The following is a 56,178-nucleotide window of genomic DNA, read 5'->3' on the forward strand; positions in this document are numbered from 1 at the left end:
CACCGGAGTTGTCTGCCGCGATATCGGTGGAACGGACGAGCATCTGCGTCATTTGATGCCTCTGGCCGATGAGGTGGATGGTGCACCGAGTTTAGGGTTCCGGCTCGTGCAGATGCAAGCACATCTGCACGCTCGCATTCGGGTGTCGGGCGGTGTCCTCCGGGATAGCTGAGCCCGATTCCGGCGTCACGTGACTTTTCGGACAGGTGGTCCCGAGCTAATCGGACGAACGGGACCGACGGGCCGGGATTGTCTGAAATCCTTCGCAACTTCGCTTGGTCTTACGGTGAAACAAGATCAAACATGTTGTGTTGCAAAGGATGTGCCAGCGCTGAGCCATCGATACCGGGCAATCTGCGTGCTATCGTCGTGCTTGCGGTTGCAACTGTAAGTACACCTGATCGAACATTTGCAAGTACTGGGACCACCGTCTGCGGGCGGTGCTGGCAAGGAGTCTGAAATGACGGACATCTCGGCAACCCCGATCGATCGCTCTAATCTGTTGTGGCGCAAGAGCACTTTCAGCAATCCCAGCGGTAACTGCGTGGAGCTCGCCCCCCTTGCCGACGGGCAGGTCGCGGTGCGCAACTCGCGTGACCCCGAGGGTTCGCTGATCGTGTACACGCGGCCGGAGATCGATGCGTTTCTTCAAGGCGCGAAGAGCGGAGAGTTCGACGACCTCGCGCGCTGAGCGGTAGCATTGGCAATCGGCGCGGTGGTTCGCGACAGACGGTTGTGAGTCCACTGCCGGCAAACCCGAGCATCGGAGTGGACCCCATGATCGCAGAACCCGTTTCCCAGGATCGGGCGGATTCCGCTGTCGCCGAACGTGGCCCAACCGCACTGCGTATCGCGGTCGGTAGCCAACTACGGAAGCTGAGGGAACTCAGCGGTATTACGCGGGAGGCCGCGGGTGAACACATCCGCGGGTCCCATGCCAAGATCAGTCGCCTGGAACTCGGGCGAACCGGATTCAAGGAGCGCGATATCCGGGATCTGTTGGCGCTGTACGGCGTTGACGATCCCGGCGAGCGCGAGCAGTTCCTCGATCTGGTTCGCAAGGCGAATCAACCGGGCTGGTGGCATCGCTACAGCGATCTACTCCCGCCCTGGTTCGAAACCTATCTAGGTCTCGAGCACGCGGCGAAATCCATTCGCACCTATGAGGGGCAGCTGGTTCCGGGTCTGCTGCAGACCCCCGACTATGCCCGCTCGGTCGTTGCCCTCGGGCACGACGCGGATGGGGAGCGCCGCGTCTCGCTGCGCAGGCGCCGGCAGGAGCTACTCACCCGCGACGGTGCGCCGAGCTTCTGGGCCGTACTCGACGAGGCGGTCCTGCACCGTCCCGTGGGCGGTCCCGGTGTGCTGCGCGGCCAGATCGAGCACCTGATCGAGATGTCGAGGCTGCCGAACGTCACCATCCAGTTGCTTCCGTATGCGGCGGGCGGGCATGCGGCAGCGGGTAGTTCGTTCACCATGCTGCGCTTCGCGGAACCGGAACTTCCGGACATCGTGTATCTGGAGCAGCTGACCAGTGCGCTGTACCTCGATCGTCGCCAGGATCTGGAGCTCTACCGCCAGGTCATGGATCAGCTGAGTGTCCAGGCGGAGCCGCCGGAGCGTTCCCGCAAAGAGCTGGCGCGGATAGCTGCCGAGCTCGACTAGGGCGGATAGACACCCCATACATGGATAAGGGGCCCCTCTCGGGGCCCCTATCAGCGTGCCATCGACCGGACGAGTCGGCCTGCGGCACGGCCGGATTCGGTTACTGCCTGATGAAACTGGAGGCGATTCGCCAGAAGGCCTCCGGCTGCATGGTATGCAGATCCCAGTCGTTCACCATGGCATGCGCCGTGGTGACGATCCGCTCGATGTCGAAATCATACCGAGTGGCCGCTCCAGTGGATTCGACCTGGCGGATGACGAAAGCGGTTGCCGTCTCACGTGAATAGGTTTGCTCCGGCTGACTTCTGTCGGCAAACCCGAGTCGGCTGAGGTTGATTGGCTGGTTCATTCGAACGCCCCTGACGCCAGGCCGACGGCTAACCGTGGGCGAAGAATCGCCGGTGATTCACCGCTCGGCTCTCTGGTTGTCCCCTTAGTGGTGCCTTGCACGACGAGTCTATGACCGTGCATTGCGCAGATGCAAGTACATCTGCAACATCGAATTCGCAGCGCCAGAGCACTTTTCGGGATGCTATGAGTTTGCGAAACAAGGGTTGGCGAAAGGTTGCAATCGAGCCGATCTGGGCTTTTTCGGTACTTCCGATCGAAACTTCTGGTGCGTCGCGACCGTTCCGCTTTTTCCAGGAATTTGCGGAAGATCAAAGACGGTCGCGTGGCGCCGGTCCGGGCAGGTTCGCAGCTTTGACCCGGCGATGTTCGATGATCATGAGGCCGATTCCGTAACGCAGACAGAGCGTCCCCGCGAGCGCCGAGAGGCCACTCAGGGTGAGCGCCCCGTAGCCGACGGCGGTCAAAGTCATGGCGAAGGCGACGATTCCGGTGGCGGCCAGAATCGGCCCGGGAAGATTGCGTGTCTCGGTGTGGGTGTTCGGAGTGACAGGCATCGGCACTGTCCTTTCTCCGGGCAATGCGGAACCCGGATTACAGTCGGATACCCGAGTAACCACGCGCGAATCACACTGCTGTAGAGCCGCGTTCACAACGGCCCGCACTGATGCCCAGATCGTCCAACAGGCCGAGAAACGCGCGCGCATAGGGTGAGACCGCGGTTTCGGCCCGCACGCGCTCCCAATCGACCTGCACCCGCAATTCCCGTGCGATGTAGAGCAGACGGGTGAAATCCAGCCGGTGCGGATCGGCCACGATCAGCTCCGCCACCAGGAAGTCGGCGACGGTGACCACCGGCATGTCCTCGGGCCCGACCGGCAGGGCTTCGGCGCGCGCGAGCAGGGCGTCGGTGATCGGCCGGTAGTTGGGCGAGAACACCAGATCGACGCGAATATCGCGATCGTAGAGCGTGGTCCGCTCGGTATCGGCGTTCGGTAGCGGCGGGCGCAGGCCCGCGGCGGCCAGCGCTTCGAGCCCGCGTGCCAGATCGGCGGGCCGCACCAGCACCTCCACCTCCGCCTGCGCCACGGCCAGCGGCCCGCCCCGGGCGTACATGCCGTAGTCGCCGCCCACGGCGCAGGGAATGTCGTTGTCCCGCAGGACGTGCAGGGTTCGGGTGACGGTGTCGAGCAGCCGGTCGATGGTGCGGACCATACCCGGGGGCTACCCCTGGGCGAGCGGGCTAACCCCCGGCGCGGATCACCATCCAGCGGACCCTGAATTGAAACGGGTTCTCAGCGTGTGTTAGCTCTGGAAACAGTGGATTGATCAACCAGAGTGGACGGGAGCCGGTGCCGTGGTGGAATGGCCCGCGTATTTCGACGAGGTGGACGGCGGGTTCTATCCGACCCCGACCGCGGCCAGCCAGTGGTCCTCGGCGCAGGTGGTCGGCCCGGCGCTGACCGGTCTGCTGGCGCGTGAGCTCGAGCGCGGGCACGCCACCGACGGCTTCGTGCCGGTGCGACTGACCGTGGACCTGTTCAGCGCGGCCCGCTTCGCGCACACCACCACCCCGACCGTGCGGGTGCGCGACGGCCGGCGGATTCGCGTCGCGGATGTGAGCGTGGTGCAGGACGGCAGGGTGGCCGCCCGGGCGTCGGCGGTGCTGTTGCGGCCCGACGAGCAGCCGCCGGGGGAGCTGTGGCATCGCGAGCGCGAACCGCAGCCGCCGTCGCTGGAGATCGCGCCGCCCTCGCCGCTGCCGCAGGTGCCGCTGTTCAACAGCGGTGAGGATTCTCCGGTGTGGAATTCGGTGCCCACCGAGCACGAGAACAATCTGCGGAAGCGGACCTGGCAGAACCCGATTCGGGTGATCACCGGCGAGGAGCTGACCCCGTTCGTGCGGGTCTCGGTGGTGGCCGAGGCGACCAGCATGATGACCAACTGGGGCGACAAGGGCATCGGGTTCATCAATACCGATATGACGCTGGGCCTTTCACGGATGCCCGAGGGCACCGAGATCGGGGTGGAGGCCGACAGCCACTTCAGTGAGCACGGCATGGCGGTGGGCGTGGCCACGCTGTTCGACCGCGGCGGGTCCTTCGGCAGCTGCATGGTGACCTCGGTGTCCAATGCCGGCCGCCAGATCAGCAACGCGCAGCTGGACTCGGTGATGCGCCGGCGCATGTGACGCGGCGGCGGTATCCAAGACCGCCGTTTGGCCACGGACCGGTCTCGATGTGGCTTCGAACCCGCGAGTCCGCGGCGTCGGCCGGTGGCGTCCCCGTACTCTCGGGCGCGCGAGAGATGAGGAGCTGCCCGGACTTCCGACAAATCTGATCCGTGGGGGTGTTGTGCTGCGTCGCCTGCGAAATATCGCCGGTGCCTTGATGATCGGATGCTGCGCGATCGTCGGTTTCGGGGCCGCACCGGGATTCGCGCAACCCCCGGCCGATATCTCGGGTCAGATTCCGCCCGGGCCACCGAACATCTCCCTGCCCGACATCCAGCGCTGGATCGACCAGTTCATCCCCGCGCCCCCGCTCGCGCCCGCGCCGGCGAACTCGCCGCTGGTCGACACCGCCGATCTGACACCGGACTTGGCGGCGCTGCGCGCGGCGGCCATGCCCGCGGCCATCGGCGACTACTTCGTCGACGACTGGCCCGAGCGGCTCGAGGGCTACGAGCCCGGCGGAATCGTGGCGGTCCGGGACGTGACGGCCACGGCCGCACTCCCGTTGATCGTGCCGGTCCGGCAGGTGCTGCAGCTGAAGTACCGCACCAACGACTCTCACGACCAGCCCTCCTACGGGATCGCCAGTCTGGTGCTGCCCCTGGGGAACTGGACCGGGCCGGGCGGACGGCCGGTGGTGGTCAACAACCTGCCCATCGATGCGCTGGGGCGCGACTGCAATCCCAGTTACACCATGGCGCACGGGTTTTCGCGGGCCTCCAATTTCACCGGGTACATCCTGCCCACCACCCAGCTGGCGCTGCTGCGCGGGTACGCGGTGCTGATCACCGACCACGAGGGCCCGCGCATGGCCTACGCCGACCCGGTCGTGGCCGGGCACACCATCCTGGACGCCATTCGCGCCGTGCGCTTCCAGCTGCCGGATGAGCTGGGGGACAGCAAGTTCGGCATGATCGGCTACTCGGGCGGGGCCATCGCCACCAATGGCGCGGTCAAACTCATGTCGGAGTACGCGCCCGAGCTGACCGACGCGGTGGTCGGCGCGGCCCTGGGCGGCGTGCCCGCCGATTTCAGCCTGCTGGCGCACACCATGAACGCCAATCTCGCGTCGGGTGTCTTCCTGGGCGCGGTGTTCGGCATCGGCCGGGAGCGGCCCGAAATCCTTTCCCGCATGAACCATCTCGCGCAGTGGGCGGCGGTGTCGTTCCTCAACAGCCAGTGCGGGGAGATCTTCGCCGTGCCCGGCATCCTGCAACTGCCCATCGACCTCGCCGCCAATATCCCCGACCCGCTCAACAGCGATCTGGCCAAGGAGATCTACGAGGTCACCCGGATGGACGGCAGGAAATCGCCTGTGCCGCTGTTCATCTACAACGGCGAACAGGAGTTCTGGGTCCCCGCGATCGGCGCCAGGAACCTCTACCGGGAGCAATGCTCACTCGGCGTGACAGCGGTGTACCGCAGCGTGCTCGGCGAACACTTCATCGGCGCGGTCACGGGGTATCCAGAATCGCTTACCTGGCTCGACCAACGCCTGCAAGGCGTGCCCGCGCCCAACGAATGCTGAACGCGGGCAACCGTTCTTAGATCGGGAACAGGTTGTGCTTGCGCGGGTTGTGCTTGCGCACGGCGTTCTTCTCGCGCAGCAGGCGCATGGCCTTGCGGATCTCGAGGCGGGTGGACGAGGGCTCGATGACCGCGTCGATGTAGCCGCGCTCGGCCGCCACCCACGGGTTGTCGAGGAACGCGGTGTAGAAGTCCACCATCTGCTGGCGCACTTCCGCCCGCTTCTCCGGCGGAGTCGCGGCCAGGGTCTTCTTACCGGTGACGGTGACCATGCCCTCCGCGCCGATCACCGCGATGCGGGCGGTCGGCCAGGCCAGGTTGATGTCGACGCCGAGTTCCTTGCAGCCCATGACCGCGTATCCGCCGCCGTACGCCTTGCGGGTCACGATGGTGACGATCGGCACCGTGGCCTCGATCAGCGCCCGGAACATGCGCCCGCCGCGCTTGATGACGCCATTGCGCTCCTCCTCGACACCCGGCAACACGCCCGGGGTGTCGACGACATAGACGAGCGGAATATTGAAGGCGTCGCAGAGCCGGATGAAGTACGCGCCCTTGTCCGAGCACGCCGCGTCCAGCGCGCCGCCCAGCACCATCGGCTGGTTGGCGATGACGCCGACGGGCCGGCCGTCCACCCGGGCGAAGCCGGTGATGAGGTTCTGCGCGGCCGCCTCCTGGATCTCCAGGAACGCGCCGTCGTCGAACAGGCGCAGCAGCACGTCGTGCATGTCGTAGCCCTGCCGGTCGGAATCCGGGATGATCCGGTCCAATTCGCGATCGGAGTCGGTGATCTCGGGCTCGAGGCCCGGATTGACGATCGGCGGCTGCTCGAGGCAGCTGGTGGGCAGGTAGCTCAGGTACTCGCGGACCCAGCCCAGGGCCGCGGACTCGTTCTTGGCCACGTGGTGCAGCAGGCCGTTGCGGGCCTGTACGGCCGCGCCGCCCAGCTCCTCGGCGGAGATGTCCTCGCCGGTGATGCCCTTGATGACCTCGGGACCGGTGACGAACATGTACGAGTCGTCGGTCGCGACGAGCACGTCCATATTCACCGGGCCGTACACCGAACCGGCCGCGCACTTGCCGAACATGACCGCGACCATCGGCACGTAGCCCGACAGGTCTTCCTGCAGCCGGCACATGGTGGCGTACCAGGCCAGCGCGGTCACGCCCTCCTGGATGCGCGCGCCGCCGGAGTCGTTGATGACCACGACCGGGCAGGCGTTGTTGTAGGCGAATTCCATGGCGAGCCGCACGCGGCGGCCGAAGGTCTCACCGACCGAACCGCCCTGCACGCCGGAATCGTGGGAGATCACCACGACCGGACGGCCGTCGACCATGCCGCGACCGGTGACCACGCCGTCGCCGTAGAGGGCGTTGGGCTTACCGGGCGAGCGCATGAGCGCGCCCATCTCGACGAAGGTGCCCGGGTCCAACAGCATGTTGACCCGTTCTCGGGCACTGGCGACGCCTTTGGCGAGGCGCTTCTGGATACCCTTCTCGCCGGTGGGTTCTTCGGCGATCTCCAGGAGCTTGCGCAGTTCCGCCAGCTTTTCCGCTGTACCCGTCATTACCTCGGTCTTGCCTTTCCGCCAACATCAGGTCGGGCCCGATCGCGCCCGTGTCGAGCCGGATCGCGACTCGACCGCCCACGGTACCGTGCGGCTACCACTCCGAACCACTGAACGCCCGGGTAACCCGCCTTTCCCCGAAGGGGTGACGGGCCTCGTACCGAGGAATCAGTGCTCGCCCGCGTTCGGCGCGAGCGTTCGCCCCTCCATCGTGGGAATGTCGGCGCGTGTTTCGGCGACCGCCCGGCCCGCCCGTGACGCGAAGGGAGACACAGTCAGCGATACACTGCGCCCCGTGAGCTCACCTATGACTGTGCGAGCGGGGACGCCCGAGGTGATCCGGCCGGACCTCGACACCTTCGGGTTCTCCGAGTGGCGGCGGACCGCCACCGTGGGTGCGGTACTGGGCGGTTCGGTGCTGAGCAGCGTGGTGCGCGGCGGGCTGCGCCCGTCCAAGCGCAAGCGCGCCGCCGCCGAGGGCGTGGTGAACGGCTTCGAGACGCTGGGCCCGATGTTCGTGAAACTGGGCCAGCTCATCGCGTCCTCACCGGGCGCGTTCCCGCGCGAACTGGCCGACGCCTGCCTGCGCTGCCTCGACGACGTGCCGCCCTTCCCGGCCGCGGACGCCCGCGCCATCATCGAGGCCGATCTGGGCAAGCCGATCTCGGAGCTGTTCCGGGAATTCGACGACGAGCCGCTCTCGGCGGCCTCCATCGCGCAGGTGCACGCGTGCGTGCTGGCCGATGGCCGCCCCGCGGTGGTGAAGGTGCAGCGGCCCGAGATCGCGCGGCGCATGATCGTGGATCTGCGCGCGGCCATGCGGCTGGCGCGGGCACTGGAGAAGCGTTCGGAGAACGCGCGCGTCGCCAATGCCCAAGCGGTGGTACGGGATCTGTACGAGGCCACCGTCGCCGAGCTCAACTTCCTGATCGAGGCCGACAACCAGAGCCGCGCCCGCGAAAATCTGAGCACCTTCGGGGACAACACCAATGTGGCTGTGCCCGAGGTGTATTGGGAGTACTGCGCGCCGCGGGTGCTGTGCATGGAACGCATGCGCGGCATGCCGCTGGACCGTTTCGACGATATCCGCGCCGCCCATCCCGAACCGGAACTGCTGATCCGCCGTCTGGTCAAGGCGTGGATGGAATCGGTTGCGGTGCACGGACTTTTCCACGGCGATGTGCACGCGGGCAATCTGTGGCTGCTCGACGACGGCCGGGTGGCCATGCTCGATTTCGGCATCGTCGGGCGGATGGAGAACGAGTGGCGCGAGTTCGTGCGCGCGCTGTTCTTCGCCAGTTCCATCGACAACGACTTCCGGCCCGTGGCCCGCGCGCTGCGCAAGCTGGACCTGGTCTCCGATGACAGCGGTGACGATGCGACCATCGGGCGGCAGCTTGCGGTGGCGCTGGGGCCGGTGCTCTCGGGCAGTCTCGACAAGCTGGATCTGGGCGTGGTTTCGGCGCGGCTGCTCGAATTCGGCAAGCGTCGCGGGGCGTCGGGTCCGCAGCAGCTGGTGATGATGGGCAAGCAGCTCGGCTACTTCGAGCGGTACGCGGTGGCGCTGGCGCCCGGCTGGAAGCTCGGCCGCGACCTGTACCTGTTCCGCAATATCTTCCCGGCCGAGGTGGCCGCGAAGATTGTCGAGGACGGCGTCACCCTGCCCGTCGACTGAGAGTCGTCTCCGCATGTCAGCGCACTGTCGGTGCGCTGTCAGCGGTGGGCCGCATTGTTCTTCTCGTAGCCGGAAACACCGGCTCCCAGCACAGGGAGAAGAACAATGTCGAACTACAACGTCCTCGCCGATCTGATCGCCGGACACACCGACAAGGCCCGCATTCAGGCCGAGCGCATCATGCGGGCCGCCTCGGTGAAGGCGCACGCGCAGATCGCCGAACACGCCGCAAAGCAGGCCGAGCCGCAGCAAGGACTGTCCAAGGCCGAGATCAAGCAACTCTGCGACGAGGCGAAGGCGCAGGCCCGGCAGCTGTCCGCGGATCTGACCGCGCAGGCCGAGCAGATGGCGGCCGATCTGCGTGCGCAGGCCTCGCGGCACGCTGGCGAGTCCGATGCCAAAGCCTGAGAGAACGGCCAGGAAACCCTCAGCCTTAGACCAGAAACGCCCGGCACTGTGGATGGAGAACAGTGTCGGGCGAGCGTGTGAGGTGTGAAATGGTCGAATTGGACGTCACCGGAACCACCGTGACCGTGCGGGTCACCGGAACCCACCGCTTTCTCGCGCTGCGCGATCATGTGACCTTCGATCTGTCTCAGGTCAAGGCGATCGCGCCGGCTCCGGTGGATCTGCGCCCGCCGTGGGTGCGCGCGCCGGGCACGTTCTTCCCGGGCGTGATCGCCGCGGGCATCTTCCGGGGTAAGGGCCGCAAGGAATTCTGGGATACGCGTTTCGACGGCAATGCGGTGCTGATCGATCTGACGGGTTCGGATATCACCCGCGTAGTCGTCGATGTGGAGGATGCTCAGGCCGCGATACGCCGGCTGTCGTCGGCGCTCGCGGCCTGAGTCTCTCGGCTTCCATTCTGGGAGTTAATGTTTCCGGCGTCGTTGACGGAATGAATCACGGGGTGGGGCAGAGGAATCCGCCACTCGGCGGCGGAACGGGGACAATCCTTTCGGGGGCCGGTGGCACAGCGCCGGCGCCCGCGGGGGTGGAGGCTCGGGGCGAGGCTCCGGGGGCTGCGGGCGGGGATCCGATTTCGCCGGAGCCCCACGCCGCGGAGGGGTTGAGGGTGAATACGGTGGCACAAACGAACACACCGACTAGCAGGCCGATGGCTTTCTTTCGTGTCATGCCAACAACGGTAGAACCAGCTCAACACAATTGGTGCGATGCCTGCATCCCCGGGAGTGTCGCGACCTGCTGATCATCTGTACAGATGCGCGAATTCGCTTGTGCGCCAAACGGACTAATCGGTCGGAATGGGCCGTTTTCAGATTATTGTGTTATGTACTGTGCCAGCACACGTTTCGATAACGGACGGGCGTGTCTTCGGCTGATTCGCCCGGTTCTGCGGTCAACTGCTCGGGAAGGAAGTGACCGGGAGGGAGCGGGGATGACTGCTGGGCAGGGCTCGAGGATCGCTGTCGCGATGGCCCTCACGCTGGGGTTTTGTGCCGCGGTGGGCGCTGCGGCGCCGTTCGGTGCGGCCTCGGGGACCTGTGGTGCGGGGCTCGGGGACTACCGCGGGGAATTCACCGCGGCCGAGGATCCCTCGAATGTGCTGAGTTTCGACGGCACCGGCGGCATCGCTTTCCGCAGCGCCCAGCTGGGGGCGGGCGAAGGCATTTACGCGGTCGTTCCCTCGGGTGGATTCTCGGCCGCGATGCGTATGACCGGTGCCGGTACCGGCGACAACTCGACCTCGATGGTCAAGAGTGTGACTTTCGTATGTCCGGCTCCGGGAACGGAAGTCATGAGTTTCCGTTCCCTGGATCAGGACAGTAGGCGTTTCAGCTTCGTGCGGTCGAAGTGAAAACCCGGGGCCATTCAGTCATGTAATGCTCGGAAGACGTTGTACAGCATGGCCTTGTCCTCGAATCCGATACCCGGGCTGTCCGGCAATCGAATTTGACTATGCGCGATCACGGCATCATCGGCGAAGCCTCCGGTGGGCTGGAACTCACCCGGATAGGATTCATTGCCGCCCAGGTGTAGTGCCGCGGCGATGTGCAGCGCGAACTGGTGGCCGCCGTGCGGAATACAGCGGCGTGCCGACCAACCCTGTTGTCGAAGGATCTCGTGAATGCGCAGGTACTCCACGAGTCCGTAGCCGAGTACCGGATCGAACTGCAGGATGTCGCGGTCGGGCCGCATCCCCGCGTAGCGCAGCAGATTACGGGCGTCCATGCGGGAGAAGAGGTTCTCGCCGGTGGCGAGCGCACCCGGATAGCGTTCGGCCAGGGTGGCGTGCAGCGCGAAATCCAGTGGGTCGCCGGGCTCTTCGTACCAGCGCAGACCGTAGGGCGCGAGGGCGCGGCCGTAGTCGAGGGCGGTGTCGAGATCGAAGCGGCCGTTGGCGTCCACGGCCAGGCGTGACCCGTCGCCGCCGAGGACGTCCAGGACGGCCTCGACCCGTTTGACGTCCTCGGCCAGATCCGCGCCACCGATCTTCATCTTGACCACGTCGTAACCCTGGTCGAGGAACCCGCGCATCTCGTCCTGCAGCTGGGGCAGACCCTTGCGGGGGGCGTAGTAGCCGCCTGCGGCGTAGACGAAGACATCCGCGTCCGGCTCGCCCAGGTCGTACCGCTGCGAAAGCCAGCGGTAGAGCGGGACCCCGGCGAGTTTGGCGGCCAGGTCGTAGAGCGCCATATCGACGACGCCGACCGCGACCGAGCGTTCGCCGTGGCCGCCGGGTTTCTCGTTGCGGGTCATGACATCCCAGGCCTTGACCGGGTCGACGGCCAGCCCGTCCGCGGTGAGCAGCGTGTCCGGGTCGGCGGCCAGCAGCCGGGGGATGACGCGGCGGCGCAGGATCTCCCCGGCGCTGTAGCGGCCGTTGGAGTTGAAGCCGTAGCCGACGACGGGCTCGCCGTCGCGGACGACATCGCTGACGACGGCGACGACCGAGCAGTCCATGGCGCTGAAATCGATGAACGCGTTGCTCATCGACGAGCTGATCGGAACGGTGCCTTCATGGATGGCGACAATGCGTGGCACAGGGTCTCCTCAGAGTTGTTCGGGTTGGGGGACAGGGGTTTTGGCGGGCCGCATGCCGATCTCGCGGGCGGCGATCCCGCGATCCAGCCCGCCGGGCTCGAAGCGCGCCACCACGACGGTGGCGACGGCATTGCCGAGCACATTGGTGGCCGCGCGGGCCATGGACAGGAAGCGATCCACCGAAAGCACCAGCGCCAGACCGGCAATCGGCACCAGGCTGGTGGCGGCGACGGTATTGGCCAGCGTCACGAACGCCGAACCCGAAACGCCCGCCGTGCCTTTGGACAGCACCAGGAAGATCGCGAACAACGTGAGCTGATCGGCCCCGGTCATGGGGACGCCGTAGACCTGCCCGATGAAGATCACGCAGATCGGCACCACCACGGCGACACCGTCGAGATTGAAGGAGAAACCGGCCGGGACCACCAGGCCGATGACCTTGCGTCGGCAGCCCACGCCCTCGAGGCGATCCATGAGCTGGGGGAGAACCGCCTCCGAAGAGGAGGTGCCCAGCACGACCAGTAATTCCTTGCGCAGCACCCGGATCAGCCGCCACAGCCGGAATCCGGCCAGCCGCGCCACGATGCCGAGCACCAGCGCGATGAACACCGCCAGTGCCAACACCGAGACCAGCACCAATTTGACCAGCGCCGTGAGGGTTTGGGGCCCGTACTTGCCGACGGTGGCGGCCACCGCGCCGAAGGTGCCGATCGGGGCGAGCAGCATGATGAGCGCGATCATCTTGAAGAAGACGGTGCTCAGGACGCCGCAGGCGCGAGTGATCGGCTCCGAGATCGTGCCCGGCAGCACGAGCAGGGTCAGGGCGAACAGCACCGCGAAGATCAGCACCTGCAGGATGCCGCCGGTGGCGAACGCGCCGACGGCATTGCTGGGCACCATCTTCGACAGGAACGCGGTCAGCGAAGTGTTGTGCTGTTCGGTGCTGATATAGCTGGAGAGCTTGTCCGAGGCGTGCTCGGGTTTGGGCACACCGCTGCCCGGACGCAGCAGGTTCACCGCGGCCAGGCCGAGCAGCATGCCGATGGTGGTGATGATCTCGAAGTAGAGCAGGGCCTTGAGGGCGACCCGGCCCACCGATTTCAGCTCGCCGGCCGTCACGATCCCGGTCACGATGACCAGGAAGACGATCGGCGCGATCACCAGCTGCACCAGGGAGATGAAGATGGTCGCGAGGGGTTGCATCCCGGCCGCGTAATGCGGTGCGGCGATGCCGAATACGGCCGCGGCGACGGCGGCGACCAGGACTTGCAGGCTGGTGCTGGCGATCAGCCGCCGCCACCGTGGCTTCGGGTCGGGTTGCTCTGCGGCGGGCAGGCTGGTCGTGCCGAGGGTGTCCATAACACTCGCCGTCCCCTCATCGCTGCGTGACGAGCGTGTCGCGCAACGCGTCGCGATCCACGGTCAGGCCGAGACCGGGACGGTCGGGCACCGCCAGGCGGCCGTCGACCGGACGCGGCGAGTCCGGGAACAGCAGCTGCCCGACCTGGGCCATGCCGACATGCCACTCGAGCAGCCAGCCGTTCATGAGCCCGGCCAGCGCGTGCAGGTTGAACAGCGGCCAGCCGCCGCCGTGGGCCAGCGGCAGGTTGTAGATCTGGGCGAGATGCGCGGCCTTGCGCTGCTCGGTGAAACCGCCGCAGTAGCAGGCGTTCGGTTGCAGGATGTCGACGGCGCGGCGTTCCACCAGTTCCCGCAGCCGCCAGCGGTGGCCCTCCATCTGCCCGGCCGCGAGCGGGATGCGAGTGCGCTCGCGCAGGTCGGCCAGGGCGCGAGCATCGTTCTGCTGCAACGGTTCCTCGAACCAGGTGAGGTGGTCCCCCTCGATCTCGCGGCACAGCATGGCCGCCTCGTTCGGGGCGAACAGGTAGTTGGCGTCGATCATCAGATCGATGTCGTCGCCGACCGCCGACCGGATGGCGTGCACCCGGGCCGCGTCCTCGCGCCAGCCCCGCTCGTCCACGCCCACTACCGATTTCAGAGCGGTGAAACCCTGCTCGACGTGCAGTCGCGCGGCGGCGGCGAGAGTTTCGCGGTCGTACTGCGGGAACCCGAAGGTCACGTAGACCGGCACCTCGGTGCGCGCCCCGCCGAGCAGGCTGGCCACCGAGCGCCCGGCGTCCTTGCCTTTGATGTCCCACAAGGCGATATCCAGCAGCGACAGCGCGCTCGACACCACGCCGGTCATGGTGCGCGGGTTGAGTCGCTGCCACACCCGCTGGTGCACGGCCTCGATCTCGCGCGGATCCAGGTCGAGAACCGCCGGTAGGAAGTGTCTTTCGAGGGCGACCACCACGGCGTGCGCCAGAAAATGCCCGGTCACCGCGACGCCGGTGAGCCCCTCATCCGTCTCGACCTCGCAGAACACGAAGTCCTTCTGTTCCTCCCGCCCGTAGCCGCGGACCCGTTCGTCCAGCAGCGGGACCTCGATCGAGGTGGTGTGCACGCTGGCGCGAATGTCCTTGATCCTCATCGCAAAGCCTCCCTCGGCTCCGGTCGCCGGTGGCTCCGGCTGTCCGGTGGACCGAGTGTGCGCGGCCAAATTGTCAACTGTCAACGATTTGCAATTGACGATTCCGGCGGGGATACTGCACCCCCATGGCCCACGATCCGGAGGTGATGTCGGCCCTGCAGCAGCGGGTGGCCGAGCGGCAGGCGAGTTCGCTGCCGCAGCTCATCGTCGAAGAGCTGGAACGAATGATCATCGGCGGCGTGCTGACCGGGGGTGATCGGATCAACGAGTCGTCGCTGGCGCTGCGGCTCGGGGTGAGCCGGGGTCCGGTGCGCGAGGCGTGCAGGCAACTGGAACGCAGCCGGCTGGTCGAATTCCGTACCAACCGCGGCATGTTCGTGCGGGAGATCTCTGTCGAGGAGGCCGCGCAGCTCTATGACATCCGGGCCGGACTGTTCCGGTTGGCGGGCAAGCTGGCCGCCGCACGGGTGATCCCGGAGGATCTGACTCGCTTGCGCGACAAGGTGAAAGCGCTGTCGAAGGCCGAAGCCAGCACCGACGACTACTACCCGGGAAATGTCGATCTGCATCGCGATCTGGTGGCGCTGGCGGGTAATCCGCGCCTGGCCGAGCTGTACGACGGCGTGTCCAAGGAACTGCACCTGTTTCGCCGCCACGGCCTGGAAACCGCTGCGGCACGCCATATTTCCAATACTCAGCACGCCGAGATCCTGGACTGTCTCGCGGCCGGGGACGTCGAGCGAGCGGGCGAAATGATGGAGGCGCACGTGCTGGCGGGCAAGGAACGCATGCTCACCGCCGCCCAAGGTTGAGGTCCGGGGGCGGCGCGGATCGCCAGATCCGCGCCGCCTCTCAATCTTCGAAACCTTGTGGGCCCCGTCACAAGATGAGTAGCATGCTACTCATCTTGTAGAGCATGCCACGCTGCGGTAGCGAGGCATGCCGGTTCTCAGTCCATGGAGGGAACAATGGACAAAGTCGTACTCAGACCAGAGGATTCGCCGTTCGGCGCCAGCGTCCTGCGCAAGGTGACGATCCGGCTGGTGCCCCTCCTGGTGATCGGGTACATCGTCAGCTACATCGACCGCATCAATATCGGCTTCGCCAAGTTCGGCATGGACAAGGCCTTCGGGATGAGCGCCACCCAGTACGGCTTCGTGGCCGGCATCTTCTTCGTGGGCTACATCCTGGCCGAGGTGCCCAGCAATATCGCCATGACCAGGTTCGGCGCGCGGGTCTGGCTGAGCCGAATCCTGGTGACCTGGGGCGTGATCGCCGCCGCGACGGCCTTCGCGCCCAACTTCACCACGGTGTGCGTGCTGCGGTTCCTGCTCGGCGTGGCCGAGGCCGGCTTCTTCCCCGGCATCATCGTCTACCTGAGCCGCTGGTATCCGAATGCCCAGCGCACCAAGGTGATTTCGACGGTCATGGTGGCGATCCCGCTGGCCAGCGTGCTCGGCGGGCCGCTCAACGGCTGGATCCTGGACGCCTTCGACGGGGCGCTGGGGCTGGCGGGCTGGCGCTGGGTATTCGTGGTCGGCGGAGTACCCGCGATCGTGCTCGGCGTGCTGTTCTTCCTGACCCTGACCGATTCGCCCGCGCGGGCGCGCTGGCTCGAGCCGAGCGAAAAGGCCTGGCTGACGGGCATCCTCGCGCAGGAGGACGCCGAACGCGCGGTGGCCGCACCGTCCGGGCACCGGGCCGCGCTCAAGGACAGGCGGGTCATCGCGCTGTGTCTCGCCTACTTCCTGCTGCTGTGCGGGGCGTACCCGCTCACCTACTGGATGCCGTCGGTGATCAAGAAGGTCGGGCACGGGCTGAGCAGCTTCCAGGTCGGCTGGCTCTCGGCGGTGCCGTTCCTGCTCGCGGCGGTCTGCATGTACCTGACCGGCCGGGCCATCCGCGACGAGCGCTCGTCCAAACCCGTGCTGATCGCGCTCGGGATCTCGGTGATCGCGTTCGTGGTGACCGCGGCCGAACTGTCCGTTCCGACCGTCGCATTCGCGGCGATCATCGTGGCGACCATGGCCGCGCAGACCGCCAAGCCGCTGTTCTGGGCGGTGCCGACGTCGTATCTCGCCGGTGTGGGCGCGGCCAGCGGCATCGCCTTGATCAACTCGATGGGCAATGCCGCCGGGTTCGTCAGCCCGTATGCCTTCGGCTGGATCCAGGACGCCTCGCACGGCAATACCGGCCTGTCCATGGGCGTGATGATCTTCGCCAATGTCGGTGCGCTGCTGGTCCTGGCGGGTCTGGCGGTCCGGACCCGGGGCCGCCGGGTCGCACCGGTCGAGTCCGAGCCCGCGCCCGGCGTGGGCGGATAACCGTTCGCCCGGGCGCCTATTAGGCTGGGCAATCGCCCGTGGCATCCGCCGCGGGCGGTTCGCCGTCGCTCGCTCCCGAAGAGGTCTCGTGTCGCAGGATGTGCCCGCTGACAGCAAAGCCGAGGTGATCGCCGAGGAGATCCGCGATGCCATCCGGCAGGGTCGGCTGGAGCGCGGCGTGCTCTACTCCTCGCGTGAGCTGGGCGAAATGTTCGGCGCGTCAAGGACTCCCGTGCGCGAGGCGCTGCTGAAGCTGGCCGATCTGGGCCTGGTGCGCATCGAGCGCAATCGCGGCGCCCGGGTGGTCGGGCAGGACGGGCGCGGCATCGTGGACCTGTGCAGTATGCGAGTGCTGTTGGAACCGCCCGCGTGTCGCAGTGCCGCGGTGGTCATGACCTCCCGTGACGACGAGGCCATGCTGGCCGAGTACCGCATCATGGAGCGGCTGGCCGACGGCGGCGCGGAGTACTTCGCCGCCGATGAGCGGCTGCACGATCTGATCCTGGCGGCGAGCGGAAATCAGCGGCTGGCCAAGACCGTTCGCGAGCTGCGCCAGACCCTGACCCTGGACGGCCGGCACAGCGTGCCGCGCTATCAGCCGGTCGAGACCGCGCTGCGCGATCACTGGGAGATCATCGACGCGCTGCGCAAGCGCGACGGCCTCGGGGCCGAGCGGGCCATGCGCAAGCATCTGGTGCGCTCGGGGGATCTGCTGGTCGCGCACAGCAGCGAGAACGATCGCGGCCTGGTGGCCGAATGGCGGCGCTGGGTGTCGGTGTCGGTGCCCGAGGGTGAGCAGATCACCTACTGATCGCTCCGTTCCATCCGTCCGGTGAGCTTCAGCTGACTTCTGGCAACCAGTTGCATGCTACTCACCTTCATTAGTATGTTGTGAATGATTATTGAACTGCCACTCGGCAGTTGGTCCCTGTGAAAGGACATGCTGTGGACCCCAATTCGTATGCGGCGTCGGTCGCGCGGGGGATCTGGGCGGCGCAGGTCGATCTGGTCGGATACGTGCCCTCGGTCAGTGTCGCACCAGTCATCGCCGCACTCGTGGACACCAGCGGCGGCGCGGACGGCCGTTCGCGCACCGTCTTTCCGCTCTCCCGCGAGGAGGAGGCGGCGGGCGTGCTGGGCGCGCTGCCGCTGGCCGGGAAGTTCGGTGCGATCGTCATGCAGGACAACGGTTTCGGCAATGCGCTGACCGCCCTCACCACCTTCAATACCGCCTATCACCTGCCGCTGCTGATCGTGGCGAACACCCGGGGCGGGCTGGGGGAGTACAACTCGATGATCCACACCTTCAGTCAGCACGCGCCCGCGCTGTTGCGCGACCTCGGTATGCAGGTGTTCGAAATCGACAGGCGCAGTGCGGCTTCGGACTGGGAGGCGGTGGTCACCGAAGCGGGAACGCACGCGCGCATGACCTTCCGGCCGGCCGTCGTGCTCGCCCACTTCTGGAACACCGACGGAAAGGCGGCCTGACGTGCGGCGCATCGATGCTCTCCGGGTCGTGGCCGACTTCACCGCCGAGCTGCCGGTAGTGGTCACCTGCGCGGCCTCGAGCCGTGAACTCGCCGCGGTCGCGGACCGTCCCAATCACCTCTACCTGCTGGACTCGATGGGCCTGGCCGGATCGGTGGCGACCGGGATCGCGCTCGGCCTGGCCGATACCCCGGTGCCGAAGGTGATCGCGGTCGAAGGCGACGGCTCCCTGCTGATGAACCCGAATGTGCTGCCCACCGGCGGATTCCTGCGCCCGGACAAGCTGGTGATGGTGCTGCTGGACAATGCCGTCTACGGCGCGACAGCGAATCTGCCGACCTACTCCGAGGACATCGATCTCGGACTGCTCGCCGAGGCCAGCGGGTGGACGGTGCACCGCGCCGCCGATCCGGAGGAACTGGCCGCCGCGCTGAGCCTGGCTCGGGAGCTGCCCGGCCCGGTGCTGGTGCACGTGCATATCGAGGTCGGCAATGCGGCGAATGTGCCCAAGCTGCTGGAGGATCCGGTGGTCATCGGCCGCCGCTTCCAGGACTGGCTGCGTGCCCGGATCGAGTCACCGGCGGAGGTGTCGCTGTGATCGGGACCGTCGATCCGACCACCGGACGCACCCTCGATACCTACCGGTTCACCTCCGATCGCGAACTCGAATTGCGGCTGCGCCGTGCGCAATCGGCGGTGCGGGTCAATGGCGAGCGCTCGATCTCGGACCGGGCCGCGGATTTCCGAGTGCTGGCCGAGCTGTTGCGTTCGCGCCGTGAGGATCTCGCGCTGCTCATCACCGTCGAGATGGGCAAGCCGATCACCCAGGCCTGGGCCGAGATCGACAAATGCGCGCTGGTCTGCGACTACTACGCCGACCACATGGCCGAACTGCTCACCCCGCACCGGGTCGACGTCTCGCCCGATACCGCGGAGGTGCGGTTGCGGCCGTTGGGCGTGCTGCTGGCGGTGATGCCGTGGAATTACCCGTTCTGGCAGGTCATCCGGGCGATGCTGCCCGCGGTCGCGGTGGGGAATTCGGTGGTGCTCAAGCACGCCGACAATGTGACCGGCTGCGCCAAGGTGATCCAGTCGCTGTTCGACGAGACCTTCGGCTACGGGGTGCTCACCCACGTGGTGCTGCCGCCGCATCGGGTGGCGCCCCTCATCGAGCATCCGGTGATCGCGGGGGTGGCGTTCACCGGCAGCAATCGGGTGGGCGCGCTGGTGGCGGCCACCGCCGGACGGGTGGTGAAGAAATCGGTGCTGGAGCTGGGCGGTTCGGATCCGTTCATCGTGCTCGACGACGCCGATGTATCCGCCGCCGCGGCCGCCGCGGTGCGGTCGCGGTTCCTCAATACCGGGCAGAGCTGCATTGCCGCCAAGCGAATCATCGTGCAGCGCGGGATCTTCGGCGAATTCATCGAGGCCATGGTGACCGAGCTGGGCAAGCTCGCCTACGGCGTGCCCACCGAGGCCGGGACCGATGTCGGGCCCATGGCCCGCGTGGACCTGCGCGACGAGCTGCGGCGGCAGCTGGAGGTGACGGTGGCCGCCGGGGCGCGAATCCTGTTCGGCGGCAAGGCCGACAAGCGTCCGGGCGCGTGGTTCCCGCCCACCCTGGTGCAGGTGCGCGACACCTATTCGGCGGCCTTCCGCGAGGAGACCTTCGGCCCGCTGGGCGCGGTGCTCGCGGTGACCTCCGAGGAGGCGGCGCTCGCGGCCGCCGAGGATTCGGTGTACGGCCTGAGCTGCTCCATCTGGGGCACCGACCGCGAGGCCATCGACCGGCTGGCGCGCCGCCTGCACACCGGATCGGTGTTCGTGAACCGCATTTCCGAATCCGATCCCCGACTGCCCGTCGGCGGCGTCAAGGCCAGCGGTTACGGCCGCGAGCTCAGCCATTACGGCGTCACCGAATTCGCCAATGTCCAGACCGTGCGCAGCGCGTCGACCCCCGGGAGTCTCTCGTGACCATCACCGCCATCCGTACCCGCGCGGTCGCCGTCCCCGTCGACCAGCCGACCCGAATGTCCAACCGCGAGCTGAACGTTCGCCACTACCTGCTGGTCGAGGTAACCACGGCCGACGGTCACAGCGGCGTCGGCTACGCCTACGCCGGAACCGGGGCGGGCCTGCTGGCCAAGCTCGCCCTCGACGACCTGCTGGCCCCGGTCTACCTCGGCGCGGACGAGAACGATGTGGCGGGCCTGTGGGAGCGCGCCTATCAGGAAACCCTGTTGGAAGGCCGCCGCGGCACCGTGATCCGCGCGCTGTCCGCCCTCGACATCGCCCTGTGGGACCTGCGGGCCGCCCGCGCCGGACTGCCGCTGGCGAGTTTCCTCGGCGGTTCCACCGATCCGCTGCCCGCCTACGCCTCCGGCGGCTACTACCGCCCCGGCGAGGGCTCCTGGACCGAGGCCGTGGTCCGCGAGATCGAATTCAATGCGGCCCAGGGCTTCACCGACCACAAGATCAAGGTCGGCGGCCTGTCCATCCCCGAGGACGCCCGCCGCGTCGCCGCCGCCGTCGAAACCATCGGCGACACCGGCAGACTCGCCCTGGACGCCAACAACGCCTACCGCTCCGCGGCCGAAGCCCGCACCGCCATCCAGGCTTTCGAACGTGCCGCCGGCGATCGCCCCCTCTGGTGGTTCGAGGAACCGCTGTCCCCGGAGTCCATCGCGGGCCACGCCGAATTATCCCGCACCATCCGCACCCCCGTGGCCACCGGCGAAATCCATCAGACCCGCTGGGAATTCCGCCCCCTGATCGAGGCGTCGATCCCGATCCTGCAGTGCGACGCGGGTGTCGCGGGCGGTGTCACCGAATGGCTCCGAATCGCGTCCACCGCGGCCACTTTCGGCCTCCATATGGCACCGCACTGGCACCACAACCTCCACGTCCACCTCTGCGCCGCCATCCCCAACGCCCTCGTGGTCGAATACTTCGCCGCCGAGAAGGGCATCTACAACTTCGAACGACTCCTGACCCCGGAATCCCGTCTTCACTACTCCGGCAACCAACTCCACATCCCCGACCGCCCCGGCCTGGGCATCACCTTCGACCCCGAGATGGTCACCAAATACGAACTCATGGGCTGATCGCGAATACCCCTGTGCCGCACCCGATCTGTGGGGTGCGGCACAAAGGTGTGATCAGGCCGAGGTGATCCGGCCGTATTGCACCAGGGCCCACCCGAGGACGCCGACGGCGGCGGTATTGACCAGCCCGCGGACGAGATTCCAGGCGACCCACGGCGTTTCGAAGTGGTCGCGCAGCCCGGCGTAGTCGATCGGGCCGGTGGCATTGTCGGCGGTGGCCAGGTCGTTGTTCAGCGGGATATTGAAGATTCCGCTGATGGCGAGGCTGAGGATATTGAGGACGACGGCCACGATGATCCAGAGCAGGATCGGGCGATAGTCGCCGCGCAGGAAGAACAGCGCGGCGATGATCGAGAAGACGACCGAGCCCAGGAAGCTGAGCATGAAGGCCGGGTTCACGATCACGACATTGATCTTGTTGAAGACCTCCACGAAGGTCTTGTCGTCGAACTTGTGCAGCGCCAGCATGACCGACGTGGCGTAGGCGTAGTACACGCCCGCCAGCAGTGCGGTGGAGATCAAGGCTGCCAATAGGGCGATGACGCCGGGCAGAGTGCCTCGGGTAGTTGTCATGACGGTTCTTCTTCCGGATCTGCTCCGAGTTTCTATGACAGACAAACTATAGAAGACAAAGTATGTGGCTGTATAGTATGAATTCCGCAGCGGATCAGGAGGTCGCAGGGCATGTCGGACGCGGAGTTGCCGGAGGACCTGGCCCGGTTGTGGCGTCGACCCACCGGTTCCGGTTCGCGCCTGGGACGTCCCGCGGCCCTGGATGTGGAGCGGGTGGTGCGGACCGCCGTCGCGATGGCCGATGAATACGGGCTCGCGGGGGTCACCCTGCCCAAGATAGGCGAGACGCTCGGCGTCACCGGCATGTCGCTGTACCGCTATGTCGGCTCCAAGGACGAGCTGCTGATTCTCATGGGCGACAGCGCTTTTGCCGTCGAATACATCGACTCGGTTGCGGCCGGATCCTGGAGCGAGGGTCTGCAGCGGTGGGCGCGCGGACTGTGGCGGGCCTACCAGGAGCACCGCTGGCTCGCCGATCTGCCGACCTCGAGCCCGCCGCGCGGCCCGAATGCCATGGCGTGGATGGACGCCGGGCTGCGGGCCATGCGCCCGCTCCCGCTCGACCGCATGACCAAGGTCGGGATTCTCACGCTGGTCAGCGGGTATGTGAACACCTCCGCGCGGATGGCCCAGCAGTTGGAACAGGGCTGGCGGCAGTCCGGTGGCGTCGACCCGGCGCTCGCGGCGCAGCGGTACGGGCGCGAGATGGCCCGGCTGGTCACCGCGGACCGGTATCCCGATGCGGCCGAACTGTTCTCGTCCGGCGCCTTCGACTCCGCCGCGGCCCCGGCCACCGCCACGCCCGCGGATGCGGCGGAGGCCAACTTCATCTTCGGGCTGGAAGTGCTGATCCGCGGGATCGAGTCGACCACGGCGTCGGCCGCGATCGACACGCACTGACCGGCCTGTTCAGGCCCGGGCGAAGCGCAGGGTGACCAGCTGGAAAGGCCGCAGGCGCAACCGGATTCCGCGACCCTCCGGAGTGGCGGCGTCGTCGCCGGGCAGCGCGCGTTCCAGCAGATCGCAGCGGGTGTGGCCGGTGGTGGGGAATTCGGGGGTCAGCAACGCCGAGGTGCGGGCGCCCGCGGCCTCGTAGACGCGGATGATCACATCGCCGGAGCCGTCGTCGGCGAGTTTGACGGCACTGGTCACCACGTCGTCATTGTCGAGGGTGAACAGGGGAGCGACCGGCTCGGCAACGCCGGGGGTGAAGGGTGGCAGGTTGATTCGATAGCCCTCACGCACGGCATCGGTGATCGAGGCTCCCGGGACCACGCTGTGGTGGAAGGTGTGCGTGCCGTGATCGGTTTGGGGATCGGGGAATTGGGGCGCGCGCAGCAGTGAGGCACGGACCGTGACGGTCGTGCCGCCGTCGGGGCGGACGGTGCGGGTGAGGTCGTGACCGTAGGTGGAATCATTGACCAGCGCCACACCCCAGCCCGGTTCGGCGAGGTGCAGGAAGCGGTGGTTGCAGGCCTCGAATTTCGCGTATTCCCAGCCGGTATTGGTGTGGGTGGGCCGGTAGAGGTGGCCGAACTGGGTTTCGGCGGCGTAGCGGTCGGCGTGAATGTCGAGGGGGAAGGCGAGTTTCAGGAATTTCTCCGTCTCGTGCCAGTCGACGGTGGTGGTGACGTCGAGGGCGCGGGCGCCGGGGCGCAGGGTGAGGGTCTGTTCGACGGTCGAGGATCCGAAGCTGCGGCCCAGGCGCACCGTGACCGACGGTGAATCCGGTTCCGCCGCAATAAAATCGATGTCGGTCAGGTCCGTGACGCGGTTGCGGTAGAACAGGTCGACGTCCCAGGCATCCCAGGAGTTCGGCAGATCCGGGTGCAGCTGCAGCAGATTCGCGGGGGAGCCGGGCGGCAGGGTCTCGCGGTCGTTTTCGAGGTCGTGCATGGAGACGATCAGGCCGCGGGCGTCGACTTCGACACGCAGGACGTCGTTTTCGAGGACGAACCCGCCGTCCGCGCGCTCGGTCACCGAGCAGGCCCGGCCCGTGTCCTCCGGCCCGGCGCCACCGGCGGGGATGCCGCGCCACGCATGCGGGGCCGGGTTGAAGACGTTGGGCCCGGAAGCCGAACCGCCGAGCGCCCATTGCGCTCGTTCGATGATCGAGGACAGCTCGGCGGCCACGGTGGCGTAGGTCTGCCGGGCCTCCCGATGCACCCATGCGATCGAGGATCCCGGCAGGATGTCGTGGAACTGGTGCAGCAGCACCGTCTTCCAGATCCGGTCCAGCTCCGCGTACGGATAGTCGAGGCCCGCCCGCACGGCCGCGGTGGCGGCCCACAGTTCGGCCTCGCGCAGCAGATGCTCGCTGCGCCGATTGCCCTGCTTGGTCTTGGCCTGACTGGTCAGGGTCGCGCGATGCAGTTCCAGGTACAGCTCGCCCACCCACACCGCCGGATTCGCGTACTCGGCCTCGGCGGCGCGGAAGAAGTCGGCGGGGGTCTCCCACACCACCGTCGGGGAGCCCTCGAGGTCGCGCATGCGGGCGGCCTTGGCGACCATCTCGCGGGTGGTTCCGCCGCCGCCGTCACCCCAGCCGGTCGGGGCGAGCGAGCGCGACGCGCGGCCCTTTTCCTTGAAATTGCGTGCCGCATGGGCGATCTCGCGCCCCTGCATCGAACAGTTGTAGGTGTCGACCGGCGGGAAGTGGGTGAAGATCCGGGTCCCGTCGATGCCCTCCCACAGGAACGTGTGATGCGGGAACGTATTGGTCTGACTCCACGAGATCTTCTGCGTCAAAAGCCATTTCGATCCGGCCGCCTTGATGATCTGCGGCAGCCCGGCCGCGAACCCGAAGGTGTCGGGCAGCCACGCCTCCTCGTTGTCGATCCCGAACTCCTCGAGGAAGAACCGCTTGCCGTGCACGAACTGCCGCGCCATGGCCTCGGAGCCGGGCATGTTCGTATCCGATTCCACCCACATGCCCCCGGCGGGCACGAACCGGCCCTCCGCGACCGCCTCCTTGACGCGCGCGTACACCTCGGGCCGGTGCTGTTTGAGGAAATCGAATTGCGCCGCTTGGGACATGGTGAAGATGAAGTCGGGCTCCTCGTCCAGCAGCGAGGTCATGTTCGCCGCGGTGCGCGCCACCTTGCGCACGGTTTCACGCAGCGGCCAGAGCCAGGCGGTGTCGATGTGCGCGTGGCCGACCGCGGAGATCCGGTGCGCGGACCTTATGGCGGGCCGGGCCAGCACCTCGGTCAGGCACTCCCGGGCCGCGGCGGCCGTGCCGTTGACGTCGCGCAGATCGACGGCGTCCAGTGCGCGCTCGATGGCCCGCACGATGTCGTAGCGTCGCGCGGGATCCTCGGGCATCTCGTGCATGAGCTCGCCGAGGACCTCGAGATCCTGGACCAGCTGCCAGACGGTCTCGTCGAAGACCACGAGATCCATTCGGCCCAAACGGTATTGCGGCTCGCTCCCGGCGGTCTCCTTGTCGCCGAGCGCGGTCGGCCCGAAGAACGGAATCACCGGATTCGCCGCCGCCTCGACATGGAACAGCACTTTCTCCCCGCCGACCGCCGGAGTCGCGATCCGCACCCACTTGTTCTGCGGATGCAGCCCCTTCACCGGCGACCCGTCCGCCCGGTACACCAGGCCCTCGCACTGGAATCCGGTCATCCCGCCGTCGAACCCGAGATCGATGATCGCCTCGACGATCTTGCCCGCCCACTCCGGCGGCACCGTCCCCTCGACCGTGAGCCAGCTGGTACTCCACGGCGCACCCCACCGGGCCCCCGGTTCGACCGGCGTGCGCGGCGCGGCCAATCCCTCGGCCACACTGACCGGTTCACCCGGCGCTGTCCACATCGACGCCCGCAGGGGCACCGACTCCCGATAGACCGCCGGCGCTATCCGCCCCCCGAGCACACGCCCGAGCCGATCCTCGATCAACCGGCGATCATCGTGCATGACGGTGGCTCCCCTCCGGACGTGGGCGAACTCGCGAACCGCTCGGCGTCCGACTCTAGCGCCCGGTTAGACGATCGGGGCGGAAGGAAAGCGCGCGGCGGCCGGGCCGCGATCCAGCTGGCGCAGCAGGCGCAGGGCCGGGACGGTGAGGATTCCGGCCAGGCGGGTGTAGGGCCAGATGGCGATGAGGAGCATGACGATCAGGCCGCGGGCCTGGTAGATCGCGGGGGCGTGCAGCATGGCGGAGGGGTCGGGGTGCAGGGTGAGCAGGGAGCGCGCCCAGGCGAAAAGCGTTTCGGCGGTGCGGTACTGGCCCGCCGTGGACTGGGCGCCGAAGGTGACCAGGACGGCCGATACCAGCGCCGCGACCAGCAGCGGCAGGGTGATGCGGTCCAAGGGGGTGACACGGTGGCGGACGTCGGCGGCGATCAGCGGCGGAATCAGCAGTAGTGCCGCACCGGCGATGGTGAGCGGGCACGCGAGCAGTTGCGCGGCCATGAGCACACCCGCGACCCCGGCGTTCGGGCGCGAATGAGGGCCGGAGACAAGCATTTCGGCGACCCGGATCAGGAACAGCGCCGGTATCCCGGCCCGCAGCGCCACGATGCCGAACCGCTGCAGCCGGTCCACGTGCGGGCCGTACAGATACCTGAGAAACCCGTCGCGCCGATAGCGCCAGATATGCCCGATGCCGCACGACGCGACACACGCATAGGGCAGCACCACCCACAATGCGACCATCTTCGCCCGCCATCCAGTCATCGGTATCAGGTGCGGACCACTGTCGCACGGCCGACCGATGCGCAGAAGTGCCGAATCGTGCCAATCTGCGGATTCGCCCCGCGCTGGTTACCGCCAGAGGTGGGACATCGTGTGCGAGTAGCAGACCGGACGGTACTCGGTGTCTCTGGTATCGCGGACCTGGCAACTGAGGGCGGTGTGCGGCAATTGGCGGGACAGGGGCGGGTGGGTGGGCCATGATGGCGGCATGGCTTCAGACGCGGCGGGGCGTGCCGCACTCGGGATGATTTGTGATGCTTTCACGCCGGGGGACGGGGGTGAGTTGCTGTCGGCCTCGGAGCTGGGGGTGGTCGACACCGTGACCGAACTGCTCGGGCGTAATCCGCGCGAGGCGGAGCGCAAGCAGTTCGAAATCCTGATGCGGGTGTGGGATTCGCGGCTGTTCGGGCTGATCAACGGTGCGGGCTTCAAGAAGTTCTCGCGGTTGAGCGCCGCGGAGCGGGAGCGGTGGCTGTTGGGGATGGCCAACTCGCGGATCGAGAAGAAGCGGGCGCTGTTTCAGGCGTTGAAGGGGGCGGCGGTCACCTCCTACTACCTGACGCCGGGACCGACCGGAGCCAATCCGGTGTGGGAGCGCATGGGGGTACCGCCCGCATTCGGACCGCTGGAAGGCGCGAAGCGTGGGTTGAGTCCGGAGCGGCCGACCGCGGACACCAGCGTGACGTGCGATGTGGTGGTCATCGGCTCGGGTGCGGGCGGCGGGACGGCCGCGGCGGTGCTGGCGAAGGCCGGACTGGATGTGGTTGTGCTGGAACGCGGGGAGTACCTCGACGATCCGGATTTCGGCATCGGGGAGAAGGAGGGCTTCCTGCGGCTGTACGCGCCGGGGCCCGCCGCCACCGCCGAAGGGCAGCTGGGTCTGGTGGCCGGGACCGCGCTGGGTGGCGGCACGGTGGTCAACTGGACCACCTCCTTCCGCACCCCCGACGATGTCCGCGAGGAATGGGCCGGAATCGGCGCGAAGCAGTTCGCCGAGCAGGAGTACACCGAGGCCCTCGATGCGGTGGTCGCCCGGCTCGGCGTGAACACCGACCACTCGCCGGCCTCGCATCGCGACCAGATCCTCGAACGTGGTCTGCGCAAACTGGATTGGCACGTCGAGCCGCTGCCGCGCAATGTCGGCGACGCCTGTGACGCCGGGATCGAGTGTGGCCGTTGTGGATTCGGCTGCCGGGTCGGGGCCAAGCAATCGGTGGTCAAGACCTGGCTGGCCGATGCCGCCGAACACGGCGCGCGGCTCTACGTCGGGACCGATGTGCGCCGCATCGTGGTCGAGAACGGCAACGCCACCGGCGTGGAAGCCGTGACAACCCAGGGGCATTCGATCTCCGTGCGGGCCCGCGCGGTGGTCGTCGCGGCCGGCGCGATCCAGACCCCCGCCCTGCTGCGCCGCTCGGGCCTGTCCAACGGCAATATCGGCGAGTACCTCCGATTGCACCCGGCCACTGCGGTTTTCGGCGTCTTCGACGAGGAGATCCGCCCGTGGGAGGGCGGCATGCAGACCCGCTACTCCAAGCAGGACCGCGACCTCGACGGCCACGGCTACGGCGTCATCTACGAGACCGGGCCCATGACTCCGGGCATGTCGGTCGGCTTCCAGGCCTGGACCGGTGCGGCCGCCCATCACGAGCGAATGCTGAAGCTGGCCGATACCGTCGCCGTCGGCATCATCACCCGCGACCGCGACCACGGTTCGGTGGAGACCGACCGCAAGGGCGAGGCGGTGGTGAACTACCGCATCTCGGCGCGCGACGCGGCGCACATGCACACCGGAATCGTCAATGCCGCAAGCATTCTGGAGGCGGCGGGCGCGCGGCGGATCTTCTCGGGCCATCAGGCGGGGGTCGGCTACGAGCCCGGCGTCAGCGGCTCGCACGAGGAGTTCGCGGCGCAGGCCGAGGCGGCCGGATACGCGCCGGGCCGGTGCTCGATGGGCGCGCTGCACATCATGGGCTCGGCTCGCATGGGCGGCTCACCCGTGGATTCGGCCACCAATCCCGATGGCGCGACCTGGGATGTGCCGAATATCGTTGTGGCCGACGGCTCATGCTTCCCGACCGCCTCGGGGGTGAACCCGATGGTCAGTATCGAGGCCATCGCCTATATGAACGCGACGCGCTTGGCCGCCTCGCTGAAGTAGCTAATCGCGTTGCGGCGCGGCGGATTCGGACACCGATTCCAACGCCGCGCCGAACGCGCTCACGATCACCAGCCGGATCTGCTCGACCGCGCGATCGATCGGGCCGGTCGGCTGGAACAGATGGCTCAACGCCAGCCGCACCAACACCTCGGTCATCGAACCCAGTTCGGCGTCGCTCATCTCCGCGAGCCCGTACTGCGCGCGGATGGCGGCCGTCAACGCGGTGATCGCGCGCCCGAGCACGGGCTCGGTCTCGGTCATCAGCACCGGCAGCAGGGCGGTGTCGGTCGCCGACCGTCCGGCCAGCACCGCCTTGAGCAAAGTGTTGTCGGCGCCCGTCCGCAGCGTGTACTCGACCGCCTCGGTAAAGCCCGCTGCCACATCCGTCGGATGCGCGGCCAGGCTCGCGGCGATGCCCACCAGGAAGGTGTCGACCTCCTGCCGGATGACCACCTCGGCCAGCTCGTGCTTGTTGGCGAATTCCTTGTAGAGCACCGGGCGGCTGACGCCCACCTCCTTGGCCAGCCGCGACATGTTCACCGCGCCCCAGCCCTCGGTGACGACTATGCGCCGGCCCGCGTCGATGATCCGCTCGCGCAGCAGCTGCCGCATCTCGGTCTGGAAGTTCGGCGTCTCGACCACGCCCCGATCGTACATGGGCTCGCCTTTCGTCCTGTCATTGACAGACTGCGTCACTCTGTATCTAATGAATACAGTTCTTCGGAAAGTGTAAACGCTAGGAGTACGGCAATGACGACGTCTCGCAGCCGAGAATCGGCGACGACGGAATCTGCTCCGCGCCCGCAGTGGCGCGACCGCAAGCGCTATCTCTGGTTGTTCGGCCTGGTCCCGCCGACCGCCCTCTTCCTCGCCGTCGCCCTGATCTGGGCATTCAATGAAATCGGGTGGTCGGCCGTGTCGCCGGTCTTCTGGTGGATCGGCCCGCTGCTGGTCTACGGACTGCTGCCGGTGCTGGACCGCTTCTTCGGCCCGGACGGCCAGAACCCGCCCGACGAGGTGATGGAGTACCTGGAGAACGACAAGTACTACCGCTACTGCACCTACGCCTACATCCCGTTCCAGCTGCTGAGCCTCGCCGCCGCCTGCTACCTGTGGACCGCCAGCGACCTGTCCTGGCTGGGCATCGACGGCGGCCTCGGCCTGATCTCCAAGCTCGGCCTGGCCCTGAGCATGGGCGTGATGGGCGGTGTCGGCATCAATACCGCGCACGAACTCGGCCACAAGAAGGACGAACTCGAGCGCTGGCTGTCGAAAATCACCCTGGCCCAGACGTTCTACGGGCACTTCTACATCGAGCACAACCGCGGGCACCACGTGCGGGTCGCCACCCCGGAGGATCCGGCCAGCGCCCGCTTCGCCGAGACCTTCTGGGCGTTCCTGCCCCGCAGCGTGTGGGGGAGCCTGCGCTCGTCGTGGGAGCTCGAGGCCAAGCGGCTGGAGCGACTGGGCAAGCGGCCGTGGACTATTCGCAATGACGTGCTCAACGCCTGGCTGATGTCGGTGGTGCTGTGGGGCGTGCTGGTCGCGGTGTTCGGCCCGGCGGTGCTGCCCTGGCTGGTGATCCAGGCGATCTACGGATTCACCCTGCTGGAGACGGTCAACTACCTCGAGCACTACGGGCTGATGCGGCAGAAGACGGCATCGGGGCGCTACGAGCGCTGCACCCCGGAGCACAGCTGGAATTCCGACCACATCGTCACGAACATCTTCCTCTACCACCTGCAGCGGCACAGCGATCATCACGCGAATCCCACTCGCCGCTACCAGATCCTGCGCAGCATGGACGGCGCGCCGAACCTGCCCAGCGGCTACGCGAGCATGATCTCGCTGGCATACTTCCCGCCACTGTGGCGGCGGGTGATGGATCACCGGGTGCTCGACCACTATTCGGGCGACATCACCCGCGTGAACATCCAGCCCCGCAAGCGCGCCCGCGTGCTGGCGAAGTACGGGGTGGCGTGATGTCGGCCTACCGCTGTCCCGTTTGCGATTACGTCTACGACGAGGCCAAAGGCGCACCGCGCGAAGGCTTCCGGCCGGGCACCCCGTGGTCCGCCATCCCCGACGACTGGTGCTGCCCCGACTGCGGGGTCCGCGAGAAGGTCGACTTCGAACCCACCTCCGTCCCGACAGGACACCGCCGTGAACACTGACTACAAACTCTTCCGCTGCCTGCAGTGCGGCTTCGAATACGACGAGGCCCTGGGCTGGCCCGAGGACGGCATCGAACCCGGCACCCGCTGGGACGACATTCCCGACGACTGGTCCTGCCCGGATTGCGGTGCGGCCAAATCCGATTTCGAAATGGTCGAGGTCAGCCGCGCGTGACGGGCCGCATCGTCATCGTGGGTGCGGGCGTCGCGGGAGCCACCGCCGCCCGCACCCTGCGCACCGAGGGCTACACCGGCGAGATCGTCCTGCTCGGCGCGGAACCCGAACCGCCCTACCGCCGGCCCATGGTCTCCAAGGAGATCCTGGCGGGCACGGTCGAGGATCGCCGAACTCTGCTGCAGCCCAATGACTTCTGGCATACCCATGACATCGACCTGCGCCTGGGTGCCAGGGTCGAGTCCATCGACCCCGGTCCGGCCCTGGTCTGGCTCGCCGACGGCACGGCCATCGGCTACGACAGCCTGCTGCTCGCGACCGGCGCCCGCCCGCGGGCATTGCGTGTCGCTCCCGACGGCACCGCCGCGCGCGGCGATCTCGGCCGCAGGGGTGCCGGGATCGCCGCGGACGAGGGCGGAGCTGACGAGCGGGCCGAAAGTGCCACGATCCGTGGCGGTTACGGCGGCGTAGGTGGGGGCGGGGAGATTCTGACGCTGCGTGGCCGGGCGGATGCGGAGGTCTTGCGGGAGGCGATCGGGCGGGGAGGGTCGCTGGTGATCGTCGGGGCCGGGCTCATCGGGTGCGAAGTCGCGGCAACCGCGCGGGGGCTCGGGGCCGAGGTCACCGTGTTGGACGCGGCGGGGTTGCCGTTGGAGCGGGTCGCGCCGCCGGTGGTCGGTGAGTTCGTGCGGAAGCTGCACGCGGACAACGGGGTCGCGATTCATACCGATGTCCTGCTGACCCACCTCGGGCACGGCGGGGCACAGGTGGTCGCGGCGGCGGCCGACGGCCGGGCCTGGAATGCGGCCGCCGCGCTGGTGGCGATCGGATCTGTCCCGGACACTTCGCTCGCGGAGACCGCCGGACTGGCTGTCGTCGACGGAATTCGGGTGGATGAGTGCTATCGGACCTCGGCCGCCGGGGTGTTCGCGGCGGGGGATGCCGCGAGTCGATTCGATCCGGCGGCGGGGGAGTATCGGCGCGAGGAGCATTGGAACAGCGCGCAATCCCAGGGTGCGGGGGCGGCTCGATCGATGCTCGGAAAGCTTCGGGCAGCCGAGGAGATCGCCTGGGGATGGTCCATGCAGTACGGGCGAAACATCCAGTTCGCGGGGCATATTCGGGCCGATGACGAGCAGATCGTCCGAGGCGCTGTCGAGTCCGGCGATGCCACTGTCATCGGTCTGCGCGAGGGGCGAGTGAGCGGTGTCGTGGCTATCGGCCGGGCAGCGGAGTTCCGTGCGGCTCGCGATCTGATGGCTCGGGGTGCCGTCCTCGACAGCGAGGCCTGCGCGGATGAATCACGCCCCCTGGCAGAGGTGCTCACACTGTCCGGACAGTCGTGAGGGCATCCGCCCGCAGATGAGCTAATAGCTCGCAAAATTTGAAATGCCACCGAACCGCCCGATTGGTTCGGTGGCATTTCGCATTTGCCGGGGCATTGCTGAAATCTGCTGGTAAACCATGCTATTCGCGCGGCGCGCGCATCTTTCCCCAGCTCGCCGACCCCTGTCAACCGCACGGATATTTCCGTGAAGACTGACACGTCAGTCCGAAATCTGTATTACTGTCTCGGTCAGTCGGAACCGGTCAGCAGAGGGGCCGGTCGGCATCGACCAAACAGTGGGGCTGTGGGGTGGTGAACATTGGTCGACAAGGCTGTTCGGGGGCCGGAGCCGGTGATACGGCAGGCAATCGAATTCGTACTTTCCGGGCTGCGGACATTCGGACGCACCATTCAACTGGCGATCGCGGCGTTCCGCTTCCTGGTCGTCGACATCGTCAAACTTCGGCATCCGTGGCGTGACACGCTACAGCAGGGCTGGTTCATCGTCAGCGTGACGGCGATTCCCGCTGTGCTGGTATCGGTTCCGTTCGGCGTCATCGTGGCGGTGCAGGTGGGGAGCCTGACCCAGCAGGTCGGCGCGAGTTCGGTCTCGGGCGCGGCGGGCGGTCTCGGCGTGATCCGGCAGGGCGCGCCCATGGTGACCGCGCTGCTGCTGGGCGGTGCGGCCGGTTCGGCCATCGCCTCGGATCTGGGCGCGCGCACCATTCGCGACGAGGTAGATGCCTTGCGCGTCATGGGAATCGACCCGGTGCGCCGGCTGGTCGCGCCGCGGCTGGCGGCCATGATCGCGCTCACCCCGCTGCTGTGCATGCTGATCATCTTCATGGGCGTGTTCACCGGGTATGTCATCGCGGTCGGCTTCCAGGGGGTGACGCCCGGCTCGTACCTGTCGGCGTTCGCGGCCTTCGCGAAGATGGCCGATCTGTGGGTGGCCATCGTGAAGGCGGTCATCTTCGGGGTGATCGTGCTCATCGTGTCGTGTCAGCGCGGGCTCGAGGCCACGGCCGGTCCGCGCGGGGTCGCCAATGCGGTGAACGCGGCGGTGGTGATCGGAGTGATCGCGGCCTTCGGCGTGAATCTGGTGATCACGCAGCTGGTTTCGATGTTCCTACCGACGCAGGTGGGCTGATGACCCAGGTACCTGCCAAGTACACACCGCTCGGCCACGCGGGCCGCGTCATAGGCTCGACCGCGCAAGCGCCGCTGGGCGTCTTCGAATCCCTGGGCCACCAGGCGACTTTCGTCTACGAGGTGCTCGCCGCCATCCCGCACACGCTGCGGTACTACCGGCGGCAGACCATGCTCATCCTCTCCGACATCACCTGGGGCTCCGGGGCGATCATCGTGGGCGGCGGCACCGTGGCGGTGCTGGCATTCCTCGGGATCGCGGTCGGCGGCTCCATCGGCGTGGAGGGTTTCACCGCGCTCAACATGGTCGGCATGGGCCCGCTCACCGGGTTCGTCTCCGCCTACGCCAATACCCGCGAGATGGCCCCGATGGTGGCCGCGATCGGCTTTGCGGCACAGGCGGGTTGCCGCATGACCGCCGAGATCGGGGCCATGCGCATTGCCGAGGAGATTGACGCGCTCGAGGCCATCGGCATCCGGCCCATGCCGTTCGTGGTGACCACCCGCGTGATCGCGGGCGTCATCACCATCGTGCCGCTGCACCTGCTCACCCTCATCCTGTCGTACTTGTCGTGCGCGACCGTGGTGAACGTGCTGCACGGGCAGTCTTCCGGCACCTACTACCACTATTTCGACGCCTTCCTGCAACCCAGCGATGTGCTGGCCTCCCTGCTCAAGGCGACGATCTTCGTGGTCGCAATCATTCTCATCCACGGCTACCAGGGCTTCTACGCCTCGGGCGGGCCGGAGGGCGTGGGCCGGGCCTCCGGTCGCGCCATTCGCGCCAGCCTGGTGCTGGTGGTCATCCTGGACATGATCCTGACGATCGTGATCTGGGGCCTGGATGTCGGCATCCGGATCTCGGGGTAGTCATGGCGGTGTTCAAGGATCATTCCGGGCGCAGCGCCGGACCGTGGATGTTGCGGCTGCGGGGGCTGGTGATCGCCGTCGTGCTCGTCACTGTGACGATTATCGTGAGTTCCTATGCGCGTGGCGCTTTCGCGGACAGGTTCGAGGTCACCGTGGACGCGGCGACCCTGGGCGAGGGGCTGGCGCCGGGCGCGGAGGTGAAGTTCCGCGGGTATGCCATCGGCACGGTCAAGCGGGTCGAGACCGTCGGCTACGGGCATCAGCGCATCGATCTGGAGATCGAGCGGCGCCAGGCCGACGCACTCACCGACGATGTGACCGCGCGGTTCACCTCGTCGAATGTGTTCGGTTCCAGCGCAATCGAATTGGTGCCGGGCACCGACGGCAGGAAGCTGCGGGAACACACCATCCTGCAGATCGGCGAGAACGCCACCAATGCGACCGTGGCCGGTGTGTTCCGGCGGGCGGCGCGGCTGACCCAGGTGCTGGATTCGGCGTCGGTGCACCGGCTCTTCGATCTGTTGCTCGACAACGCCTCCACCATGGGCCCGGTGCTGCAGTCGTTCTTCGAGACCGCGCGAACCCTGGCCGACGGGCAGCAGAACACTCTGGCGCACTACCTGCGCATCGGCGGGGACATGACCGGCGCGTTCCGGGATCTGACGCCCTCGGCCGGGCACGCCGTGCTCTCGGTGCTCGAACAGAGCGCCTACTTCGGTGAGCCGGAGAACCGGGCGCGCACCAACAAATCCACCAATGGCGTGAACGACGCTGTGCTGGTAGGGCTTTCGAACCTGCTGGCGCAGAACAATCCGGACCTGGAGAAGATCCTCGACTCCATTCTGGATCTGGCGGTGCCGATCAGCGTCTCGATCGGCTCGGTGGCCCCGGCCTACAACCGGGTCCCGAATCTGCTGCAGGCCATGAACGGGGCGCTGCCGGTGGTTGACGGCCACGTGCAGCTGCAGCTCGAGCTGATCGCCAAAACCATGCCGTACCTGGCGGATTCGCTGGCGGGAGGGGCGAAATGAGCGAGATCACCAAATCCGCCGTCAAACTCACCGTGTTCCTGGTGATCGTGGCCGCCTGCACGACCTTCATCGTGACGGCGCTGCGCACCCCGATTCCCGGTGACAAGGTCGCCTACGATGCGGTGTTCACCGATGTCTCAGGGCTTTTCGCCGGTGACTCGGTGCGCATGTCCGGCGTCGCGGTCGGCAAGGTCGAGACCGTATCGCTGGACGGCACGAAAGCACGCGTGCACTTCACCGTCGACGACACCCGGCCGGTGTTCGACAACACCAAGGCCGCGGTGCGCTATCAGAACCTCATCGGGCAGCGGTATGTCGAGCTGCTCACCGAGGGCAAGGGCGGGGCGAAACTGGCGGCCGGATCCACCATTCCGGTGGAGCGCACCATTCCCAGCTTCGATGTCTCCAAGCTGTTCAACGGCTTCAAGCCCATGTTCGACACCTTGGATCCGGCGCAGCTCAACCAGTTCGGCAACAACCTGCTGCGCGTCATCCAGGGCGACGGGTCCGGCATCGGGCCGGTGCTGGCCGATGTCGACACGCTCACCAAGCACGCCCGCAACAGCGAGGCGGTGATCGTGCTGCTCATCCGCAACCTGGGCATGGTGTCCGACGCCATCGGCGGCAAGTCGAAGGCGGTCGGTGATCTGGTGGAACAGCTCTCGGGCATCCTGCACCAGTTCACCGCCAAGACCCAGACCATGCTCAATGCGGTCGATACGGCGAAAGCGGTGCTCGCGCCGATGGTTCCGATCCTGGAGGAAGGCCGTGACGCCTACGACCAGGGGTACGGGCCGATCGACGGATTGCTGCGCCGGCTGGTGCCGCAGACCGATCAGCTCACCCAGATCCTGGCCATCACACCGCAGTTGGTGACCGGCCTGAATCAGAACGTCCCCGGGCAGGGCTACAAGCCGCGCATCACCTGCACCAATGGTGAGGCGGCACTGCCCGCGACGGTCGGCGTCATCCTGTCCACGCAGAACCTGGTGGTGTGCAACTGATGCGGGCACTGATCAACTACGTCGGCGAGCTGATTCGCGACGCCCTCACCGGGCGCGGTGACCAGAACACCCAATTGCGGTGGGGCATAGCGGGTGTCGTGGTGTGCGTGATCGCGCTGACCATCGCTGGGGCGCTGTATGTGATCCCGTTCGGGCAGCGCACCTATGTGGCCGACTTCAAGATCTCCGGTGGCGCGCGCTCGGGTGACGAGGTGCGGGTGGCGGGCATCAATGTCGGCAAGATCCGCAGCGTGGACCTGGTCGGGGATCATGTGGAGGTCGCCTTCACAGTGAATCACGATGTGCGCGTGGGGGATCGGTCGGCGGTCGAGGTCAAGATGCTGACCCCGATCGGCGGGCACTACCTCGCGCTGGCCCCGGCCGGAGACAAGACGCTGGGGTCGAAGCACATTCCGCCCGAGCGCACCGCGACGCCGTTCGAACTCAGCGACATTCTCGACAAGGGCACCCCGATCTTCGGCAAGGTGGACGCCACCACCATGCGCGACACCATCGGGCAGTTGAACACGGCCCTGGCCGGGCAGCCCGACGCGTTGCGCGGGGTGATCGGCAATGCCAACGAACTCACCGGGCTGCTCGCACAGCGCACCGATCAGCTGAACACGGCATTGAATGTGTCCGACGAATATGTCGCCGCCATTGCCGAGGACAAGGCGCTGCTGGCCGATTTCGTGAAACAGCTGGGTCAGGTCGCCGATCAGCTCGGCAATCGCAAGGACGACATCGTGAGCATGTTCAACCTGCTCAAACGGCTATTGGTCATCCTGCACCGGCCGATCATGGCCTACGGCGACAGCATCGAACCGTCGGTGGCGCAGTTCGAGCAGCTGTTCTCCAAGGTCGTCGCCAATCCGGATCAGGTGGACACCGTGATCACCGGGCTGCGCGACGTCATCGACAAACTCAACGGGCTGCTGGGCAATCAGGTGAAGGTGAATCAGCCGGTCGCCGGGGTCCAGTTGTGCATTCCCTACGAAGGCAAGGCGTGCTGAATGAGATGGGGTAGAACAGCACTCGCCGCCGGTGTCGCCGTCGCGGTGGTGGCCGCCGGGGTGGCCGGGGTGTCGTGGGCGAATACGGTGCGCGATCCGAAACAGAGCCTGTGCGCCGAATTCACCGATACCGTCGGCCTGTACGAGGGCAATAGCGTGACCATGCTCGGGGTCGAGGTCGGCACCGTGTCGAAGATCGAGGCGCTCGGGGACCGTATGCGGGTCACCATGAACGTCAAGGATTCGGTGAAACTGCCGGCCGATATCCAGGCCGTCACCATGTCGAGTTCCATTGTGACCGACCGGCATGTGGAGCTCACCAAGCCGTACACGGGCGGGGCGCGATACGACACGTCGAAATGCATTCCGCTGCAACGCACCAAGACGCCGATCGGCATCAGCGAGGCGCTCGACGCCATGGGCAAGCTGGCCGGTGACCTCACCGGCGGCGGGACCGGCGGCAAGCCGGACACCCTGCTCGACGACACGCTGACCGCGGCCAACAATGCGATCGATGGGACCGGGCAGCAGTGGAATCAATTGCTGCAGCGGCTGTCCGCGACCATCGGGGATCCGAATCAGAAGGACGCGGTGTTCCGGCGGCTGGTGGACAATCTCGACCAGCTGACCACCATGTTCGTGACCAACTGGCCGGATATGGCTCAGGTGCTGAACAATCTGCGGGCCGGGCTGCAATTGATCGGCGAGTTCTCGACGGAATTCTCCACGGCCGTGGATGTCGCGGTCGAATTCCTGCCGGTGATCGCCCGGAACGCGGGCAAATACGATCAGCAGATCTACGGCCTGCTGGATGTCGTGCTGCCGCAGGTGCATACGTTCGTGCAACAGCATCAGGGCGATATCAATTCGCTGCTCGCGGTGCTGCCGCCGCTGGCTGCCCAGCTACCGCAGGTGGGTGCGAAATGAGGCGCATGATCGTCAAACTGCTGCCGGTACTCACGGCGGCGACGTTGGTGCTGACCGGGTGTGGTGTGAAGGCGACCGATATCCCGATTCCGGGCACCTACCCCAGCGGTGACACCTACACCGTCCGTATCGAATTCGGCTCGGTGCTCAACCTGCCCGACCGCGCCAAGGTGATCGCCGATGGTGTCGAGATCGGCATGCTCGACCACATCGAGCTGATCGGGAACACCGCGGTGGCGACGGTGAAACTGCACACCGACGCGAAATTGCCCAAGGCCACCACGGCGGAACTGCGGCAGGACACCATCCTCGGCGACATCCATATCGCCCTGGAAGCACCCAAGAACGCGCCGTCGGTGTTCCTGGCCAATGGCGATGTGATTCCCGTATCGCAGACCATTCCCGCCACGAATGTCGAGGACATTCTGCGGGCGCTGTCGAACATCATGACCGGCGGCCGCTGGACCGATATCCAGAAGCTGGTCACCGATGTGAACGCGGCGTTCCCGTCCGATCCGGCGGAACTGGACCGGATCAATCTGGCGGGCCGCGCGGCACTGCACGATATGGCCACGCACACCGACGATTTGAACCGCATCCTCATCTCCGCGCAGCAGATCACGGCCAAGCTGGAGTCCGGGCGCGGAGCGGTGGACCAGATCCTCACCCTCGGGCCGGATCGGGCCGCCGGTCTGTCGGAAGTGCTGCTCGCCGTGGTCAATCTGATCATCAGCGGTGGGCCGCTGGCCAAGAACGCCGGTGACCTGCTGCTGCCGCATGTCGGCGACTTCCGGTCCATCGTGTCGATTCTCGCGCCGACCGCGGTCACGGCCGGATACGCCGACCTGACCCTCGCGGCGAATCTCGACACCTTCCATACCCTGCTGCGGGAGAAGATCATTCCCTTCCTGCAGTCGCCGGATGTGAAGGTGCGCAAGATATCCGCGGATGTGCAGGCCGATCAGCTCATCACCACACTGCGTTCGATCGGGATGGTGCCCTGATGAAACTCTCACTCTCCGGGCCGGTTTCGCTGATTCTGCTGATGGTGCTCACCCTCGTCTGCGGCAGCTACATGGCCGTGGGCGTGCTGAATCTCGACCCGCGCCGCCAGAACAACACCGTCACAGTGCTTTTGGACAGCTCGGGCGGACTGATGAAGACCTCCGAGGTGACGCTGCGGGGGCTGCCGATCGGGAAGGTGCGCGATATCGGCGCCACCGGACGCGGGCTGGCGGTCACCCTCGAATACGACGCCAAGTACAAGATTCCGGTCGACAGCGTCGTGCAGATCGCCAACCTCTCGGCGGCCGGTGAGCAGTTCCTCGACTTCCGTCCCGCCGGGACGGCCGGGCCGTTCCTTCACGACGGCAGCATCGTGCCCAACCGGCAGGTCAAGGTCGCGACCACGGTCGGTGACGCGCTGGCCAAGCTGGACGCGCTGACCGCGCAACTGGATCCGGCCAAACTGCAGAACCTGGCGACCACCGTGGCCGCCGGATTCGAGGGCCGCGACGCCGACGTCGCCAACCTGACCCACGCATTGATCGATACCGCGAACATGTTGCACGACAAGCGCGATGCCATCGCGCGGCTGTACTCCAACGTGCAGAACCTCGGCGACAAATTCGACGGGCGCGCACCCACCCTGTCCGCGGCCGCCGGGGATATGGACGCCGCCCTGCCGGAACTGCTGCACATCATCGCGGCATTCCAGAACTACTCCTACATCGGCGAGAACATCTACGACGATCCGATCGGGCCGCTGGTCAACAAGATCAACGAATACCTGCAGCTGATCGGGCCCGACCTGAGCCACATCGCCACCGTCCTCAAACCCGCCACCACCGCGATCAAACCCCTTCGCGTGGACGCCGGATCGATCGTGGACCTGCTGGCCACGGTGTTCCCCGGCGACGGCGCCGCCCACGTGGCCATCGAGACTCCGCGCTAGAGAGAAGGCATGCCATGAGTGAGACCGTGAAGATCGAGAAGACGCCCGAACCCGACGCGGAGCAGGTCGAGGAGACATCGGCCGAGGTCGTGACCCCAGCGCCGAATCCGTACACCGACCCGGCCGCGTTCTCGAATGCGGTGCCCGCCAAGAGCTTCGGTGACCGCGCCTATCCGTTCCTGGCCGCCGCCACCGCACTCTTCGCGATCGCGGCGGTGGTGCTCGGGGTGCTGTGGCACGGTTCTGCCAGCGACTACGACGCCCTGAAATCCGCTCAGTCCGACCGGGATCGGGCCGCCCAGGTGGCCAAGGACTACACCCTGCGCTCGCTCACCTACGACTACCGCAACCTGCCCGCCTTCTTCGACGGTGTGCAGCGCGGCACCTCGGATGCGTTGCGCGACAGATATTCCCAGGTCCACGACACCCTCGCCAAGATCATGACCGACGCCCAGGTGGTCGCCACCGGCGATGTGGTCGGCACCTCGGTGGAGGCCAAGGGCAACGACCAGTACACCGTCACCGTCTACGCCACCCAGAAGACCCAGAACGTGCAGCAGCCGGATCCGGCCACCGTGCCGAACCTGCTGGTGCTCACCGTCGCCAAGAGCGGCGGCGACTGGCTGGTCACCGACTACGGCCCCAAGGACGTCGGCGCGAAGGGCGGGGCCGCGAAATAGTCTCGAAGCGCATCGGCCGCCCGCCGCAGACCGAGCTCCCGTCGCGGCGGCGCCGGCAGATCATCGAAGCCGCCTTCGAGGTCTTCACCGCCAACGGCTACGAGGCCACCGCCATCTCCCAGGTCGCCGCCCACGCCGGAATCGGCCAGGGCACCGTCTACCGCTACTTCGGCAGCAAACGCGAAATCCTGGACCACGTCATCGATCTCGGCATCGAGAAGGTGACCGAGGCGATGGAACTGCACCTGGTGCTCGGCGCCGCGGGCGATGTCGGGGAACTCGTGGCGGTGGTGCGCGCGGCGGTGGAGCGGCTCTACGACCTGCTCGAGCGCGAACCGCAGGTGCTGCGGCTGCTGGTGGTGGAGGCGGGAGCCATCGATCCGGAACTGGCGCACCGGCTGCTCGGCCTGGAGTCGATGACGGCCTCACTGATCGCGGGGGAACTGACGCGTGGCATGGAGGAAGGTTGGATCCGTCCCGACATCGACCCGGAAGTGCTGGGCCACACCATTCTCACCATGGTCGGCCCGTGGATCATGCGGGAACTGGTGGGCGCGGGCAATCCGACTATCCGCGACCGCAGCATGACCGTCGTCTTCGACCTGGTCGACAGAACCCTGCGCCCCCGGAGTCCCCACCCGTGACCCCCCTGGCTGCCGATCCCGACCCCGCCCGCCGCACCCGTACCGAACGCCGCCGCGACGAATTGATCACCGCCACCTACGAATTGGTGACAACCCGCGGCTTCCGCGCCATCGGCGTGGACGACATCACCACCGCCGCCGGCGTCAGCCACGGCACCTTCTACAACTACTTCGCCAACAAACGCGACATCCTCGACGCCGTCATCGACCACTGCTTCACCCTCCTCAGCACCCGCCTCCTGGGCCCCGAAGGCGACGACACCCCCGACACCATGGACGCCTTCTGCGCCCGCTACGCCCGAGTCATCGACCGCTGCTACGACCTGGCCGCCACCGAACCCGGCCTGGTCAACTTCTTCCTCCTCGAAGCCTCCTCCATAGACGCCCGAGTCCTCGACCGTTGCATGCACAACGCCCGCACCTACGCCGCCCAATCCGTAGCCAAAATCCGCCACGGCATCGCCCAAGGCTTCCTCAACCCCGACCTCGACCCGGACATAGCCGGCGAAGTCTTGCTGTCGGTCCTGGTCTCGGCGTTGCTCTCCGCCCTCCGAGCCGGCTCCGACGGCCTCACCCAACCCCGCGTCCGCACCCAACTAACCACCTTCCTCCGCACCGCCCTCGCCCCGCCCTGATCGCCGAGCGGCACATCCTGGAGGCTGAATTAGGGAGAATTCGGGCAAATTGGCTCCGGGATGTGCCGCTCGGTGAAAGGGGAGGGGGAGACTGGCGGGATGGCGATGATGGGTGCTTGGCGGGTGGATGTGCCGGGGGCGGTCGACGAGGGGCCGGTGCGGTTCGAGCGGGTCGAGGTGCCCGTGCCGGGCCGCGGTGAGCTGCTCGTGCGGGTGCTGGCGTGCGGTGTCTGCCGGACCGATCTGCATGTGGTCGAGGGGGACCTGCCGGTGCATCGGGAGCATGTCGTGCCCGGGCACGAGGTGGTCGGGGAAGTCGTCGCGGTCGGGGGCGGGGGAGAGTTCCGGGTCGGGGATCGGGTGGGGATCGCGTGGTTGCGGCACACCTGCGGGGTGTGCCGGTACTGCCTGCGCGGGAACGAGAATCTGTGCCCGCAGTCGCGGTACACCGGGTGGGACGCGGATGGCGGGTATGCCGAATTCGCTACGGTGCCGGCGGATTACGCGCTGCCACTACCCGATGGCTACAGCGATGCCGAGCTCGCGCCACTGCTGTGCGCCGGGATCATCGGATACCGGGCGCTGAAGCGGGCGGCTCTGCCCGAGGGCGGGCGGCTGGGGATCTACGGGTTCGGTGGCAGTGCGCACCTCGCGGCGCAGGTGGCCCTGGCGCAGGGTGCGGAGGTGCATGTGATGACGCGGGACAAGGCGGCGCAAGATCTCGCGATGGAGCTCGGGGCGGCGTCGGCGCAGGGGGCCGCGGAGGCGCCGCCGGTGGCATTGGATTCGGCGATTCTCTTTGCGCCGGTGGGGGATTTGGTGTTGCCGGCGCTGGAGGCGCTGGATCGGGGTGGGGTGTTGTCGATCGCCGGGATTCATCTCAGCGATATTCCGGTGCTGAACTATCAGCGCCATCTGTTCCAGGAGCGGGAGATTCGGTCGGTGACCGCCAATACACGGGCGGATGCGCGGGAGTTTCTGGCGTTCGCGGGGCGGCATCGGCTCGAGGTGACCGCACAGCCCTATCCGCTGGCGGAAGCCGATCGCGCGCTGCGGGACCTGAAGCACGGGCGATTCGCGGGAGCCGCGGTGCTCATGCCTACTTCTGAAGCGTGAACTGCATGACGTCGAGGTGGCCCGCGCGGAAGTAGTGAGCGCACCCGGTGAGGTACTTGAGATAGCGCTGGTAGACCTCCTCGGAAGTGAGGTGAACCGCCTCGGTGTGGTGGGTTTCCAAAGCCTCGGCCCACAGGTCGAGGGTGCGGGCGTAGTGGGGACGCAGGGATTGGATGCGGGTGGTGCGGAAGCCTGCCGCCTCGGCCTCGTGCGGGACGGTATCGGGTTGGGGCAGTTGGCCGCCGGGGAAGATCTCGCGCTTCATGAAGATGTGGAACAGGGCGTCCTCGCGGGTCACGGGGATCTCGGCGGCGCGGAGTTCGGCGAGGGTCCGGCCGATGATGGTGTGCAGCAGCATGCGGCCGTCGGCCGGCAGCAGGCGGTGGCAGCGGGTGAAGAATTCGGCGTAGCGCTGCTTGCGGAAGTGCTCGAACGCGCCGATGCTGACGATGCGGTCGGCGGTGCCGTCGAATTCCTCCCAACCCTGTAGTCGCACTTCGGCTTCGGTGATGCCGAGCTCGCGCAGCCGGGCCTGGACATGATCGAACTGGTTGCGGCTCAGGGTGAGTCCGATGACGCGCACGCCGTAGGTCAGCACCGCGCGGATCATGGTGGAACCCCACCCGCAGCCGATATCGAGCAGCGTCATGCCGGGCTCGAGCTCCAGTTTGCCGAGCGCCAAATCGATCTTGGCCTGTTGCGCCTCCTCGAGGCTCAGGTTTGCGCGCTCGAAGAACGCGCAACTGTAGGTCATGGAGGGGTCGAGGAACAGCGAGTAGAAGTCGTCGGACAGGTCGTAGTGCGACTGCACCTGCCGGTAGAAGGGTGCGAGCTGGGCCATGGCGGAACTCTCCTGGGGCGGGCCGAGATCCGGGGCGGGACATCGGGCGGACACCAGGACATACGAGGCGGACCCGCCTCCGGTTCTACATCCATGACACACCGGCAACACGCCGGGTTTTTCACTCCGAGTTTCCGATTCGAGCCCGGCGTAACGGCGGCGGCTGCTTTCCTGATGTGGAGTGCAGCATCGCTTCAGCAAACACAATTCGGAGGGTTGGGGACCAGCCATGCACCGCACCGGACACGAAGAGGTCCAATCTGGCAGGCCGTGGCTGTGGACAATTCTGGCGGGAGCGGTGGTGGTCGGACTGGCCACGTGGTGGATCAAACCGCAGTCACTGAGCTGTCATGCCGCCACACCCACCACAACCGTCATCACGGTTCCCGCGGCGCTCCCGCCGAGCTCGGTTACCCCTCAGCAGATTCAGACCCCCGAGGCGCAGCCGGCGCGGGAACCGGGTGAGGCCCGCTTCTACGCCTTCAGTCAGGGCGTGGCCTGCTCGCTGCCGGATCTGCCGTTGGACGGCTACTACGTCGGAGTCCCGACCGGTAGGTACGACGGTTCCGCGCCCTGCGGCTCCTACGTCGACATCGACGGCCCGCTCGGCAGCGTCCGCGCCGAGGTGGTGGACCGCTGCCCCGCCTGCGCCCCCAACCAATACGATTTGAGCCGTTCGGCTTTCGAGGCCATCGCCAATACCACCGACGGCGTCGCGCAGATCCATATCAGCCAGGTTCGCGACCCCAACCCGGCCCCCGAACTCGTGTACCGCATCGAGCAGAGCTCCTCGCCGAGCTGGATCTCGATCCTGTTCTCCGGCAGCGGAAATCCGCTCGCGCAAGTCTCCTTGCGTCCCGAATCCGGCGGCGATTACCTGCCCCTGCGCCGCGGCAACGACAACTACTGGAGCATTTCCGGTGCGGGCGCGGGCCCCTTCACCGCCGAAATCACCGACATCTACGGCCACGCCGCCTTCGTCTCCGGCATCACCCTCGAACCGGGTCAGGTGCGGCACACCGGAATTCGCCTCTACGAGATCCCCGTCGACCAGCCCACCACCCCGCCCCCGCCCTCGGCCCCGGTGGTCGTCACCACGGTGGTCGCGCCCGCACCCGGCTGCAAGTCGTAACCGGCCGCCGTCGCTCCCTTATGGCATCATCAAATGGAACGTGTTCCATTTCGACCGCCGAGGCGGGGTGCCGGGAGGCCTTCGATGACGAACCCCAAACTGGAGCTGACCACACCGAACGCCGGATCTCGCGGCGGCCGCCGGCTGTCGCCGCGCATCTCCCGGCTGACCGAGGTGCCGCAGGGCTCGATGGTGGAACTACCCGGCCGCGGCACCACCTATGTGGTGGACCTGCCGGGTCCCGCCGCGGATTCGCCGACCGTCCTACTGCTGCACGGCATGGCCACCACCGCCATGCTCAACTGGTTCCCGAGCCTGCGTGAACTCAACGAGCGCTACCGCGTGGTCCTGTTCGACCAGCGCTGGCACGGCCACGGAATCCGTTCCGAGCGTTTCGATCTCGACGATCTGGCCGACGACGTCATCGCGGTCGCCGACGCGGTCGGCGTCGAACGGCCCATCCTCGCGGGCTATTCCATGGGCGGGGTCATCGCCCAGCTGACCGCGCACCGCCACCCGGACCGGGTGGGCGGGATGGTGCTGGCCGCCACCACGTACCGCTTCCAGGAGACGCGCCGCGAACGCGCCTTCCACCGCACCTGGGCGGCCACCGCGACCATGTTCTCGGAATGGTCGTTCCGCCGCGCCGAACTGCGCCGCGACAAACTTCCCACGCTGCCGGAATCCTCCTGGCCGGTGGGGCGCATGGATCGCTGGGCCATGGCGGAATTGCGGGCCACCAGCGGCTGGGCGCTGACGCAGGCGCTCGTGGTGCTTGGGCGATTCGATTCGTCGGAATGGATCTCGACGCTGAAGGTGCCGACGGCCGTGGTCATCACCACACGGGATCGGGCACTGCCCGTCTTCCGTCAGCTGGAAATGGCGAAAGCGATTCCGGGAGCGGAGATCTTCCTCGCCAAGGCCGGTCACGCGGCCTGCGCACTCGAGGCGGACGTCTTTGTCCCGGTGTTCCTCGAGGCCGTTCAGTCGGTGGCGGATCGTTTGTAGCTCAGGCCTTTTCGCGGGCGGCCTTGAGCAATTCGGTGATCACCTCGGGAATGGCGTCGGTGATCTTGTCGACGTCCGGCACCAATTCCTGACAGGCGATGAAACCGAAATCCAGGTGGCCGTTGTTGGAGATCACCGTTGCGGTGAGTCCAGCGCCGTGGAACACCGGCCCGAACGGGTACATCGAGGACACCCGCACGCCGAGGAAATACATCGGGAAATTGGGTCCGGGCACATTCGACACCACCAGGTTGTGCACCACCGGGTGATGCTCGGCCAGCTTGAACGAGGAATACGCCCGCGCGGCCAGCTGGAAGGTGTTGGGCGGCGCGTACTTCGCCCAGTCCTGGAGGAAGTCGGCGCCGATGAGGTTGTGCTCCTCCTTGGCTCCGCGATTGTCCTCGGCGATGGCCTGCATGCGTGCCACCGGGTTCTCGATATCGGTGTAGAGGCGCGCGAAAATGGTCGAGACCTTGTTGGTGCCCTCTTCGTGGCGCGAGGTCTCGTGCGTGGACACCGGAACCGAGGCCATGAGCGAGGTTTCGGGGAGCTCGTCGTGCAGTTCGAGGTAGCTGCGCAGCGCGCCGCCCACCACCGCCAGCACCACGTCGTTGACCTTCACGCCGAAGGCCGTCTTTATCTCCTTGATATCCGACAGCTCGGTCTGCACGAAGGCGATGGAGCGATGCGGGGTGATTGCCCGATTGAACGGCGTGCGCGGCGCGGTGAAAGGCAGTGGCATGCCGCGGGATCCGGTGCCGCGCCGGCGCTGAACCAGACCGCCCAGAATGCCAACGGTCTTGGGCACCATGCCGACCATGCCCAGCTTGCCCGGGAACTTCAGCAGCGCCTCGGCGGTCAGCTGCAGGTCGTTGGGTTCCGATTCGGCCGCAACGGTTTCCGGTGGGGGCGGGTTGTAGCTCACGCCCGGCTCCACGTCGCACAGGTGCATCATCATGTTGGTGCCGGTGATGCCATCGACGATGGCGTGGTGGTACTTCGAGATGACCGCCACCTTGCCGTGCGGCAGGCCCTCGACCACCCACATCTCCCACAGCGGGCGGGAGCGGTCCAGCGGGCGTCCGGCGATCTCGGCGGCTATGTCCGCGAGCGCTTTGTCGGGCGCTCCGCCCGGCAGCGTGAGGCGTCTGACGTGGTAGTCCAGGTCGAAATTCGAATCATGAACCCACACGGGATGATCGAGATTGAACGGCACCGCGTGCAGCCGTCGCGTCATGGCGGGGATGAGGTGCAGCCGCCGTCCGAGCTCGGCCTTGAAGGACTCGTGATCGAAGCTCGACCCGTCCGCGCCGGGATCGAGTATCAGCATTGCGCAGACGTGGAGCAGTTGAGTGTCTGTTTCGAGATAGAGGAAGCTCGCGTCGAGCCCGGTAAGTCGTTCCATACCAACACACTATGAGAACTCGTTGCATTTTGCGCGGCGTTCGCGGTGTGCTCCGGATCCCTTTCGATGCCGTTTCGTTGCCCCAAAATAGCACGTAGATAACAAGTTTCATGATGAAACGGTTGGGTACCAATCAGGTGACTCTCCAGTAGAATTCGTTGCCGCATCTTCCGTCCGTTCCTACCTTGGGTCACATAGCCCGGTGATCAGTCTCTAGTCAATGACAAGAGTCACCGGGCTTCTCACAACGACGTGAGAGGTGAGGACAATGGGCGACCGGAAGGTACTGCTGCCTGGAAAATGGCTGACGGCTTGGGGTTTGGCGGCGGCGACCATCGCCGCCGCGACCGTGTTCACGCCACCGACGACGGCTCACGCGGACGGCTGCGCCGCCGTGGATGTCGTGGTGGCAAGGGGCACAGGTGAACCCGGCTGGCTCGGTGACGAGATAGGCGATCCGCTCTACGGCATGCTGCAGGACCGGTTACCGCTGTCGACCACCTCGTACCGCGTGAACTATCCCGCCGACTACAGCTTCAATGTCGGCGCGGGCAGCGCGGATCTGGTGGGACACATGACCGCTCAGGCAGATGCCTGCCCCGGCCAGGTCTTCGTCCTCATCGGCTACTCGCAGGGCGCGGCGGTCGTGCACGCGGCGCTGGGCACCGGCGCGGTGTCCTGGTACCCGGGCAGCGTCCAGCTCCCCGGCTACCTCGGTGGTCGCGTCGCCGCCGTCCTGCTCTTCGGTGACCCGGTGCGCGGCCTGGGCTGGAACGTCCCCGGCTGGTTCCTGTCCCGCACCGGAGACTGGTGCACCGGAGGCGATCCCGTCTGCGGCTCCGGCACCGACGCCAACGCCCACGTGGCCTACGGCGGCGACCTGGTGGACGCGGTGAACTTCGCCGCCGCCCACCTCTGACCCCGGGGAGGGGCGGGCCCGGCCCTCGGGCGGTTTCGACGGACACATCCGAAACCCCAGGGCGGGTCCGGGTACTTGCGGCCGGTGGGGGCGTCAGATGCTAGGGCATTTGGGGTCCCTGTCCCACCGCCGGCCCGGCGGGTACCGAAGGGTTCGGCCCGGCGTGCTGTTCCACGCCGGGCCGAACTCTGTTGTGGGGGAGGGGGTTACCAGTGCAGGCCCGGAATGCGGTTGGTGAAGCGGGCCGCCGGGGCAGGCAGGCCCATGAGGGGCTGCACGATCGGGGCCAGAGCCAGCAGGGGGCTGCGGGAATCCGGCTTGTCCGTGTCGGTTTCGGCCGAATCGACGGCGGGGCGTTCGTTGCGGGCCGCCTTGGATTCGCCGAACATGCGGAAACCCTGGTGCAGGATGGCGCGTTTCACCGACGGCATGACCGTGTCGACGAACTGGGCGAAGGTGCCGATCGGGGTGTCGATGCGGCTCGGGCGGTGCTCGAGGGCGCGCACCACGATGTCGGCGGCCTGCTCGGTGCTGTGCACCGGGATCGACTTGTACAGGTCGGTCGGGGCGATCATGGCCGTGCGCACCAGCGGCATGCGGACCGAGGTGAAGGTGATTCCGGCGTCGGCGTTCTCGACCGCGGCGATCTCGCTGAAGTTGTCCAGCGCCGACTTGCTGGCCACATACGCCGCGAAGCGCGGCACCTTGGTCTGCACGGCGATGGAGGAGATATTCACGAAGTGGCCGAAGCGGCGCTCGCGCATGGACGGGAGCAGCGCCAGGATCAACCGGACCGCGCCGAAGTAGTTGACCGCCATGGTCCGCTCGAAATCGTGCATGCGGTCGGTGGAGTTGAGCACCGAGCGGCGGATCGAGCGGCCCGCGTTGTTCACTACGTAGTCGACGTGATCGTGGTCGGCCAGCACCTGCTTGACCAGCAGCTCCACCGACTTCTCGTCGGTGATGTCGCAGACGTAGGCCTGTGCCGCACCGCTTTCCGCGCGCACCTGGGCGGCGGCGGTCTCGAGATCCTGCTCGGTGCGGGCGACCATGAGCACCGTCGCGCCGCGCTTGGCGACGGCGTGCGCGGTGGCCAGGCCGATGCCGGTGGACGCGCCGGTGATCAGGACGATGCGGCCCTCGAGGCGATCACCCTCGACGCGGCGGGCGCGATCGGGATCGAGGTTGGCGCGCCAGTACTTCCAGAGCGTGTCGGCGTAGTCCTCGAAGCGGGGGACCTCGATGCCGGTGCCGCGCAGCTGCGCCCGCGTCGAGTCGGAGACGAAGGTCGACTCGAACGAGGTGTGCGGGGCAACCTCGGCGGGAATGCCGAAGCGCTCCAACAGGAAATCCCGCACCGCGGGCACACCCGGCAGGCCGCCGAGCGCGTGCAGCGCGGTGTGCGAACCCGGCACGGTGCCGATGGCGTGCGGCGCACCGGCCGAGCGGGCCAGGGCGTTGTAGATCTCGGTGAACGGCTGCGGTTCCGGGTTGGTCAGGTGGAAGGTCTTGCCGACCAGGCCCGGCTTGTTGATCAGCTCGACCATGGCGTCGACCACGTAGTCGACCGGAACGATATTGGTGGAACCCAGATCCGGGATCGGCATGGGCAGCTCCGACGGGAGCGCCGCCAGCCCGGCGATCGCCGGGAAGAAGTAGTACGGGCCGTCGATCTTGTCCATCTCGCCGGTGCGGGAATCGCCGACCACGATGGCCGGGCGGTACACCCGCCAGCGCAGGTCTGCGGCCTCGCGCACCATCTTCTCGGCCTCGAACTTGGTGCGGTGGTAGGGCGAGTGCAGGCCCTGGCCCAGGTCGAAGTCGTCCTCGAAGAACTTGCCCTTGTGATCGCCCGCGACCGCGACCGACGACACGTGGTGCAGCATGGCGCCGAGCTCGCGCGCCAGCTCGATGACCGAGCGGGTGCCCTGGACGTTGGCGGCGTAGGTGGCGTCGGCGTCGGCGGTCATGTCGTAGATCGCGCCGAGGTGGATGACGTGATCGGCGCGCGGCGCCTCCGCGTATGGGTTATCAGCACTGCCGGTGAGCCCGAGACCGGGTGCGGTCAGGTCTCCGACCAGCGGGAACACGCGGTCGCCGGCGCCCCAGCCGTCGGCCATCTCGCGCAGCTTGGCGACCGACGCCTCACGCGTCAGTGCGTGGACCACGGCCTCCGGGTCGCGCTCCAGCAGACCGGCGACAACGCGCCGTCCCAGGAATCCGGTTCCGCCCGTGACGATGTAGGAAACCATCGTCCCCTCCTTAAATTGCGAACCTGTTGGTATCCAACGGGGTTCGTCCGACATGCGTCGGTGGATGCGGACGGTGAGTGATTGGCCCCCTAGCAGAATGTCGGGCCGAGGTAGGAACACCTTCGTGCCTAACTAGTGAGTAACTTTACTGACCCCAAGTTGGTGGTTCAACCGGAATGGTCGGTTCGGGGCTGTGGGACTGGTCACCTCGGAGCTATTCGAGTTGGTATGTGTAACAACGGGTTTGGTGTAACCCATGGCAGCACTTGGCAATTCGCCAGCTACTGGTCAAATGTCCTGAGCGTGCGCTCACTTGTTTGATCTCCCGATGTTAGCTGGGTCATCGGCCATGTCCGTTCTGTCTGAATCGCCCGGCTGAGCGGCGCAAAGCTGCTGGTAAACGGCTTGCGAATCCGATGTGAGGTTAAGGTGTTCCAGTCTTGTCGGCCCGGCGCGCGAAGGGAGTCGGTCATTCACCAGCTCGAACTGCCCAGAACCGGCGTGCGCACGCGGGCCGAATTCGAGACCCTGCCGACTGTTCCGCGTGGCTGGGCCTGGGAATTGCGATCCGGGAGATTGGAGCTGAGCCTCATGCCCGTCACGTTCTGGTATTCCCGGATCGTCTTCCAGGTGCTCGATTTCTGGCGCGGCTACGGATATGAAGCCGCCGCTGATCAATACGTGGCCGACAGCGGATTCGCCCGCGGCGAAATCGGCCAGCACAATTTCGTGGCCGACGCCGTGGTGTTCCAGCCCGGCCATCGCCCCGACAAACACAGCACCACCCACGCCCCGGCGAACCTGTTCGCGGTCATCGAAGCGGTCTGGCAGCCGGCGCAGGTCCGCGAAGCCATCGACAAACTCCGCGTCTACTCCATGCTCGGCATCCCACACTTCTGGATAGTCCGCGGCGACCACGAGAGCGACGACCTCGACGGCTTCGTCAGCATGTACGAACTCGTCGGCGAAGACTACAAACTCACCGGCAGCCGCCCGGTCTCCGAACTAACCCCGGCCCGAGCCGAACTCAGCACCAACTGACCCGGGCGCCCGGCGCTGAGCCGTTACTGCGGAACGCACCGAACATCCCCGTCCGGGGCTTGAGCAACCACCGTCCACGGCGGACACTGCCGCAGATTCCCCCACCCGCCATCAATGCAAGAGTCATACGAACGCGGATCATCAGTAGGCGCCCGCTCCCCGGTCCGGCACCCCACCGGCTCAGCCGCCGAAACCCCGCCAGCCACCATCACCCCGGACCCGCTCGCGACCACTCCAGCGAGCACCCCGGCAACCGCCATACGAAGTCGCATCACAAGATCAATATACCAATTGGTCTACCATCCCCGCCCTAGGGTGACAACGTGCATCCCCAGCCCCGCCCCTTACTCTTCCTCGATGTCGACGGCCCCCCGATCCCCTTCGGCGCGCACCTGAACCCCGCACTCGGCCCCTGCTATTCATCTGGATCGACGACGAACTAACCGACCACGACCGCGAATGGGTATCGCAGAACCACAACGCCCCGGCACTCCTGTCCAGCGTGAATCCGCGAGTCGGATTGCGCGGCAACGACTTCACCGAAATCGGGCGGTGGCTGGGAGGTCAAGGGTGGTGAATTCGTGGGATTGCCAGATGCGTCTGGAGCGGTCCTCAGGGTAAGGCTCGGTTTGTGGGGTCGAGGAGAAGACACGGGTGAGGCGGTTCGTCGGGGTGTAAGGGGGCCAGCCGGGCGTGCCTTTGGCAGTGAAAGTCAGCCAGGCGGTGCGCATTTCGTGGGAAACGTGGGCGAGTTCTTCGAGTGCGTTCTGGCGGGCGGCGGGGTGATTGCGGATGGTCTCGGCGGTGAGGGTGCCGAAGACGAGGAGGAAGTCGAGGCTGTGGGAAGCAGCTTCGACGGTGTTGAAGGACCAGGTCAGTTCGTAGGTCCAGGTTCGGCCGCCGCCGGCGTGGTGGGCGTTGGCCAGGTGCAGGGTGGGCATCCGGAACAGCCAGTCTGCGTGGATGAGTTCGTGGAGCTCGGCGGGCGTGAGCGTCGGGTAGAGGGTGCGGTAGTCGGTGCTGCCGTTGGGAACGGGAGTGAGGTGGGTGAGCGCTCGGCTCAGGTGCTCCTCGGTGATGGGGTCGCCGAGATGGGTTGCGAACAGCCGGTATTCGTCGCGGGTGTGGCCGACGAGAACATCTATGCCGCGGGCGGATCCGTGCGCCAGGGCGTGCCACGGTGCGTGAGGGAAGAGTTCGCCGTCGACGACCGGGGAAAACGGCGTCGGGGTCAATGCCATCGGGCCACAGGCGTCCAGGAAGCTCGGCATCTTGCGGAGGACCGTGTGGGTCGCGTCGAGCAGCGCGCGACGGGAATGGCGGGACAGCCCCTCGATGGTGGGTTGTGTGCCGAGTTCGGCGGCGATCGTTGCCGAGATCGTGGCGGCCAGTCGCGGCGTGAAGTAAGTGCCCGGCAGGCTCTGGACGATCGCTCGGCGAAACAGTCCCGCGGCCGAGGGCATCGCGAGCAGTGCGGCAATGCATCCCGCACCGGCGGACTGGCCGAATACTGTCACATTGTCCGGATCGCCACCGAACGCGGCGATATTGTCTTGCACCCAGCGCAATGCGGTGGCCTGGTCGAGGATGCCTCGATTGTCGGGTGCCCCGGGGATATGTGCGAAACCCTCTACGCCGGTGCGGTAGTTCAGACTGACCATCACCACGCCGCCGCGGACGAGGGCCGCGCCATCGCAGTGCGGATCGGCGGAATCGCCTTCCAAATAGCGGCCGCCATGAATCCACACCATCACCGGCAGTCCGGCCGTGCCGGGATCCGGTGACCAGATGTCCAGCGTCAAACAGGAATCGCGCGGGTCTGTCCACGACCGCACGGGCTCGGGTGCGCGAAACCGCCCATGTCCCACCGGCAGCTCGGCGTAGGGGACACCCCCGGAAGATCGCAACATCGTCCCGCCAGTGGCCGCGCAGAACCCCACCGGCCGTTCGAATTTCAACATCCACACCCATGCCGACCATGGTTGCGGAAAATAAATGGGTGGGCGGGGTTGGGGGTGGGGTGTTAGCCTGCTGGCGACCGTGACTTAGGTGAGGAGGTGAGACCCATGTTCGTTGGACAGGTGTGGGGGCTCCCACTCGGTGTCACGGGTCGGTTGGCGATGTAAACGTCGTCGGGAGCGCCTGCCGTGGAAGGCAATTGCGAAAGGCGACGACGATGAGTACATCAGATATCAGATTCCGCGCGGGTGAACCCGTGGCTGGGATTAGTCGGGTCTCGTTGACCCGATGGGAAGCCCTGGATGACGACCGGGTGGTCGGGCACGGGGATGTTGTTACGCGGCCGGATGGGCGGCTGTTTGTCAGTGTTGATGCTTGGCATGACGCTGTTTTCGATCAGTTGGCGGGCGCGATGGTGGGGACGCTGCGCAGGCCGTTGCATACCGTGGTCGATGAGAACGACACCGAGTTGGTGTCCGGTTGGGAGCGGGCCGGGTTCGCGGTGCGGCGGCGGGAGTGGGAGTACTTGGTGCCCACTGATCCGGCAGTCACCGGGTTGGATGCGGTTCGGCCGCCGGAGGGCGTGACGATCGTGCCCGTGGGGCGGGCGGCGGAAGGGGCGCTGCGCGAGGTGGATCGGGTGATTCGCGATGAGGTGGGGGCGACGGTCGGGTGGCAGGAGATGCCGGTCGAGAACCTCGGTGTGCCGGGGGTCGACACCATTGTGGATCCGTCGAAGTACCTGGCCGCGGCCGAGGCTGACCGTTATGTGGGCCTGGCCCGTGTGGTGGAGATGGGCCGCCTGCCCCGGATCGGACTGATTGCCGTGCGTGCCGATCGACGTCGCCGTGGGATCGCCCGCGCCATGCTGGCCGGCGCGTTGGCTGCATTGCATGAACGCGGAATCGACACTGTCTCAACGGAAGTGAAGGAGTCGAACACGGCGGCCGCGGCGCTCTTCGAGGGCATCGGCGCCCGTCGTGTGAACAGCACCCTGGAAATGGTGCTGCGATGAATATGAAGAGCAAAGGAATCGAAATCGAGGGCACCGTCGTCGACTGTCTTCGCAATGCCACCTTCACCGTGGAGTTGGCGAACGGCCACCAGGTGCTCGCCCATATCAGCGGCAAGATCAGGAAGAATTACATCAAGATCGTGCCGCAGGATCGAGTCCTGGTGGAGTTGAGTCCGTACGACCTCACGCGGGGGCGAATTCTGTTCCGGTACAGGAACTGACGGCGTTCGCGGTAGGCGGCCGGCTGCCGGTCGCCTACCGCGGGCGGTAGGTGTCGAGGGCGTTGGTGCGGTAGAAGAAGTCGGCTTCCTGGTCGGTGGCGTCGGTGGTGACGATCTTGTCGATGGTGGAAACCAGCTCCGGGTAGGTGCCCGCCATCGAGTCGACCGGCATGTTGGAGGCGAACATCAACCGCCGCCAACCCCACAGGGAGACACTGGATTCCAGCCAGTACTCCAGGCTCGGCCAGGTCAGGTCCCGGCAGATCAGGCCGAAACCGGAGAGCTTGCACAGCCATTGGGTTTCCTTGGCCGCCAGGGAGATGGCGTTGTGCCAGGCGGTGCGGGCGTCGGAGGAGTGGCCCTGGGGGAAGCCGAGGTGTTCGAGGACCACGCGCAGGTTGGGGTAGCCGGCGAGGAAGTCGATCCAGTCGAGGATTTCGGCGGGCTTGGCGACGAGGTCGAAGACGGCGTCGTGGTCCTGGAGCCAGCCGGCGATCACGTCGGCGGCCGGGGTGTTGGGGGACAGGCCCGCGAAAACCCTTACGCCGCGGAAGCGTTCGGTGCGGGCCTGCTCGTCGAGATGATCGATCAGATCGGACTTGGGCAGGCTCGGATCGACCGCGCCGACAAGGGCGAACGGACGCGGGTCGGCCTCGGCAATGCCGTCCACCCAACGGGTTTCGGCCAGATAGGTGTGCGGCGCGGTGGTGGCGGACACGTGCACCAGCCCCGACACCTCGATCCCGTCGAGTCCTCGGTCGAAGTCGTTCAGCAGGAAGTTGTCCGCGATCTCGGGCTTACCGGCCTCGACGAATCTCGCCA

General features: G+C 66.8%; 56 protein-coding genes (2 of these 56 running past the window's edge). 39 read left to right on the forward strand and 17 right to left on the reverse strand.

Features of this window, described 5'->3' with window-relative positions; translation table 11 throughout:
* A protein-coding gene (locus tag ON43_RS41185; protein ID WP_040816477.1) for a hypothetical protein crosses the window boundary here: on the reverse strand, positions 1-52 show its start. It extends 134 nt beyond the left edge of the window; 52 of the gene's 186 nt are visible here — the first part of the coding sequence; it begins with the start codon at positions 50-52; its stop codon lies off the left edge, out of view.
* A 408-nt stretch (positions 53-460) separates the two neighbouring features.
* Here ON43_RS41185 and ON43_RS41190 point away from each other — a divergent pair, with 408 nt between their 5' ends.
* Both ON43_RS41190 and ON43_RS41195 read left to right on the forward strand, forming a co-directional pair.
* Positions 461-691 (forward strand): DUF397 domain-containing protein, encoded by a 231-nt coding sequence (locus ON43_RS41190; RefSeq protein ID WP_040816478.1) that lies wholly within the window; start codon positions 461-463, stop codon positions 689-691.
* 86 nt (positions 692-777) lie between these two features.
* Entirely contained in the window at positions 778-1,665 is an 888-nt protein-coding gene (locus ON43_RS41195) for a Sco1979 family transcriptional regulator (RefSeq protein WP_040816479.1), read from the forward strand.
* Positions 1,666-1,765: 100 nt separating this feature from the next.
* Here ON43_RS41195 and ON43_RS41200 read toward each other — a convergent pair whose 3' ends face one another.
* From ON43_RS41200 to ON43_RS41210, 3 genes are all read right to left on the reverse strand, one after another.
* The gene (locus ON43_RS41200; RefSeq protein ID WP_033089065.1) at positions 1,766-2,014 is read right to left on the reverse strand and encodes a hypothetical protein; all 249 of its coding nucleotides are present in this window, start codon (positions 2,012-2,014) and stop codon (positions 1,766-1,768) included.
* 310 nt (positions 2,015-2,324) lie between these two features.
* The gene (locus ON43_RS41205; RefSeq protein ID WP_040816481.1) at positions 2,325-2,570 is read right to left on the reverse strand and encodes a hypothetical protein; all 246 of its coding nucleotides are present in this window, start codon (positions 2,568-2,570) and stop codon (positions 2,325-2,327) included.
* A 70-nt stretch (positions 2,571-2,640) separates the two neighbouring features.
* Complete coding sequence (locus ON43_RS41210) at positions 2,641-3,228, reverse strand: hypothetical protein (protein WP_040816483.1); 588 nt, start codon at positions 3,226-3,228, stop codon at positions 2,641-2,643.
* A 142-nt stretch (positions 3,229-3,370) separates the two neighbouring features.
* On the opposite strand from ON43_RS41210, the gene ON43_RS41215 reads away from it, so the two are divergent.
* Both ON43_RS41215 and ON43_RS41220 read left to right on the forward strand, forming a co-directional pair.
* Positions 3,371-4,204, forward strand: coding sequence for an acyl-CoA thioesterase domain-containing protein (locus ON43_RS41215; protein ID WP_040816484.1), 834 nt, complete (start codon positions 3,371-3,373; stop codon positions 4,202-4,204).
* Positions 4,205-4,367: 163 nt separating this feature from the next.
* Entirely contained in the window at positions 4,368-5,774 is a 1,407-nt protein-coding gene (locus tag ON43_RS41220) for a lipase family protein (RefSeq protein ID WP_245569083.1), read from the forward strand.
* Between the two features lie 16 nt (positions 5,775-5,790).
* Here the strand turns inward: ON43_RS41220 and ON43_RS41225 are convergent, their stop codons facing one another.
* Positions 5,791-7,341 carry an acyl-CoA carboxylase subunit beta gene (locus ON43_RS41225; RefSeq protein ID WP_040816486.1) on the reverse strand — a complete coding sequence of 517 codons (1,551 nt, stop codon included), beginning with the start codon at positions 7,339-7,341 and terminating at the stop codon, positions 5,791-5,793.
* A 307-nt stretch (positions 7,342-7,648) separates the two neighbouring features.
* On the opposite strand from ON43_RS41225, the gene ON43_RS41230 reads away from it, so the two are divergent.
* The 4 genes from ON43_RS41230 to ON43_RS41245 all read left to right on the forward strand — a co-directional run bounded on the left by ON43_RS41230 (position 7,649) and on the right by ON43_RS41245 (position 10,835).
* Positions 7,649-9,016 carry an ABC1 kinase family protein gene (locus ON43_RS41230; protein ID WP_040816487.1) on the forward strand — a complete coding sequence of 456 codons (1,368 nt, stop codon included), beginning with the start codon at positions 7,649-7,651 and terminating at the stop codon, positions 9,014-9,016.
* Between the two features lie 105 nt (positions 9,017-9,121).
* Positions 9,122-9,424, forward strand: coding sequence for a hypothetical protein (locus ON43_RS41235; RefSeq protein ID WP_040816488.1), 303 nt, complete (start codon positions 9,122-9,124; stop codon positions 9,422-9,424).
* A gap of 89 nt (positions 9,425-9,513) precedes the next feature.
* The gene (locus ON43_RS41240; protein WP_040816490.1) at positions 9,514-9,864 is read left to right on the forward strand and encodes a hypothetical protein; all 351 of its coding nucleotides are present in this window, start codon (positions 9,514-9,516) and stop codon (positions 9,862-9,864) included.
* A gap of 551 nt (positions 9,865-10,415) precedes the next feature.
* A complete protein-coding gene (locus ON43_RS41245) occupies positions 10,416-10,835 on the forward strand; it encodes a hypothetical protein (protein ID WP_157514446.1) in 420 nt (139 codons plus the stop codon).
* A 14-nt stretch (positions 10,836-10,849) separates the two neighbouring features.
* Here the strand turns inward: ON43_RS41245 and ON43_RS41250 are convergent, their stop codons facing one another.
* The 3 genes from ON43_RS41250 to ON43_RS41260 are packed head-to-tail and all read right to left on the reverse strand — an operon-like array spanning position 10,850 to position 14,513.
* Positions 10,850-12,022, reverse strand: a complete 1,173-nt coding sequence (locus ON43_RS41250; protein WP_040816494.1) for an enolase C-terminal domain-like protein — start codon at positions 12,020-12,022, stop codon at positions 10,850-10,852.
* Positions 12,023-12,031: 9 nt separating this feature from the next.
* On the reverse strand, positions 12,032-13,381 hold the full coding sequence (locus ON43_RS41255) for a cation:dicarboxylate symporter family transporter (protein ID WP_051180190.1): 1,350 nt from the start codon (positions 13,379-13,381) through the stop codon (positions 12,032-12,034).
* A gap of 16 nt (positions 13,382-13,397) precedes the next feature.
* Positions 13,398-14,513: a mandelate racemase/muconate lactonizing enzyme family protein gene (locus ON43_RS41260; RefSeq protein WP_040816495.1), complete on the reverse strand. Its 1,116-nt coding sequence runs from the start codon at positions 14,511-14,513 to the stop codon at positions 13,398-13,400.
* A gap of 125 nt (positions 14,514-14,638) precedes the next feature.
* On the opposite strand from ON43_RS41260, the gene ON43_RS41265 reads away from it, so the two are divergent.
* The 7 genes from ON43_RS41265 (at position 14,639) to ON43_RS41295 (ending at position 21,429) form a co-directional block, all read left to right on the forward strand.
* Positions 14,639-15,325, forward strand: a complete 687-nt coding sequence (locus ON43_RS41265; RefSeq protein ID WP_051180192.1) for an FCD domain-containing protein — start codon at positions 14,639-14,641, stop codon at positions 15,323-15,325.
* A 156-nt stretch (positions 15,326-15,481) separates the two neighbouring features.
* Positions 15,482-16,837, forward strand: coding sequence for an MFS transporter (locus ON43_RS41270; RefSeq protein ID WP_040816497.1), 1,356 nt, complete (start codon positions 15,482-15,484; stop codon positions 16,835-16,837).
* Between the two features lie 88 nt (positions 16,838-16,925).
* Entirely contained in the window at positions 16,926-17,648 is a 723-nt protein-coding gene (locus ON43_RS41275; RefSeq protein ID WP_040816499.1) for a GntR family transcriptional regulator, read from the forward strand.
* 134 nt (positions 17,649-17,782) lie between these two features.
* Positions 17,783-18,325, forward strand: a complete 543-nt coding sequence (locus ON43_RS41280) for a thiamine pyrophosphate-binding protein (protein ID WP_040816501.1) — start codon at positions 17,783-17,785, stop codon at positions 18,323-18,325.
* 1 nt (position 18,326) lies between these two features.
* On the forward strand, positions 18,327-18,923 hold the full coding sequence (locus tag ON43_RS41285) for a thiamine pyrophosphate-dependent enzyme (protein ID WP_040816502.1): 597 nt from the start codon (positions 18,327-18,329) through the stop codon (positions 18,921-18,923).
* The gene (locus tag ON43_RS41290) at positions 18,920-20,299 is read left to right on the forward strand and encodes an aldehyde dehydrogenase family protein (protein ID WP_051180194.1); all 1,380 of its coding nucleotides are present in this window, start codon (positions 18,920-18,922) and stop codon (positions 20,297-20,299) included. Before ON43_RS41285 ends, ON43_RS41290 begins: the two co-directional genes overlap by 4 nt.
* Positions 20,296-21,429 (forward strand): mandelate racemase/muconate lactonizing enzyme family protein, encoded by a 1,134-nt coding sequence (locus ON43_RS41295; protein ID WP_040816503.1) that lies wholly within the window; start codon positions 20,296-20,298, stop codon positions 21,427-21,429. Before ON43_RS41290 ends, ON43_RS41295 begins: the two co-directional genes overlap by 4 nt.
* 54 nt (positions 21,430-21,483) lie before the next feature.
* Here ON43_RS41295 and ON43_RS41300 read toward each other — a convergent pair whose 3' ends face one another.
* The gene (locus ON43_RS41300; RefSeq protein ID WP_040816505.1) at positions 21,484-22,002 is read right to left on the reverse strand and encodes an anthrone oxygenase family protein; all 519 of its coding nucleotides are present in this window, start codon (positions 22,000-22,002) and stop codon (positions 21,484-21,486) included.
* A gap of 111 nt (positions 22,003-22,113) precedes the next feature.
* On the opposite strand from ON43_RS41300, the gene ON43_RS41305 reads away from it, so the two are divergent.
* A complete protein-coding gene (locus ON43_RS41305; RefSeq protein WP_051180195.1) occupies positions 22,114-22,902 on the forward strand; it encodes a TetR/AcrR family transcriptional regulator in 789 nt (262 codons plus the stop codon).
* Positions 22,903-22,911: 9 nt separating this feature from the next.
* Here the strand turns inward: ON43_RS41305 and ON43_RS41310 are convergent, their stop codons facing one another.
* Positions 22,912-25,923, reverse strand: coding sequence for an alpha-mannosidase (locus tag ON43_RS41310; RefSeq protein ID WP_040816506.1), 3,012 nt, complete (start codon positions 25,921-25,923; stop codon positions 22,912-22,914).
* Between the two features lie 66 nt (positions 25,924-25,989).
* Positions 25,990-26,664: a respiratory nitrate reductase subunit gamma gene (locus ON43_RS41315; protein ID WP_040816508.1), complete on the reverse strand. Its 675-nt coding sequence runs from the start codon at positions 26,662-26,664 to the stop codon at positions 25,990-25,992.
* A gap of 247 nt (positions 26,665-26,911) precedes the next feature.
* Between ON43_RS41315 and ON43_RS41320 the strand changes: the two genes are divergently transcribed.
* On the forward strand, positions 26,912-28,864 hold the full coding sequence (locus ON43_RS41320; RefSeq protein ID WP_040816569.1) for a GMC family oxidoreductase N-terminal domain-containing protein: 1,953 nt from the start codon (positions 26,912-26,914) through the stop codon (positions 28,862-28,864).
* Here ON43_RS41320 and ON43_RS41325 read toward each other — a convergent pair whose 3' ends face one another.
* A complete protein-coding gene (locus ON43_RS41325; RefSeq protein WP_245569086.1) occupies positions 28,865-29,506 on the reverse strand; it encodes a TetR/AcrR family transcriptional regulator in 642 nt (213 codons plus the stop codon).
* 108 nt (positions 29,507-29,614) lie between these two features.
* Between ON43_RS41325 and ON43_RS41330 the strand changes: the two genes are divergently transcribed.
* The 16 genes from ON43_RS41330 to ON43_RS41405 all read left to right on the forward strand — a co-directional run bounded on the left by ON43_RS41330 (position 29,615) and on the right by ON43_RS41405 (position 43,563).
* Complete coding sequence (locus ON43_RS41330; RefSeq protein ID WP_040816509.1) at positions 29,615-30,847, forward strand: alkane 1-monooxygenase; 1,233 nt, start codon at positions 29,615-29,617, stop codon at positions 30,845-30,847.
* A complete protein-coding gene (locus ON43_RS44290) occupies positions 30,847-31,038 on the forward strand; it encodes a rubredoxin (protein WP_083914367.1) in 192 nt (63 codons plus the stop codon). Before ON43_RS41330 ends, ON43_RS44290 begins: the two co-directional genes overlap by 1 nt.
* Entirely contained in the window at positions 31,028-31,213 is a 186-nt protein-coding gene (locus ON43_RS41335; protein ID WP_040816511.1) for a rubredoxin, read from the forward strand. The genes ON43_RS44290 and ON43_RS41335 overlap by 11 nt, the downstream gene beginning before the upstream one ends.
* A complete protein-coding gene (locus ON43_RS43260) occupies positions 31,210-32,559 on the forward strand; it encodes an NAD(P)/FAD-dependent oxidoreductase (RefSeq protein ID WP_051180197.1) in 1,350 nt (449 codons plus the stop codon). The genes ON43_RS41335 and ON43_RS43260 overlap by 4 nt, the downstream gene beginning before the upstream one ends.
* A gap of 300 nt (positions 32,560-32,859) precedes the next feature.
* Complete coding sequence (locus ON43_RS41345; protein WP_083914370.1) at positions 32,860-33,690, forward strand: MlaE family ABC transporter permease; 831 nt, start codon at positions 32,860-32,862, stop codon at positions 33,688-33,690.
* Complete coding sequence (locus tag ON43_RS41350; protein WP_040816513.1) at positions 33,690-34,559, forward strand: MlaE family ABC transporter permease; 870 nt, start codon at positions 33,690-33,692, stop codon at positions 34,557-34,559. The genes ON43_RS41345 and ON43_RS41350 overlap by 1 nt, the downstream gene beginning before the upstream one ends.
* 2 nt (positions 34,560-34,561) lie before the next feature.
* Positions 34,562-35,590 carry an MlaD family protein gene (locus ON43_RS41355; RefSeq protein ID WP_040816514.1) on the forward strand — a complete coding sequence of 343 codons (1,029 nt, stop codon included), beginning with the start codon at positions 34,562-34,564 and terminating at the stop codon, positions 35,588-35,590.
* Entirely contained in the window at positions 35,587-36,594 is a 1,008-nt protein-coding gene (locus tag ON43_RS41360) for an MCE family protein (protein ID WP_040816515.1), read from the forward strand. The genes ON43_RS41355 and ON43_RS41360 overlap by 4 nt, the downstream gene beginning before the upstream one ends.
* Positions 36,594-37,607, forward strand: a complete 1,014-nt coding sequence (locus ON43_RS41365) for an MlaD family protein (RefSeq protein ID WP_040816573.1) — start codon at positions 36,594-36,596, stop codon at positions 37,605-37,607. Before ON43_RS41360 ends, ON43_RS41365 begins: the two co-directional genes overlap by 1 nt.
* Positions 37,608-38,534: an MCE family protein gene (locus ON43_RS41370; protein WP_051180199.1), complete on the forward strand. Its 927-nt coding sequence runs from the start codon at positions 37,608-37,610 to the stop codon at positions 38,532-38,534.
* Positions 38,531-39,538, forward strand: a complete 1,008-nt coding sequence (locus tag ON43_RS41375) for an MlaD family protein (protein WP_040816517.1) — start codon at positions 38,531-38,533, stop codon at positions 39,536-39,538. Before ON43_RS41370 ends, ON43_RS41375 begins: the two co-directional genes overlap by 4 nt.
* Positions 39,538-40,488 carry an MlaD family protein gene (locus ON43_RS41380; protein WP_040816519.1) on the forward strand — a complete coding sequence of 317 codons (951 nt, stop codon included), beginning with the start codon at positions 39,538-39,540 and terminating at the stop codon, positions 40,486-40,488. Before ON43_RS41375 ends, ON43_RS41380 begins: the two co-directional genes overlap by 1 nt.
* Before the next feature lie 14 nt (positions 40,489-40,502).
* Entirely contained in the window at positions 40,503-41,168 is a 666-nt protein-coding gene (locus ON43_RS46645; protein WP_051180202.1) for a hypothetical protein, read from the forward strand.
* 233 nt (positions 41,169-41,401) lie between these two features.
* Complete coding sequence (locus tag ON43_RS46655) at positions 41,402-41,812, forward strand: hypothetical protein (RefSeq protein WP_245569091.1); 411 nt, start codon at positions 41,402-41,404, stop codon at positions 41,810-41,812.
* On the forward strand, positions 41,809-42,447 hold the full coding sequence (locus tag ON43_RS43275) for a TetR/AcrR family transcriptional regulator (RefSeq protein ID WP_051180210.1): 639 nt from the start codon (positions 41,809-41,811) through the stop codon (positions 42,445-42,447). The genes ON43_RS46655 and ON43_RS43275 overlap by 4 nt, the downstream gene beginning before the upstream one ends.
* Before the next feature lie 108 nt (positions 42,448-42,555).
* The gene (locus ON43_RS41405; RefSeq protein WP_040816578.1) at positions 42,556-43,563 is read left to right on the forward strand and encodes a zinc-binding alcohol dehydrogenase family protein; all 1,008 of its coding nucleotides are present in this window, start codon (positions 42,556-42,558) and stop codon (positions 43,561-43,563) included.
* Here ON43_RS41405 and ON43_RS41410 read toward each other — a convergent pair.
* Positions 43,547-44,404 (reverse strand): cyclopropane mycolic acid synthase family methyltransferase, encoded by an 858-nt coding sequence (locus ON43_RS41410; protein ID WP_040816522.1) that lies wholly within the window; start codon positions 44,402-44,404, stop codon positions 43,547-43,549. The two genes, ON43_RS41405 and ON43_RS41410, sit on opposite strands and share 17 nt — an antisense overlap.
* Positions 44,405-44,633: 229 nt before the next feature.
* On the opposite strand from ON43_RS41410, the gene ON43_RS43280 reads away from it, so the two are divergent.
* Together ON43_RS43280 and ON43_RS41420 are read left to right on the forward strand one after the other, a co-directional pair.
* Entirely contained in the window at positions 44,634-45,536 is a 903-nt protein-coding gene (locus ON43_RS43280; protein ID WP_051180212.1) for an expansin EXLX1 family cellulose-binding protein, read from the forward strand.
* Positions 45,537-45,620: 84 nt separating this feature from the next.
* Positions 45,621-46,544 (forward strand): alpha/beta fold hydrolase, encoded by a 924-nt coding sequence (locus tag ON43_RS41420; protein ID WP_040816524.1) that lies wholly within the window; start codon positions 45,621-45,623, stop codon positions 46,542-46,544.
* A 1-nt stretch (position 46,545) separates the two neighbouring features.
* Here the strand turns inward: ON43_RS41420 and ON43_RS41425 are convergent, their stop codons facing one another.
* Complete coding sequence (locus ON43_RS41425; protein ID WP_040816526.1) at positions 46,546-47,949, reverse strand: WS/DGAT/MGAT family O-acyltransferase; 1,404 nt, start codon at positions 47,947-47,949, stop codon at positions 46,546-46,548.
* Between the two features lie 268 nt (positions 47,950-48,217).
* Between ON43_RS41425 and ON43_RS41430 the strand changes: the two genes are divergently transcribed.
* Positions 48,218-48,868 carry a cutinase family protein gene (locus ON43_RS41430; RefSeq protein WP_051180214.1) on the forward strand — a complete coding sequence of 217 codons (651 nt, stop codon included), beginning with the start codon at positions 48,218-48,220 and terminating at the stop codon, positions 48,866-48,868.
* A 206-nt stretch (positions 48,869-49,074) separates the two neighbouring features.
* Here the strand turns inward: ON43_RS41430 and ON43_RS41435 are convergent, their stop codons facing one another.
* The gene (locus tag ON43_RS41435) at positions 49,075-51,120 is read right to left on the reverse strand and encodes an SDR family oxidoreductase (RefSeq protein WP_040816528.1); all 2,046 of its coding nucleotides are present in this window, start codon (positions 51,118-51,120) and stop codon (positions 49,075-49,077) included.
* Between the two features lie 501 nt (positions 51,121-51,621).
* On the opposite strand from ON43_RS41435, the gene ON43_RS41440 reads away from it, so the two are divergent.
* Positions 51,622-52,161 (forward strand): Uma2 family endonuclease, encoded by a 540-nt coding sequence (locus tag ON43_RS41440; RefSeq protein WP_040816530.1) that lies wholly within the window; start codon positions 51,622-51,624, stop codon positions 52,159-52,161.
* Positions 52,162-52,697: 536 nt separating this feature from the next.
* Here the strand turns inward: ON43_RS41440 and ON43_RS41445 are convergent.
* Positions 52,698-53,963: a carboxylesterase/lipase family protein gene (locus tag ON43_RS41445; protein ID WP_051180215.1), complete on the reverse strand. Its 1,266-nt coding sequence runs from the start codon at positions 53,961-53,963 to the stop codon at positions 52,698-52,700.
* Positions 53,964-54,337: 374 nt separating this feature from the next.
* Here ON43_RS41445 and ON43_RS41450 point away from each other — a divergent pair, with 374 nt between their 5' ends.
* Both ON43_RS41450 and infA read left to right on the forward strand, forming a co-directional pair.
* Positions 54,338-55,135: a GNAT family N-acetyltransferase gene (locus ON43_RS41450; protein ID WP_040816531.1), complete on the forward strand. Its 798-nt coding sequence runs from the start codon at positions 54,338-54,340 to the stop codon at positions 55,133-55,135.
* A 2-nt stretch (positions 55,136-55,137) separates the two neighbouring features.
* Positions 55,138-55,356 carry a translation initiation factor IF-1 gene (gene infA / locus ON43_RS41455; protein ID WP_218003535.1) on the forward strand — a complete coding sequence of 73 codons (219 nt, stop codon included), beginning with the start codon at positions 55,138-55,140 and terminating at the stop codon, positions 55,354-55,356.
* A gap of 34 nt (positions 55,357-55,390) precedes the next feature.
* Here infA and ON43_RS41460 read toward each other — a convergent pair whose 3' ends face one another.
* Positions 55,391-56,178 carry the 3' portion of an amidohydrolase family protein gene (locus ON43_RS41460; RefSeq protein WP_040816536.1) on the reverse strand. 73 nt of this gene lie beyond the right edge of the window, so the window shows 788 of its 861 coding nt (coding positions 74-861); the start codon falls outside the window, past its right edge; its stop codon occupies positions 55,391-55,393.

Source organism: Nocardia concava NBRC 100430 (assembly GCF_000308815.1).
GTDB lineage: Bacteria > Actinomycetota > Actinomycetes > Mycobacteriales > Mycobacteriaceae > Nocardia > Nocardia concava.

Bases quoted from the DNA above. Each gene is read 5' to 3' on its own strand.
- ON43_RS46645 (WP_051180202.1), top strand. From the start codon at position 40,503: ATGAGTGAGACCGTGAAGATCGAGAAGACGCCCGAACCCGACGCGGAG.
- ON43_RS41320 (WP_040816569.1), top strand. From the start codon at position 26,912: ATGGCTTCAGACGCGGCGGGGCGTGCCGCACTCGGGATGATTTGTGAT.
- ON43_RS41235 (WP_040816488.1), top strand. From the start codon at position 9,122: ATGTCGAACTACAACGTCCTCGCCGATCTGATCGCCGGACACACCGAC.
- ON43_RS41410 (WP_040816522.1), bottom strand. From the start codon at position 44,404: ATGGCCCAGCTCGCACCCTTCTACCGGCAGGTGCAGTCGCACTACGAC.
- ON43_RS41310 (WP_040816506.1), bottom strand. From the start codon at position 25,923: ATGCACGATGATCGCCGGTTGATCGAGGATCGGCTCGGGCGTGTGCTC.
- ON43_RS44290 (WP_083914367.1), top strand. From the start codon at position 30,847: ATGTCGGCCTACCGCTGTCCCGTTTGCGATTACGTCTACGACGAGGCC.
- ON43_RS41300 (WP_040816505.1), bottom strand. From the start codon at position 22,002: ATGACAACTACCCGAGGCACTCTGCCCGGCGTCATCGCCCTATTGGCA.
- ON43_RS41230 (WP_040816487.1), top strand. From the start codon at position 7,649: ATGACTGTGCGAGCGGGGACGCCCGAGGTGATCCGGCCGGACCTCGAC.
- ON43_RS41425 (WP_040816526.1), bottom strand. From the start codon at position 47,949: ATGGAACGACTTACCGGGCTCGACGCGAGCTTCCTCTATCTCGAAACA.
- ON43_RS41350 (WP_040816513.1), top strand. From the start codon at position 33,690: ATGACCCAGGTACCTGCCAAGTACACACCGCTCGGCCACGCGGGCCGC.
- ON43_RS41260 (WP_040816495.1), bottom strand. From the start codon at position 14,513: ATGAGGATCAAGGACATTCGCGCCAGCGTGCACACCACCTCGATCGAG.
- ON43_RS41435 (WP_040816528.1), bottom strand. From the start codon at position 51,120: ATGGTTTCCTACATCGTCACGGGCGGAACCGGATTCCTGGGACGGCGC.
- ON43_RS41330 (WP_040816509.1), top strand. From the start codon at position 29,615: ATGACGACGTCTCGCAGCCGAGAATCGGCGACGACGGAATCTGCTCCG.
- ON43_RS41360 (WP_040816515.1), top strand. From the start codon at position 35,587: ATGAGCGAGATCACCAAATCCGCCGTCAAACTCACCGTGTTCCTGGTG.
- ON43_RS41430 (WP_051180214.1), top strand. From the start codon at position 48,218: ATGGGCGACCGGAAGGTACTGCTGCCTGGAAAATGGCTGACGGCTTGG.
- ON43_RS41420 (WP_040816524.1), top strand. From the start codon at position 45,621: ATGACGAACCCCAAACTGGAGCTGACCACACCGAACGCCGGATCTCGC.
- ON43_RS41315 (WP_040816508.1), bottom strand. From the start codon at position 26,664: ATGGTCGCATTGTGGGTGGTGCTGCCCTATGCGTGTGTCGCGTCGTGC.
- ON43_RS41245 (WP_157514446.1), top strand. From the start codon at position 10,416: ATGACTGCTGGGCAGGGCTCGAGGATCGCTGTCGCGATGGCCCTCACG.
- ON43_RS41190 (WP_040816478.1), top strand. From the start codon at position 461: ATGACGGACATCTCGGCAACCCCGATCGATCGCTCTAATCTGTTGTGG.
- ON43_RS41365 (WP_040816573.1), top strand. From the start codon at position 36,594: ATGCGGGCACTGATCAACTACGTCGGCGAGCTGATTCGCGACGCCCTC.
- ON43_RS41265 (WP_051180192.1), top strand. From the start codon at position 14,639: ATGGCCCACGATCCGGAGGTGATGTCGGCCCTGCAGCAGCGGGTGGCC.
- ON43_RS41355 (WP_040816514.1), top strand. From the start codon at position 34,562: ATGGCGGTGTTCAAGGATCATTCCGGGCGCAGCGCCGGACCGTGGATG.
- ON43_RS41305 (WP_051180195.1), top strand. From the start codon at position 22,114: ATGTCGGACGCGGAGTTGCCGGAGGACCTGGCCCGGTTGTGGCGTCGA.
- ON43_RS43280 (WP_051180212.1), top strand. From the start codon at position 44,634: ATGCACCGCACCGGACACGAAGAGGTCCAATCTGGCAGGCCGTGGCTG.
- ON43_RS41225 (WP_040816486.1), bottom strand. From the start codon at position 7,341: ATGACGGGTACAGCGGAAAAGCTGGCGGAACTGCGCAAGCTCCTGGAG.
- ON43_RS41255 (WP_051180190.1), bottom strand. From the start codon at position 13,381: ATGGACACCCTCGGCACGACCAGCCTGCCCGCCGCAGAGCAACCCGAC.
- ON43_RS41210 (WP_040816483.1), bottom strand. From the start codon at position 3,228: ATGGTCCGCACCATCGACCGGCTGCTCGACACCGTCACCCGAACCCTG.
- ON43_RS41450 (WP_040816531.1), top strand. From the start codon at position 54,338: ATGAGTACATCAGATATCAGATTCCGCGCGGGTGAACCCGTGGCTGGG.
- ON43_RS41270 (WP_040816497.1), top strand. From the start codon at position 15,482: ATGGACAAAGTCGTACTCAGACCAGAGGATTCGCCGTTCGGCGCCAGC.
- ON43_RS41205 (WP_040816481.1), bottom strand. From the start codon at position 2,570: ATGCCTGTCACTCCGAACACCCACACCGAGACACGCAATCTTCCCGGG.
- ON43_RS46655 (WP_245569091.1), top strand. From the start codon at position 41,402: ATGGAACTGCACCTGGTGCTCGGCGCCGCGGGCGATGTCGGGGAACTC.
- ON43_RS41405 (WP_040816578.1), top strand. From the start codon at position 42,556: ATGGGTGCTTGGCGGGTGGATGTGCCGGGGGCGGTCGACGAGGGGCCG.
- ON43_RS41370 (WP_051180199.1), top strand. From the start codon at position 37,608: ATGAGATGGGGTAGAACAGCACTCGCCGCCGGTGTCGCCGTCGCGGTG.
- ON43_RS41375 (WP_040816517.1), top strand. From the start codon at position 38,531: ATGAGGCGCATGATCGTCAAACTGCTGCCGGTACTCACGGCGGCGACG.
- ON43_RS41200 (WP_033089065.1), bottom strand. From the start codon at position 2,014: ATGAACCAGCCAATCAACCTCAGCCGACTCGGGTTTGCCGACAGAAGT.
- infA (WP_218003535.1), top strand. From the start codon at position 55,138: ATGAAGAGCAAAGGAATCGAAATCGAGGGCACCGTCGTCGACTGTCTT.
- ON43_RS41195 (WP_040816479.1), top strand. From the start codon at position 778: ATGATCGCAGAACCCGTTTCCCAGGATCGGGCGGATTCCGCTGTCGCC.
- ON43_RS41240 (WP_040816490.1), top strand. From the start codon at position 9,514: ATGGTCGAATTGGACGTCACCGGAACCACCGTGACCGTGCGGGTCACC.
- ON43_RS41380 (WP_040816519.1), top strand. From the start codon at position 39,538: ATGAAACTCTCACTCTCCGGGCCGGTTTCGCTGATTCTGCTGATGGTG.